We start from the raw sequence: 56,966 nt of genomic DNA, 5'->3' as shown, positions 1-56,966 counted from the left end.
TCGGCCTGCTCGCCGTCGTCACGCAGGTGCTCGTCGCGTACGCCGCGTTTCTCGCGCGCCCGAGCGAGCAAGGGCAAATCGTCGGCGTGGTGACGAGCGGCATCATCATCGGCATCCTGCTCGCGCGAACGGTGTCGGGCACGCTGTCCGACCTGTTCGGCTGGCGGTCCGTCTATTTCGTGTCGGCCGCCGCGACGCTCGCGATCGCCGCGTTGCTGTACCGCGCGCTGCCGGACCGGCACGAGGCCCGCTCGCACGTGCCCTACCCGCGCCTGATCGGCTCGGTGTTCACGCTGTTCGTCGAAGAGCCCGTGCTGCGCGTGCGCGCGACGATCGCGCTGCTCGTGTTCTCGGCGATCACGGTGCTCTGGACGCCGATGGTGCTGCCGCTCAGCGCGCCGCCGTTTTCGCTGTCGCATACGCAAGTCGGCCTGTTCGGACTGGCGGGCGCCGTCGGCGCACTGGGCGCCGCCCGCGCGGGTCGACTGGCGGATCGAGGTTTCGCGCAGCGCACGACGGGCTACGCGCTGCTGCTGATGCTCGTTTCGTGGCTTCCCGTTGCGCTGCTCGACCGTTCGCTGTGGGCACTCGTCGTCGGCGTGGTGACGATCGACTTCGCGCTGCAATCCGTACACGTCGCGAATCAGAGCCTGATCTACCGGGTTCGGCCGGACGCGCGCAGCCGCCTGACCGCCGGCTACATGATCTGCTATTCGATCGGCTGCGCGAGCGGCTCCATCGGCTCGACGCTCGTCTACGCGCGATACGGATGGCTGGGCGTGTGCACCGCGGGCGCGCTCATCAGCGCGGCGGCACTCGTCTTCTGGGCGGCGACCCGGCATCTGACGCCGGAAACGCGGCCGGAAGCCGGATGATTCGCGACGGCCGGCGCGGCCGTCCAATCCGGCGCTTAGAACTCGCGCCGTTCACCGCACTGCCGTTCAACGACGATACCGAGGTCTGCTGGAAGCCCGCGTCGACCGACGCGGGCCCTTGCGCATAAGTCAGTGCCACGCCATACGTGCTGTCGAGCCCCATTGCGCCGGCGTGATTGCCGAAGCCGTAGATCGCGTCGATGCCGAGGCCGTTATACGAGAACGTGTACTTCACCGAGTTCCGCACGGTCAGGAAGTTGCCGATGCCGTTGTACATCCAGCTATCCTGCCAGTAGTCGCCGACGGTCATCGGATCGAAGATGTCGCCCAGGGTGTCGTACAGCGGCGCGTATTGGTTGCCGAAGGTCAGCGAGCCATACCGGTTGCTCGACAGGCCGACATACGCTTGCCGGCTGAACAGCGTGTTCTGCACGTGCAGTTTCCCGTCGCCGAGTTCGAAGCCGTTCTCGAGGCGGAAGATCGCCGACAGGCCGCCGCCCAGATCTTCGCTGCCGCGCAGGCCCCATCGGCTGTGCGTTTGCGGACCGACCGTCATCCCGATCAGAAGCGCCTTGCTCAACCGACTCCCGCCTCACCGCTTCGCACAGGCTCGCCCCGGTCCGCGCCCGTTCGCGCCAGCACCGGCTCGAGCGCGCGCCCCGTATGGCTCGCGCTCACCTGCGCGAGCCCTTCCGGATGCGCGGCCGCCACGATCGCGCCGCCGCCCGCGCCGCCCTCCGGGCCGAGGTCGATGATCCAGTCCGCTTCAGCGATCACGTCGAGGTCGTGCTCGATCACGACGACACTGTGCCCCGCGTCCACGAGCCGGTGCAGCACACGGATCAGCTTCGCGACGTCCGCCATGTGCAGGCCCACGGTCGGTTCGTCGAGCACGTATAGCGTGTGCGGCGCTTTCTGGCCGCGCCGCGTGATGTCGTCGCGCACCTTGCTGAGCTCGGTGACGAGCTTGATGCGCTGCGCCTCGCCGCCGGACAAGGTCGGCGACGGCTGGCCGAGCGTCAGATAGCCGAGGCCGACGTCCTTCATCAGTTGCAGCGGGTGCGCGATGTTCGAGATCGGCGCGAAGAACTCCACCGCTTCGTCGATCTCCATCGTCAGCACGTCGCCGATGTTCCGGCCGCGCCACGTCACCGCGAGCGTCTCCGGGTTGAAGCGTTGCCCGTGGCACACGTCGCACGGCACCTTCACGTCGGGCAGGAAGCTCATGCCGATCGTGCGCACGCCTTGCCCTTCGCACGCAGGGCAACGCCCTTCGCCGGTGTTGAACGAGAAACGCGACGCCGTGTAGCCGCGCGCACGGGCCTCCAGCGTGTCCGCGAACAGCTTGCGGATCGTGTCCCACACGCCGATGTAGGTCGCCGGGCATGAGCGCGGCGTCTTGCCGATCGGCGTCTGATCGACTTCGAGCACGCGGTCGATATGCTCCCAGCCGCTGATCGATTCGCAGCCCTGCCACGCATGCGTGACGTTCAGCGACGGCCGTGGCGCGCTGCGCGCCAGCACGCTCGCGCGGCGATTCCCCGCCTGCGGCGCTTCCTGCTGCGCGGCCTTGCGCGCGCGCCGCGTCGCGGGCGACGACAGCACCGAGCGGCCCACCGCGTCGAGCAGGTTGGTCATCAGCACATCGCGCGCGAGCGTCGATTTGCCCGAGCCGCTCACGCCCGTCACCGCGACGAGCCGCGCGAGCGGAATGCCGACCGTGACGTCGCGCAGGTTATGCAGCCTTGCGCCGTGCACCGTCAGCCAGGTCTGCGGCACCGCCGGCCCGTTCTTCTTGCCAGGCGGATTCACGCCGCGGCGCGTCTGCAGCGGATGCGTCATCGGTTGGGCGAGCAGGCGCCCCGTCACCGACTCGGACTGCGCGGACAGATCCGCCACCCCGCCCTGCGCGACCAGCGTGCCGCCGCGCTTGCCGGCGCCCGGGCCGATGTCGATGATGTGATCGGCGCGGCGAATCGTGTCTTCGTCGTGCTCGACGACGACGAGCGTATTGCCCTTGTCGCCGAGCTTGCGCAGCGCGTTCAGCAGGATCTGGTTATCGCGCGGATGCAGGCCGATCGTCGGCTCGTCGAGCACGTAGCAGACACCCTGCAGGTTGCTGCCCAGTTGCGCCGCGAGCCGGATGCGTTGCGCTTCGCCGCCCGACAGGCTCGGCGCCGCGCGATCGAGGCTCAGGTAGCCGAGCCCGACTTCCTCGAGAAACGCGAGGCGGCTGCCGATTTCGCCGACGATGTCGCGCGCGATCTGCGCGTCCCGCCCCGCGAGCCGCAGGCCGTCGATCCAGCGGCGCGTATCCGATACGGTCCATTGCGCGACGTCGACGATCGAATGGCCGTCGAAGGTCACCGCGCGCGCGGACGGATTCAGACGCGTGCCGCCGCAATCCGGGCACGGCGCGTCGCCGACGCCCTCCGGTTCCTGCTCGTCGGAGGGCAGCGTCTGCTCGCGGCCGCGGCCGTCTTCGGCAAGCACCGTGTCGTCGTACGCCGCGCGCTGCTCGCGCGTGAGCGCGAGGCCGGTGCCCACGCAGGCCGTGCACCAGCCATGCTTGCTGTTGTACGAGAACATCCGCGGGTCCAGCTCCGGGTAGCTCGTGCCGCACACCGGGCACGCGCGCTTCACCGACAGCACCTTGACCGCGCCGACGCGAGCGGTGGAAAGACGGTTGGCCATCGCGTGATGCAGGCCGTCGAGCGGCGCGAGCAGATGCATCACGCCCTTGCCGAGCTCGAGCGCCTCGTTCAGACGCTGTCTCAGCTCGGCCTCGTTGTCCGGCGACACGACGAGGTCGGCCACCGGCAGCTCGATCGTATGCTCGCGGAAGCGGTCGAGCTTCGGCCACGGGTCCACCGTCACGAATTCGCCGTCGACGCGCAGATGCGTGTTGCCGCGCGCCTTCGCCCACTTCGCGAGATCCGTGTACACGCCCTTGCGGTTGACGACGAGCGGCGCGAGCAGCCCGACGTGCTCGCCGCGGTGATCGCGCAGCAATTGCGCGGCGATCGATTCGACGGTTTGCGACGTCACCGGCGTGCCGTCATGGATGCAATGCTGAAGGCCGAGCTTCACGTACAGCAGCCGCAGGAAGTGCCACACTTCGGACGTCGTCGCGACCGTGCTCTTGCGGCCGCCGCGCGACAGCCGCTGCTCGATCGCCACCGTCGGCGGAATGCCGTACACCGCATCGACTTCCGGTCGCCCCGCCGGCTGCACGATCGAGCGCGCGTACGCGTTCAGCGATTCGAGGTAGCGGCGCTGGCCTTCGTGAAAGAGGATGTCGAATGCGAGCGTCGACTTGCCGGAGCCGGACACGCCAGTCACCACGTTGAACTTGCCGTGCGGAATGTCGACGTCGAGCGCCTTCAGGTTGTGTTCGCGCGCGTTGACGATCCGCACGACGTCCTCGCCTTCGATCGCCCGCCGCGCCCGCGCCGCGTTCAACACGGCCTGCAACGGCACGCCCTGCCCGGCGGGCTCGGCCTGCGCCCCCAGCGCGCGGTCGTAGTGCAACAGCGCCGCGCCGGTATGCGAGCCGGCGCAGGCTTTCACTTCGTCGGGCGTGCCCGCGCACAGCACGAGGCCGCCGCCGTCGCCGCCTTCAGGGCCGAGGTCGATCAGCCAGTCGGCCGCGCGGATCACGTCGAGATTGTGCTCGATCACGATCAGCGAATGGCCTGCCGCAAGCAGCTTGCCGAACGCCTGCATCAGCTTCGCGATGTCGTCGAAGTGCAGCCCCGTGGTCGGCTCGTCGAACATGAAAAGACGCGCGGTGCGCGCCTGTCTCGCGTCGGTCCGGCGCACGCCGCTGGTTTTCGCGGATTCGGCGAGAAAGCCCGCCAGTTTCAGGCGCTGCGCTTCGCCGCCCGACAGCGTCGGCACCGGCTGGCCGAGCTTCACGTATTCGAGCCCGACGTCGACGATCGGCTGCAGCACGCGCAACACCTCGGCGTCGGCGGCGAAGCACGCCGCGGCCTCGCTGACGGTCAGATCGAGCACGTCGGCAACGCTGAGCGCGCGGCCGCCGCGCTCGATCCGCACTTCGAGAATCTCGGCCCGGTAGCGCCGGCCGTCGCAGTCCGGGCAGCGCAGGTAGACGTCGCTCAGGAACTGCATCTCGATGTGCTCGAAGCCGGAGCCGCCGCACGTCGGGCAGCGGCCGTCGCCCGAGTTGAAGCTGAACGTGCCCGCGCCGTAGCCGCGTTGCAGCGCGAGCGGCGCCTTCGCGAACAGCTTGCGGATCTCGTCGAACGCGCCGACATAGCTCGCCGGATTCGAGCGCGTGGTCTTGCCGATCGGCGATTGGTCGACGAACACGACATCGCTCACCTGCTCCGCGCCCGCGAGGCGACGGTACGCGCCCGGCGACTCGGTGGCCTTGCCGAAGTGCCGCGCCATCGCCGGATAGAGCACGTCCTGCAACAGCGTCGATTTGCCGGAACCCGACACGCCGGTCACGCAAACGAGCCGCCGCAACGGAATCTCGACCGTCACGTCGCGCAGATTATGCTCGCTCGCGCCCTCGAGCACGATGCGCGGCGTGTGCGCGTCCACGGGCCGGCGCGACCAGTGCGACGCGTGCGCGACGTGCTTGCGGCCGCCGAGATACTCGCCCGTCAGCGTCTGGGCCGAGCGGATGTCGCCGGGCGTGCCGTCGTAGACGATCGTGCCGCCGCGCTCACCCGGGCCGGGGCCCATGTCGATCAGCCGGTCGGCCGCGAGCATCACCGACGGATCGTGCTCGACGACGACGAGCGTATTGCCCGCGTCGCGCAGGCGCTGCATCGCCTCGACGATCCGGTTCAGGTCGCGCGGATGCAGTCCGATGCTCGGCTCGTCGAGCACGAAGAGCGTCTTCGTGAGCGACGTGCCGAGCGCCGTCGTCAGGTTGATCCGCTGCACCTCGCCGCCCGACAGCGTGCGGCTCTGCCGGTCGAGCGTCAGATAGCCGAGCCCCACGTCGCACAGATACTTCAGCCGCGTGCGCACCTCGGCGAGCAGCAGCTTCAGCGCATCGTCGAGCAGCGCGCTCGGCAGGCTGATGTCGTCGAAGAAGCGGCGAATGCGCTCGATCGGCAGCAGCATCAGGTCGTGCACCGTCAGGCCCGGCAGCGCTTCGAGCTGCGCGCGGGTCCAGTCGACGCCGCGCGGCATGAAGCGATCGGCGCTCGCGAGCACCGCGTCGGCGTTCGCCTTCGTGCCGAGCCGCCACAGCAGCGCTTCCGTCTTCAGGCGCGCGCCGCCGCACACCTCGCACGGCGTGTAGCTGCGGTATTTCGACAGCAGCACGCGGATATGCATCTTGTACGCTTTCGATTCGAGGTAGCCGAAGAAGCGCTTCACGCCGTACCACTGGCTCTGCCACTTGCCGTTCCAGTCCGGCGAGCCGTTGACGACCCAGTCCCGCTCTTCGTCCGACAGCTCGGCCCACGGCGTATCGCGCCGAATGCCCGCCTTCGCCGCATGGCGCATCAGGTCGTCCTGGCATTCCTTCCAGGCGGGCGTCTGCATCGGCTTGATCGCGCCGCCGCGCAGCGTCTTGCGCGCGTCGGGAATCACGAGGCCGAGATCGACGCCGATCACGCGGCCAAAGCCGCGGCAGGTTTCGCACGCGCCGTACGCCGAGTTGAAGGAGAACAGCGCCGCCTGCGGATCCGCGTAGCGCAGATCGCTGTCGGGGTCATGGAGCCCGGTGGAGTATCGCCATACCTGAGACTGTGCGGCCGTGTCGCTCGCGTTCTCCGGCACCTGCGCGAGCACGTAGACGCTCACCCGCCCGCCGCCGCGCTTCAACGACGCTTCGATCGCCTCGATCGCGCGCGCCTTGTCGACCTGACGCAGACGAAAGCGGTCGGCCACCACGTCGAGCACCTTGCGCGGCCCGGTGGGCGACGCGATTTCGCGCCGCGCCTGCACCCGCGTATAGCCGCTCGCCGACAGCCACTGCTCGACTTCCTCGTCGCTCGCGGTTTCCGGCAACTCGACGGCGAACGTGACCGCGAGCCGCGGATCGTGATCCGCCGTGCGCGCGAAGAGGTCCGCATAGATCGTCTCAGGCGTGTCGTGCCGCACCGGCCGCGCGGTCTTGCGGTCGAACAGTTCCGCCGCGCGCGCGTACAGGAGCTTCAGGTGATCGTTGAGCTCGGTCATCGTGCCGACGGTCGAGCGCGAACTGCGGACCGGATTGGTCTGGTCGATCGCGATCGCGGGCGGCACGCCTTCGACGCGGTCCACCTGCGGCCGGTCCATCCGGTCGAGAAACTGCCGCGCATACGCGCTGAACGTCTCGACGTAGCGCCGCTGGCCCTCCGCGTACAGGGTGTCGAACACGAGACTCGACTTGCCGGAGCCCGACGGGCCGGTGACGACCGTCATTTCGCCGGTGCGCAGATCGAGATCGATATGCTTGAGATTGTGCTGACGTGCTCCGCGAATGCGGATCAGATTGCTGGATGACAATTTGTCTGCCCGTCTGAATGAGTTAGCCAGAGTTCGCGGCGCCGAAAGGCTGCGGGAGGCTCGCAGGCCCGGCGCACGCATTGCTGCGCGGGCACCGGTGCGGCTCGATTTCGACGAGTACTATACTGGATATTTATACAGCTTTCCATGACTATCTCGGACCGATGCCGTGCGGAACGGGCGGCCGCCTTGGGGCGGCGCCTGGCGGCAACGGGCGCACGACGCACATATGAATGCAGGCAGGGACCATCCCGGGCAGCACGGCGAGATCGACTGGCACGCCGGCTTGCCGCAATCGCTGCGCATACGCTTGGCGCTTCGTCGCGCACCGGATCGTATTCGCACGCCGGCAACGTGACTGGCGGCAACCCCTCGCGCGAAGCCGCCCGTAGCGGCGACACGCAAGGCGAGCCGCCCTCGGCCTGATCGGCCAGGTACATATCGAAGCAATACCGCATGACCTCCTGCGCGAGGTAGTAGCCTTGCTCATAAGTCCGATAGGACTCCGTGTTCATCGACGCATCCAGCGGCGGGTACAGCAACAACTGATGCGCGATCGGCGGACCGCCCTGCTCCCGGGCGACCGGCAGGCCGCCGCCGCGAGGTTCCCTCCCGCGCTGTCGCCGCCGACGTCGATGCGCGCAGGGTCGAGCCCCAGCAGCGTGGCAATGTTGGCGTCGATCGGCGCATGTTCAGCGGCGCCGTTCCAGGAAGGGCAACAGATGCCCGATAAAGGCGTCGGGCGCCTCTTCCATGATGAAGTGACCACAATCGGGTACGACCGCGCCCTGCAAATCCGTGGCGTTATCGCGCATGGTGGCCAGCGGCGCGTCGCAGGTGGCATGTTCGGCGCCGATGGCGAGCACCGGCATCGTCAGCTTGCGCTTCGCACGCTCCCGATTCTGGCGGACCGTCTCCGGAATGGCGCGGTAATAGGAAAAACCGCCGCGCAAACCACCCGGAGCCGCATAGGCGTCGACATAAACATCGACAGCCACACAATCGCGCCGGAACGACCAGCGGTTGAACATGAACTCCAGATAGGCGCGTTCACGCCCGGCAATCAGCGTCTCGGGCAAGTCGGCGAGCTGATTGAACATGAAATGCCAGAGGAAGATGTTTTCTTCCGGCGGGACGAAGATCGGCGGCGCGGGAGCCAGCCCGGGAATCACCGCCTCGGTGAGCGCGAGCGCCGTCACCGCCTCGGGTCGATCGCTGGCCAACGCGTAGGCCACCCACATGCCGACGTCGTGACCCGCCACCTGGTAGACGTCGAAGCCGAGCAGCGTCATCACGCGATGCAAGGTGGCGGCCGTGTGACCGGTGTCATAGCCGACATGCGGCCGGTCGGAATAGCCGGTGCCTGGCGGATCGACAGCAACAGCCATGAAGCCATGCGCTGCGAGCGCCTGCATGACATGGCGCCACGCGTACCAGGTCTGCGGCCACCCTGGAATCAGCAGGACAGGGGTACCGGCGCCGGCGATCACACAATGCACGCGCTGACCATCGATGCGCACATATTGGTGGGTGAAGCCTTGGGAGTTGGCCGATGGCGGCGGAAGTTGAGCGGACATATCGATTTTCCGTAGCAATGCGGGAAGCGGCTCACGCCATGCCGAGCATGGCGTGGATTTGTCGTGGATTGACCGCGGCGCCGGCGAAGTCGTCGAAGATGCGCTCCGTCACGCGGATGATGTGGTCATTGATGAACGCGACGCCTTCGCGCGCGCCGTCCTCCTGGTCCTTGAGACAGCATTCCCACTCCAGGGTGGCCCAGCCCGTGTAGTCGTATTGCGCGAACTTGGAGAAGATCGCCTTGAAGTCGACCTGACCGTCGCCGAGCGAGCGGAAACGGCCGGCACGCTCCAGCCATGAACTGTAGCCGCCGTAGATGCCTTGCCGGCCCGAGGGAAGAAATTCGGCATCCTTCACATGGAACATGCGGATGTGCTCGCGGTAGATGTCGATGTAGGCCAGATAATCCAACTGCTGCAACACGAAATGACTGGGATCGAACAGGATCTTGCAGCGCTCGTGCTGGCCGACCAGCGCATGGAAGCGTTCGAAGGTGATGCCGTCATGCAGGTCCTCGCTCGGGTGGATCTCGTAACAGAGGTTGACGCCGTTTTCATCGCAGACATCGAGAATCGGCCGCCAGCGCCGCGCCAGCTCGTCGAAGGCCGTCTCGATCAGGCCCGCGGGCCGCTGGGGAAAGGGAAACAGGTAGGGCCACGCAAACGAGCCCGAGAAGGTGCCCATGTCGGTCAGCCCCAGGCGGCGTGAGGCCCGTGCCGCCAGCTTGAGTCGGTCCAGGGCCCATGCCGTGCGCGCGATCGGATTGCCGCGCACGGCCTCGGGGGCGAAGTTGTCGCACATCGCGTCGTACGCCGGATGCACCGCGACCAGTTGCCCGAAGATGTGCGTGGTCAACTCGCTGATCTCCAGGCCATGCTCGGCCAGGGAGCCCTTCACTTCGTCGCAATAATCCTGACTGTCCGCAGCGGTCTCCACGTCGAACAGACGCCCGTCCCAGGCGGGAATCTGCAACGCCTTGAAGCCAACGCCGGCGGCCCATTGCGCGATGTTCGGCAAGCTGTCGAACGGGGTGGCATCGTCGGCGAACTGCGCGAGATGAAGGCTGGGGCCCTTGAGGGTACGCATGCGAAGCTCCAATTGTTTGTTGATTGACAAAGAATAGAATGAGGGAACATCGCATGTCAACACGACGCGCGATAAAATCGACGCAACGATGTATCGACGGATGAGAGAGGCGATGGCGGGACGACCGAGAGAATTTGATCGCGACATGGCCCTGAAACGGGCCATGCTCGCGTTCTGGCGACGCGGCTATGAAGGCACGTCGATGTCTGACCTGGTCGAAGTCATGGGCATCGCGTCAGCACGCATCTATGCCGCCTTTGGCAGCAAGGAGGCGCTGTTCCACGAAGCCGTGACGCTCTACGAGCAAGGCGACGGCGGTTTCGCCGACCGCGCCCTCAGCGAGGAAACCGATGTCCGCGCGGCCATCGAACGGATGCTGCGCGACGCCATAGCCACCTATACCAAGCGCGGCCATCCCCACGGCTGCATGGTGGTATCCGCCGCCACCAACTGCGCGGCCGACAACGAAGGTGTCGTGGAATGGCTGGCGGCACATCGGCGTGCACGCACGCAATCGATCGCCGAGCGCCTGCGGCTCGCAACCGAACAAGGGCAGCTCGCGCCGGGAACCGACATCAAGGCGTTGGCCGATTTCTATGCGACCCAGTTGCATGGCATCTCCGTTCAGTCCCGCGATGGGGTATCGAAGGAGCGCCTGCTGGCGTCCATCGGTCCGGCCATGATGCCGCTCGCGATGGCTTTGCGTGACATGGCGTGACCTATCATGCCGAACGGCCGCAATGAAACGCCGGGCAGGACATTCAATGAACGGTTCCCACATGGGTCGCATCGGCATCGCGTGTCGGCAAACGATATCGGAAATGCAAGCGCTCCAGCTCAATTCGGCCATCCATCCGGTTGACGTCACAAGTCTTCTGCCCATGCGGCAAACGGACGAATCAGCAAGGATTGCCAAGCTTTCCCCCTATCCCAGGCATTCACTCGCCAAGCCGTCACAAGCGATCCGGCGCCGCCGACGGGCGCGTGCGTAACCGTCGCCGCTGCGACCTAAATTGATAGTTATGCTCGGTAAGTTCGTGCCGATCAGCACCATTTCGATCTGAAGATCGTTGAAAGCAGCCAAAGCTGCCGAGCTTTGCTGCAAGCCGATTCCTGGATCGACCACACTGCAACCGCAGTTGGCACCCAAAGTACCCATACCCGATACCGCGCGCAAGAGAGCCTACTCCCTGCCTTCCGATTCCCGCGTCGCACGGTGAGCGATCGGGGGCGGTCGGAATAAACACGATGGCCTGTCCGTTTACTAACGGCTCTTCCGCGTTCGGAGCGCAATCATGAAACAGGTTCATGCGGCGCTCGGCGCTGCATTGGCGGCTATCGTGCTGGCGAGCGTCGTGGCGTGCGGCGGTTCCACACACGCCAGGCAATACCAGGTCAGCGCCCTGGTCTCCGACGGTGCGCTTCCGGCTGCTCACGTGGATGTCAACCTGAAGAATCCTTGGGGCATTGCCTTCAATCCCAAGGGCTTTGTATGGGTTGCGGATAACGGCTCGCAGCATGCGACCCTCTATGATGGCAACGGCGTGCCGCAGTCTCTCGTTGTGACCATTCCCCCCGGCGCCAGCGGCGACCCCGATCCGACCGGCATTGTGTTCAATGGCACGACCGACTTCATGGTGACCCAGGGCGCCAAGTCGGGACCCGCAGCCTTCATTTTCGTGGGAGAGGGCGGGACCATAGCCGCATGGTCGCCCGCAGTCAATCCGACATCGGCGGTCACGGTGTTCGACAGCCGTGGCGCCGCCGTCTACAAGGGGCTGGCGATGGCCAGCAATAATGGGGCGAATTTCCTGTACGCGACGGATTTCCACAATAACCGGATCGACGTATTCGATCGGACCTTCACGAAGGTCACGCCGGCCGGCGCGTTTCAAGACCCCTCGTTGCCAGCAGGATTCGCGCCGTTCGGAATCCAGGCGATCGGCTCGAAACTTTTCGTCGCTTACGCGAAGCAGGACGCGGCAGCGCATGATGACGTTGCTGGCGCAGGCTTCGGCTTGATCGACGTGTTCAGCCCGTCGGGCCAATTCATTCAGCGCTTCACCACCGGCGGGCCGCTGAACGCGCCGTGGGGCATGGCGCGGGCGCCTGCGAATTTTGGTCGCTTCGGCAATGCCATTCTGGTCGGCAACTTCGGCGACGGCATGATCCACGCGTTCGAGGCGGCTTCTGGAATGTTACTTGGGACCCTGCAGCACGCCGATGGCAGTGCGATCGTCGAGCCGGGGCTGTGGGGCATCGCATTCGGCAACGGGCTCAACAGCCAACCCACCGATACACTGTTCTTCGCCGCCGGACCCAATGACGAAGCCGACGGCCTTTATGGCCGCATCGACGTGGAACCGTGATCGCAATCGCCGGGACGGCATGGTGTGACGTAATACCGACGCTCGACAAGAACCCGCCAAACCGTCCGCCGCCGCCCTATCCCGTACCGGCAACCATCCCACAAACTGTATCGGTACTGTACCGATTCGGTCCACTACACTCGCTTCGTCATCCTTGCATTGATTCCGCAGACGAAGAGAGCATCACCATGGACTATTTCACCGTCAGCGCGCTGCCCGCCGGCATGCTGTTCGCGCTCGTCACCTCGATCACGCCCGGCCCGAACAACACGATGCTGCTCGCGTCCGGCGTCAACTTCGGCTTCCGTCGCACGCTGCCGCACATGTTCGGCATCAGTTCGGGCGTCGCGATCCTGATGCTGTCGGTCGGCTTCGGCCTCGGCGAAGCGTTCAAGCGGATCCCGATTCTTTACACGCTGCTCGAAACCGCAAGCGTCGTTTATCTGCTGTATCTCGCGTGGCGCATCGGCACGTCGGGCGAAGTGCGCGCTCACAACGGCAAATCGCGTCCGATGACGTTCGTCGAAGCGATCGCATTCCAATGGGTCAATCCGAAAGCGTGGATGATGGTGCTGACCGCCGCAACGACGATCCAGCTCTCCGCCGACTACGGCCGCAACGCCGTCTGGATGGCGCTCGTGTTCGTCTTCGTCGGCCTGCCGTGCATCAGTGTCTGGGCGGCGTTCGGTCAGGGGCTGCGCGGTTTTCTGTCCAATCCGCGATGGCTGCGCGCGTTCAATATCACGATGGCCGCGTTGCTCGTTTTGTCGCTTTATCCGCTGTTCGCGAAGGTCGCCGGCCACTGAAACGCTTCGCCCCGTTGTGATCCGATCCGGTAAAGCGTACGCTTTCCTTCCGGACATCGGTTCGCCGCATCGCGGACCCGTCCCGGCCGGGAGAACGCAGATGAAGCCACTGCTGAAAGCAGGCGATCGGATCGAAGGCCTGCATTGGGTTGCCGAGTACCGCCATCGCGCACATCTGATTCGCGTGCTGCGCGAGCGTGTCGAAGTGGGCACTTACGGCGCACCGTCCGCGCTGTTCGGCGACGAGGAGGAGATGGGCGCGTCGACGCCTGCCGATCACCGCGGCCGAGAAGCCGCATTGCGCGCGTATCTGCGCCACTTCGCGAAGGTCCACGACGCCGAGGAATGACGGGGCGCGAACGCGTCGCCCCGTCGATCGTCGCAATGGGTCGCCCCCATCATGCCAATCACGCCGCTCGCGTTGGCGCGCTCGGCTCCCCGTCGTGCAGCACAGCCGCGCGCTTGACCATCAGCGCACCCGCCGCAATCAGCGCCGGCACCGCGAGCATCGAAAAAATCGTGTCGAATCCGAGTTGCGCCTGCAGCAGCAAGCCTCCCGAAAACGCTCCCAGAATTCCGCCAAAGCGCCCGACGCCGAGCATCCACGCGACGCCCGTCGCGCGCCCGCTCGTCGGATAGAACGCCGCCGCGAGCGCCGGCAGCGACGATTGCGCACCATTCATGCAAACGCCCGCGACGAACACGACAGCCGCGAGCAGCGCGAGGTGCCCGGCCTGCAATCCGATCATCCACACGAACAACGCCGTCAGCGCATACGTGACCGCAATCACTCGATGCGGCTCGAAGCGGTCCATCAGCCAGCCGCACGCGATCGCGCCGATGCCACCGCCGAGCGGGAACAGCGCGGTGACGAGCGCCGCATCGCGCACCGTGAAGCCCGTGTCGCGAATCAGCGTCGGCAGCCAGCTCGTCATCAGGTAGTAGACGAGCAGCCCCATGAAGTAAGTGAGCCACAGCATCGCGGTGCCGGCGCGATAGCGCGGCGACAACACGACGGCCGCACCCGAGCGCCGCTGCTCGCCGTGGTCGTCGGACAGCACGAAGCGCACGCCGTCGAACGGCGCATCGGGCGCGATCCTCCGCAGCACCGCCGCGATCCGCTCGTGCGGCGCGCCGCGCAGCACCATGAAACGGATCGACTCGGGTAGCGCGACCAGCAATGCGCCGAGCACGAGCGGCGCGACGCCGCCGACGATAAAGACGCTGCGCCATCCGTGATCGGGAATCAGCGCAGCGGCGACGAGGCCGCCCGCCGACGAGCCGAGCGTGAAGCCGCAGAACATCGTGTTGACGAGGAACGAGCGTTTCGCGTGCGGCGCGTACTCGGCCATCAGCGTCGTCGCGTTCGGCATCGCGGCGCCAAGGCCGAGCCCCGTCAACAACCGCAGCACCGCGAGTTCCGTCACCGACTGCGTGAAAGCGCAGCCGATGCTGAAGAGTCCGAACAGCACGACCGAGCCCACCAGCACGCGCTTGCGGCCGATCCTGTCGGCGAGCGGGCCTGCCGTCAGCGCGCCGAGCGCGAGGCCGACGAGCGCCGCGCTCATCACCGGCCCGAGCGCGGCTTTCGTCGCGTGCCATTCCTGGCCGAGCGCAGGCGCAACGAAGCCGATCGCAGCGGTATCGAAGCCGTCCGCCGCGACGATCAGAAAACACAGGATCAAAATCAGCCACTGATAAGGCGAAAAGCGCCGTTCGTCGATGAACTGCTGCACATCGAGCTGGCGCGCGAGGTCGGTCATTGCTGTCTCCGTTGGGGTTATCGTCGACGCGTTCGCGTCCTGCGCCGATACGATGCCGGCGCGTGTCGTCACGCACGGGCGGCGGCCGTTGTTCGGCGCGCCGTCCGTGCGGTGTGTCGCTTCGTGTTGCGTGCTTCTCGTGCTTCTCGTGCTTCTCGGGTCGTTCGTATCGAGTGAGGTCAGGCTGCGCTGTCTTCTTCGCCGAAGATGCGCTGCGCGAGGTGGAATGCAGAATTCGCCGCGGGCACGCCGCAGTAGATCGCGGTCTGCAGCAGCACTTCCTTGATCTCGTCGCGCGTCACGCCGTTGTTCTTCGCTGCCCGCAGATGCAGCGCAAGTTCCTCGCCGCGGTTGAGCGCGACCATCATCGCGATCGTCAGCAGGCTGCGCGTGTGGCGCGGCAGGCCGTCGCGCGTCCAGATCTCACCCCACGCATAGCGCGTGATCAGATTCTGGAATTCGTCGGTCAGCTCGGTGCGGTTCGCGAGCGAGCGGTCGACGTGCGCATCGCCGAGCACCGCGCGGCGCACGTTCATGCCCGCTTCGTAACGTTGATCGTCGTTCATCTCGATGCGCTCGCGTCAGGCCGTCAGGAAATCGATCAGCGTGCGATTGAAGCCGCCCGCACATTCGATGTTCGAGATGTGCGCGCAGTCGAATTCGACATGCTTCGCGCCCGCGACCGACGCGGCGAGCGCGCGCCCCTGGTCCGGCGGCGTCGAAAGGTCGTGCGCGCCCGTCACGACGAGCGTCGGCACCGCGATGCCCTTTACTTCATCGCGCAGATCGGCGGCATTCAGCGCGTCGCAGTTCGCCGCGTAGCCGTCCTTGTCCGTGTGATTGAACGTATCGCGGATCACGTCGATGAGGCGCGGCTCATGCTCGAAGAATGCGGCCGTGAACCAGCGCGGCAGCACCGCGTCGGCGAGCGCCGCCATCCCTTCGGTGCGCGCCTTCTGCGCGCGCGGCCCCCATATTTCCGGCGAGCCGATTCTGGCCGACGTGTTCGACAGCACCACGCGATCGATGCGCCCCGCATGGCGCGCGGCGAGCGCCGCGCCCGTCAGGCCGCCCATCGAGATACCGCAGAAATGCGCGCGTGCGATTCCGACGTGATCGAGGAGGCCGATCACGTCGCCCGCCAGTTGCGCGATCGTGTACGAGCCCGCCGGCGCGTCCGAATGGCCGTGACCGCGCGTGTCGTAGCGCAGCAGATTGAAGTGCGCGGTCAGCGGGCCGATCTGCGGTGCCCACATCGACAGGTCTGCGCCGAGCGAGTTCGAGAACACGAGCCACGGCGCGTCGGCGCGCGCCGCGCGATCGATCCGGTAATGCAGTCGCACTCCATCGACTGAAGCGAAAGGCATGGGAATCCCTCCTTAATGGCGGCTCGCGTGGAGCGCGAGCACGGCGTCGACATAGGCGTGCGCCTCGCCGACGTAATGAGCGGGGTCGAGCAACTGCCGCAGCGCATCCGGCGCGAGGTGTGCGGCGACGTCAGGGTCCGCGGCCAGCACGTCGTGCAGTGAGCGGCCGCTGCGCACGGCTTCCTTCGATGCGCGCTCGACGAGATGATGCGCGTCGAGCCGGCCGATCTTCTCGCCGAGCGCGAGCATCACCGCCTCGCCGAGCACGAGGCCGTGCGTCGCGTCGAGATTTTCGGCCAAACGCGCGACGTCGACAGTGAGGCCATCGACGATCTGCGCGATCTGCGCGAGCGCGCCGCCCGCGAGCCGCGCGAGTTCGGGCAGCGCATCCCACTCGGCTTGCCAGCCGCCGAGCGCGCGCTCGTGCTCCTGAACCATGCCGGCGAGCACGGTCGACACGAGCCCCGGCGCGCGCACGGCCGCGGTCAGCACGGCCGCGCAGCCGACCGGATTGCGCTTGTGCGGCATCGTCGACGAGCCGCCCTTGCCCGCCGCGGCAGGCTCCGCGAGTTCGCCGATCTCCGTCTGCATCGACAGCGAAATGTCTCGCGCGATCTTGCCGAGCGTGCCGATCAGCATCCCGAAGCAAGCGGCGGTCTCGGCGATCCGGTCGCGCTGCGTGTGCCACGGCACGGCCGGCAGCGCGAGCTGCAGATCGTCCGCGAGCGCGCGCGCCACCGCGGACGCCGCGTCGCGCAGGCTCGCGAGCGTGCCCGCCGCGCCGCCGAACTGCAACGCGAGCGCGCGCTCGCGCAATGCTGCGACACGCTCGCGATGACGGAGCAGCGCGTCGAGCCATTGCGCGAACTTCAATCCGAGCGTGATCGGCAGCGCCTGCTGCAACCACGTGCGGCCGATCATCGGCGTCGCGCGGTGCGCGGCCGCGAGCGCCGCAAGCGTCGCGCACGTGTCGCGCAGCAGCGGATCGAGCCAGTCGAACGTGTCGCGAAGTTGCAGCACGGTCGCCGTATCGATGATGTCCTGGCTCGTCGCGCCCCAGTGCACGTACTTCGCCGCTTCGACGTCGCGCGCCTTCACGTGCGCGGTCAGTTGCCTGACGAGCGGAATCGCGAGGTTGCCGCCGAACGCCGCTTCGCGCATCAGCGCTTGCGCGTCGAGTGCGCCGGCCGTGCATGCGGCCTCGATCGGCTGCACCGCGCTCGCCGGAATCACGCCGTTCGCGGCGAGCGCGCGCGCGAGCGCCGCTTCAACGTCGAGCATCCGTTGCAACGTCGCATGCGGCGACCAGATCCGGTTGAGCGGTTCGCTTCCGCAAACGAGAGCGGTCAGGCGGGCACTGTCTTCGAGCATGGAGTCGATCGAAAAAAACGAATTGCGCTTATTGTCCACCGAAGCGCCGGACGTTGCGCGATCGGCCGTTCAGCCAATCGCGGCCAATCCGCGCCAATCGCGCCGGGCCGCCGAGCGAAGCGAGCGGCGCCGCGCCACATCACGCCGCAGCCTTCTGCGTCGCGTCGACGAGCGGCACGCCCGTGAGCTTCTGCAGCGCGTCGAACGAGAGGTCGGCGAAAATCTCGCGCACGGCGAGGCCGTCGCGCGTCACGTCGAGCACCGCGAGATCGGTGTAGATGCGGTCGACGCAGCGCACGCCCGTCACCGGGTACGAGCATTCGGCGACGATCTTGCTCTCGCCCTGCTTCGTCAGGTGCTCCATCATCACGAACACCTGCTTCGCGCCGATCGCGAGATCCATCGCGCCGCCCACCGCGGGAATCGCGTCGGGCGCGCCCGTGTGCCAGTTCGCGAGGTCGCCTTGCGCGGACACCTGGAATGCGCCGAGCACGCAATAGTCGAGATGGCCGCCGCGCATCATCGCGAACGAATCCGCGTGATGGAAGTACGCGCCGCCCGTGAGCAGCGTCACGTGCTGCTTGCCGGCGTTGATCAGCTCATTGTCCTCTTCACCCGGCGCGGGGGCGGGGCCCATGCCGAGCAGGCCGTTCTCGCTGTGCAGGAAGATTTCCTTGCTCGGATCGAGATGGTTCGCGACGAGCGTCGGCACGCCGATGCCGAGGTTCACGTATGCGCCTTCGGGAATGTCTTGCGCGACGCGCTTCGCCATGTCGTCGCGGGTCAGTCGTTTCATCGTGTTCTCCTCGGGGATTCAGGCGGCGCGCTCGGCGGCCAGCTCGGCCGCATGCGCGGCCTGCGGCACTTCGACGATGCGCTGCACGAAGATGCCGGGCGTCACGATGTGCTCGGGATTCAGCGCGCCGAGCGGCACGACTTCCGACACCTGCACGATCGACGTCTTCGCGGCCATCGCCATCACCGGCCCGAAGTTGCGCGCGGTCTTTCGATAGACGAGGTTGCCCCAGCGGTCGCCCTGGTGCGCCTTCACGAGCGCGAAATCCGCGTGGATCGGCGTCTCGAACACGTAGTGCTTGCCGTCGATCACGCGCGTTTCCTTGCCTTCGGCGAGCTTCGTGCCGTAGCCCGTCGGCGAGAAGAAGCCGCCGATGCCGGCGCCCGCCGCGCGAATCCGCTCGGCGAGATTGCCTTGCGGCACCAGCTCGAGCTCGATCTCGCCCGCGCGATACAGCGCGTCGAACACCTGCGAATCGGCCTGACGCGGGAACGAACAGATGATCCTGCGCACGCGCTTCGCCTTCAGCAGCGCGGCGAGGCCCGTCTCGCCGTTGCCGGCGTTGTTGTTGACGATCGTCAGGTCGCGCGCGCCCTGCGCGATCAGCGCGTCGATCAGTTCGGCGGGCATCCCGGCCGTGCCGAAGCCGCCGATCATGATCGTCGCGCCGTCGTGGACATCGGCCACCGCCGACTGGAGGGAATCGAAAATCTTGTTGACCATGTCTCTTCCTATGCGAATCCGCGCGCACGCGCCCGTCGCGGCACGCGTTCGCGCGAGAAACTGCGCGCTTCGCCAGACGATCCGATTTGTTCTAATTACGAACTCAGATTCGATTAGCGAACGGTTTGCCGATCATAGAGGCGCGTGCGCACGATTGTCAAGGCAACGCCAGCCGGCCCCGTGTCCGCGGTTGCGGCGCGACGCGCTCACGCTGCGGCGACCTCGTCGAACGATGACGCGATGCCCGCCGCATCGTCGAACGGCAAGCCGACGTAGTTCTCCGCGAGAGACTGCGCGGCCGCGCGCGAACGCGTCACGTACTTGAGCTCGGCGCGCTTCAGCCGATTGACGAACGGCGAATCGTCGACCGACGGATGCAGCATATTCGTCATCCAATACGAAAAATGCTCGGCGCGCCATATCCGTTCCAGACAGGTTGACGAGTAGGCATCGAGCAGATCGTCTTGCCCGTCGCGGTAGCGCGCGCCCAGCGCGCGCGAGAGCGCCCGAACGTCGGCGACCGCGAGATTCATCCCCTTCGCGCCCGTCGGCGGCACGATGTGCGCGGCATCGCCCGCGAGAAACAGCCGGCCGTACTGCATCGTCTCCGACACGAAGCTGCGCATCGGCGTCACGCTCTTCTGCGTGATGCGGCCTTCGTTCGGCGTCCAGCCGCCTTCGTTTTCGAAACGCGTGCGCAGCTCTTCCCAGATCCGCGCATCCGGCCATTCGGCCAGGTTCTCGTCGGGCCGGCATTGCAGGTACAGTCGGGTGACGGTCGGCGAGCGCATCGAGAACAGCGCGAAGCCGCGCGCGTGGTGCGCATAGACGAGCTCGTCGAGCGACGGCGCCGCATCGGCAAGGATGCCGAGCCACGCGTACGGATACACGCGCTCGAACGTGCGCAGCCGTTCGGCCGGGATCGTCTGGCGCGCGACGCCGTGAAAGCCGTCGCAGCCGGCGATGTAGCCGCAATCGATCCGGTCGGTGCGGCCGTCCGCGTGCGTGAACGTCACCGAAGGCCGATCGGTTGCGACGCCGTGCAGCGCGACGTCGCGCACGTCGAAATGGATCGGCTGGCCGTTTTCGAGCGCGGCCGCGATCAGGTCGCGCACGACTTCGTGCTGGCTGTACACGGTGATCGCTCTGCCGGGCGTCAACACACCGAAGTCGATCCGGTGGCGGCGGCCGTCGAACAGCAGTTCGATGCCGCGATGAACGAGCCCCTCGCGCCGCATCCGCGCGCCCAGGCCCGCTTCGTTCAGCGTGTCGACGGTGCCCTGCTCGAGCACGCCGGCGCGAATCCGGTTCTCGCAGTATTCGCGCGAGCGCGCTTCGAGCACGACGGCGTCGATGCCTTGCAGACGGAGCAGATGGGAAAGCAGCAGGCCGGACGGGCCGGCGCCGATGATCGCGACTTGCGTGCGCATTGTTCGTCTCCTGTGTCGATCGGCGTCGGCGCTTTGGCGCTTATGTCGGCCGGAGTCGGTGCTTCTGTCCGCACTGACTCCGGCCCCGCGCTTCGCACTCCGGTCGCATGTAATGTGAACATTGATTCGAATAGCGAACAGATTGTCAGCGCTATCCCGACTATGCAGTAATGTAATTTAGGAGATAAGTTCTATATGGATATCCAATAGTAGTGATGCGATGCCTGATCTCGATCTGAACCTGATTCCTTATCTGGTCGTGCTCAACGAGACGCGCAATGTGAGCCGCGCGGGCGAGTTGCTAGGCGTGAGCCAGCCGCGCGTGAGCGCCGCGCTCGGGCGGCTGCGCGAGCACTTCGGCGATCCGCTGTTCGTGCGGACCTCGCGCGGCATGGAGCCGACGCCTCGCGCGCTCGCACTGATTCCGGCCGCGCGCGACGCGCTCGCGAGCATCGAGCGCGGCCTCGGCGCGCCGCACGACTTCGATCCGGCGAAGAGCGCGCGCACGTTCTCGATCGCGTTGTCCGACGTCGGCGAGATCGTGTTCCTGCCGAGGCTGCTGCAGGCGTTCGCGGAACGCGCACCGCACGCGAACCTGCGCTCGGCATCGCTGTCGCACGCGCAAGTCGCGCACGCGCTCGAGGACGGCGGCATCGATCTCGCGGTCGGCTACTTTCCGGATCTCGGCGGCACGAACTTCTTTCAGCAGCGGCTCTTCACGCACCGCTTCATCTGCCTGCTGCGGCGCGGCCACCCGCTCGCCGAGCGGCCGCTCACACTCGAGCGGTTCCTCGCGTGCGGCCACGCGGTCGTGCGCGCGGAAGGCCGCAGCCAGGAAGTGCTCGAGCAGTATCTGGCGAAGCGGCGGCTCGCGCGCCGGGCGGTGCTCGAGACGCCGCATTTCATGAGCCTGCCGTTCATCCTGAGCCGCACCGATCTGATCGCGACCGTCCCGCACGCGATCGGCTATGCGTATGCAACCGAGCACGCATCGATCACGCTCGTCGAGCCGCCGCTGCCGTTGCCGCGCTTCGACCTGAAGCAGCATTGGCATCGCAAGTTCCACAACGATCCGAGCATCGCGTGGCTGCGCGGCGTCGTCGCCGGGCTGTTCAACGATGCGCTCGACGAATGGCCGAAGTGACGGCGAGCGGCAACCGCAAGCGGCGCGTGCGGCCACGCTCGCCCGTCGTTTGCAAACGCGAGCCGCAGCGCACGCTCGCGGCGAAAGCATGAAACAATGATCGACCGGCCGCAGCATCAGCGGTCTTCATGGAGTTCAGAGCATATGGCTAAAGGAAAGACCGCGAGCAAGGCGGCAGGCAAGCGGGCCGCCCGTGAGGCGGCCCGCACGAGCGCGCCGGCGAACCGGCCGAGCCGCGACGAAGCCGAAGCGGCCGTTCGCGTGCTGCTGCGCTGGGCGGGCGACGATCCGGAACGCGAAGGTCTCGTCGACACGCCGGCGCGCGTCGTCCGCGCATACGAAGAATTCTTCGTCGGCTACGCGCTCGAGCCGCGCGACATTCTTGCGCGCACGTTCAGCGAAGTCGACGGCTACGACGAGATGATCGTGCTGAAGGATATCCGCTTCGAAAGCTATTGCGAGCATCATATGGTGCCGATCATCGGCCGCGCGCACGTCGCGTATCTGCCGAATCATCGCGTCGTCGGCATCTCGAAGCTCGCGCGTCTCGTCGATGCGTTCGCGAAGCGCCTGCAGATCCAGGAAAAGATGACGGTGCAGATCGCCGACACGCTGTTCGACGTGCTGCAGCCGAAAGGCGTCGGCGTGATTCTCGAGGCCGCGCACCAGTGCATCTCGACGCGCGGCATCCACAAGCCCGGCGTCGAGATGGTGACGTCGCGGATGCTCGGCACGTTCCGCTCCGATCCGACGACGCGCCGCGAATTCCTGTCGATCGTCGCGAACCCTTCCTCGGTCAACCTGACGAATACGTAAATGCAGCCGAGCATGAAATCAGCCACCCCGCCCGTCGTGCTCGTGACGGGCGCCGCGCGGCGCGCGGGCCGGGCGTTCGCGTTGCGCTTCGCCGCGCGAGGCTATCGCGTAGCGGTGCACTACGACCGCTCGGCCGACGCCGCGCAGGCGGTCGTGCGCGAGATCGAATCGTCGGGCGGCGAAGCCGTCGCGCTGCAGGCGGACCTCGCGCACGCGGAGGCGATCACGCAGCTCGTCGATGCGGTCTACGCGCGCTTCGGCCGTCTCGACGTGCTCGTGAACAACGCGTCCGTGTTCTGGCAGGACCATCTGCCGAGCTTCGATCTCGCCGCATTCGACAACGCGTGGGCGATCAACTGCCGCGCACCGGTCCTGCTGACGCGCGCGTACTACGAGCGTGCGAAGGCGGCGCTCGCGCAGGGCGTCGTGATCAACGTCGTCGATCAGAAGATCAAGGAAAACTTCCATCGCGACCACTTCAGCTACACGGTCGCGAAAGCGGCGCTCGGCAATCTCACGCAGATGCTCGCGCTGTCGGCGAGCCCGGTGCTGCGCGTGAACGCGGTGTTTCCTGGATTGATGCTGCCGAGCGACGATCAGACGCCCGCCGATTTCGAGCACGCGAGCCGCGCATCGACGCCGCTTGCGCGGATCGCCGGACCGAACGACGTCGCGGACGCGATCCTGCTGTTGACGGGGCCTGCGTACAACGGCGCCGATTTCGTCGTCGACGCGGGACAGAATCTGATCCGCGTCGATCAGGACGTGCTGTACAAGCACCGGTCGCCGGCCGGCAAGCATTGATTCGGTGCGACAGCGGCAAGCGGCAACCGCGCCGCCCGCTCAGTCCTTCTCGGCCTGATCCTTGTCGCTCTCGCGAATCTTCCCCTGCGCGACGCTGCTGCCGGGCGGCACGCTGTGCGTGAGCCACACGTTGCCGCCGATCACCGAGCCCTTGCCGATCGTCACGCGGCCGAGGATCGTCGCGCCCGCATAGATGACCACATCGTCCTCGACGACCGGATGCCGCGCGTTGCCCTTGACGAGCATCCCGTCGCCGTCGGCGGGAAAGCTCTTCGCGCCGAGCGTGACCGCCTGATAGACGCGCACGCGCTCGCCGATGATCGCGGTCTCGCCAATCACGACGCCCGTGCCGTGGTCGATGAAGAAGCTCGAGCCGATTTGCGCGCCCGGATGGATGTCGATGCCCGTCGCCGAGTGCGCGATCTCGTTGATGAAGCGTGCGAGCAGCGGCACGCCGAGCCGATACAGCGCATGGGCAAGCCGGTGGTGCATCATCGCGAGCACGCCCGGATAGCAGAGCAGGATTTCGGTGATGTGCTGCGCGGCCGGATCGCCGGTGTATGCGGCCTGGATGTCGCTGACGAGGAGCGCGCGGATGCGGGGCAACTGCGTGCCGAACTCGCGCGCGATCTCGAACGCGCGTTCGTCGAGCACCGCAAGCGGCGTCTCCGCGTGCTCGGGCAGGAACCGCAGCGCGCGGCGAATCTGCTCGGCGAGCAGGCGCAGCGTGCTTTCGAGCGTATGGCCGACGTAGTAGTCGACGGTCTCGTCGGTCAGATCGGGCGCGCCGTAATGCGTCGGGAACATCGACGCGCGCAAGCCCGACACGATCGTGCAGATCGCATCGCGCGACGGCAACTCGCGAATGCCTCGCGGATGGCGCGTGCGGTGCAGCTTCTCGCGCGATTCACGCAGGTCGGCGACGATCTGTTCGAGGCCCCAGTTTCGGGCGGATTTCGACATAGGCAAAAACGCACGGCCGCGCTTGCGCATACGGCCGCCTGATAAAAGTGACGGGTTCCGCAAGATTACCGCGTTTTTGCCGTGTCAGCGGAGTGCGCGTCGCCGCGCCGTCCTAAATGGTGAGACTGCTCGCGTCGATCCATCGGACGGCCCAATCGCGCGCATGCGCGATCGCCGCGTCTTCGTCGTTGAAATGCAGATCGGAGGGAAAGAAGCGATTCGCAACCAGTTCGCCGTCGCTCGATCGCGAGATGACGACGTAGGGCTGGAAGGAGCCGTCGCTCGCGCGCGCCGGCGCGCAGTTCAACAGATACCCGCGATGCGTGAATGCAGTAGTCGTAGAGTGCATAAGTCCGCCCACCTTAAGTCCCCTTTACCTTCTTCTTCGCTACCCGTCCGTTAAGGATGCCGCGGCGCCCGATGCGGGTGGAAGCGGGTGCGCCGAATGTCGCGCACCGCTTGTCGGAAAAGAATCATACTCTGTAGGAAACGCGTCTTCTAGCTGAAATAATTATTTGGAAAGCGCGACGCGCGGTGCGGCAGCGGCGCTCGCACGCGCATCCTTTTCCGTGTTGCCCGGAACGGCTCTTCGAAGGTCCGGGCGTCGCGCCGCCGGGATGACAGCGATGAATCCGTTCGAACGCAAGACGCCCGCCGATGGCGGCCGCGCGCATCCGCGCAGCGCCGAGCTGTACAACGACGCGACGCACGACAGCACCGTCGACACCGATGGCAAGAACCGCGAAGCCGCCCGCATCGCGAGCGGCGGGCCGATTTCTCCTGACCAGATCACGACGAGCAACGCGTCGCTCGACAATGCGATGCCCGAGACGCCCGACGGCTTCGCCGGCTTCGACAGCCGGCCCGGCGGCAATCGTCCGCAGTTCGCGCTGCGGGCGGGCTACACGGTCGTCGACAAAGGGTTCGACGCCGCCGCGTCACGCGATGCGCGCGCGGACGACGAGTTCCCGTCGTCTTATCATCCGCCGCGCCGGCCGGGGCGCATCGTCGAGCTCGCGCCGGTTTCGCGTTGAAGCCGATGTCGATGCCGATGTGATGGCGGCTTGACGTCGTCGGCACGCGCGTACCGACGCGGCGGCGGTTCGTGCCGCGAGCGATCGTTATCGCCGCACAGTCTCCGCACGGCAGCTCGGCCGCGTTTGCAGTCGCCCATCAAGACGTTCGTGCGCCTACGTGTCTGACCCGGCCAAGCGTTTGATTCGGGCGTTTGAATACGCAAGCCGCGCGATCGTCGCGCGTCTCGCCACGGCCTCGATGCAACGCCATCGGTCCTCACGCCGCATGCGAAATCGGTATCGGTACCAACGTCGATATCCGTCGACGTCGATACGCACTCGCGCTCACCCGCCCGACACCCCTTGCACGTTCACGTACAGCGAATACAAGCCATGACTCGCCGCCATGAACAGCCGGTTCCTGTGCCGCCCGCCGAAGCAGACGTTCGCGCAACGCTCGGGCAGCGCGATGTGCCCGATCGCAACGCCTTCGGGCGTGAATACGCGCACGCCGTCGAGCTCGTCGGTGCCCATTCCCCAGCCGCACCACAAGTTGCCGTTCACGTCGATTCGAAAGCCGTCCGGCGTGCCCTGCCCCGCGTCGATCAGCACGCGTTCGTTGCGTAGCGTCTTGCCGTCGGCCGCGACGTCGTACGCCCGGATCGTGCGCGGCCGCCCCTTCGATTCGACGACATAGAGCACCGATTCGTCCGGCGAAAACGCGAGACCGTTCGGCCCGAGCACGCCGTCGACGGCGACTTCGGCCGCGCCCGTGTGCGGGTCGATCCGATAGACGCGCTCCGGCACTTCGGACTCCTGCTTCTCGCCTTCGTAAAAGCTCTGGATGCCGAAATCCGGATCGCTGAACCAGATCGAGCCGTCGGACTTCACGATCACGTCGTTCGGCGAATTGAAGCGCTTGCCCGCGCAACGCTCGGCGAGCACGGTGATCGATCCGTCGTATTCGGTGCGCGTGACGCGGCGCGTCAGGTGCTCGCATGTGACGAGCCGCCCTGTGCGATCGCGCGTGTTGCCGTTCGCGTTGTTCGACGGCTGGCGAAACACGCCGACCGTGCCGCTCTGCTCGTCCCAACGCAGCATCCGATTGTTCGGAATGTCGCTCCACAGCAAATAGCGGCCGTCGCCGAACCACACCGGCCCTTCGGACCAGCGCGCACCTTGAAACAGACATTCGACGGATGCCGACGCCAGCCGCAGCGCGCCGAAGCGCGGATCGAGCACGCGCACCGCAGGGTCGGGATAACGTCGCGAGCCGATCTCGTTCATCGCGCTCACGCCTGGCCGAGCCGGCCGTCGCGCAGGCGCCAGAGGCCGAGCGGATTCGCGTCGGCGAGCGCGTCGGGCAGCAGCGCCGCGGGCAGGTCCTGATAGCAGACGGGCCGCAGGAAGCGCTCGATCGCCAGCGCGCCGACCGACGTGCTGCGCGAATCCGACGTCGCCGGAAACGGCCCGCCGTGCACCATCGCGTGCGCGACCTCGACGCCCGTCGGATAGCCGTTCGCGACGATGCGGCCCGCGCGGCGCTCGAGCGTCGGCAGCAGTTTGCGCGCCAGATCGACATCGTCGTCTTCGAGATGCAGCGTCGCGCTCAGTTGCCCTTCGACGTGCTCGGCAAGCGCGATCATCTCGCCGATGTCGCGGCACGCGACGACGAGCGACGTCGGCCCGAAGATCTCGGCTTCGAGCTGCGGGTCCTGGACGAATTGCGTCTGCGTCGTCGTGAAAAGCGTGGGCAACGCGGCGTTCCGCGCGTCGCTGCGCGCGCCTTGCGCGACCTCGCTGACGCCGGCCGCCGCACGACGCGCCGCGACCGCACTCTCGTACGACGACGCGATGCCCGACGTCAGCATCGTCTGCGCGCCCTTTTGCGCAAGTGCCTGCGCGGCCGCATCGACGAACGCCTTCAGGTCGGGCCCTTCGAGCGCGACGACGAGCCCAGGGTTCGTGCAGAACTGCCCGACGCCGAGCGTCAACGATTCGACGAAGCCTTGCGCGATCTTCGCGCCGCGCGCGCGCAACGCGCCGGGCAACACGAAGAACGGATTGATGCTGCTCATTTCCGCGAAGACCGGAATCGGCTCGCGCCGCCGCGCGGCGATGCCCATCAGCGCGATGCCGCCCGCGCGCGAGCCGGTGAAGCCGACCGCCTGGATCGCAGGATGCGCGACAAGCGCCTCGCCGATCGCGTTGCCTGCGCCGACGACGAGCGAGAACACGCCTTCGTGCAGTCCGCAATCGGCAACCGCCTGCCGGATCGCGCGTCCGACAAGTTCCGACGTGCCGAGATGCGCGGGATGCGCCTTCGCGACGACCGGGCAGCCGGCCGCGAACGCCGACGCGGTATCGCCGCCCGCCACCGAGAACGCGAGTGGAAAGTTGCTCGCGCCGAACACCGCGACGGGGCCGACCGGAATTTTCTGCAAGCGCAGATCGGCGCGCGGGACCGGCTTGCGCTCGGGCAGTGCGGAATCGAGCGTCGCATTCAGCCAGCGGCCGTCGCGCACGACCGACGCGAACAGCCTGAGCTGGCCGACCGTGCGCGCACGCTCGCCTTCGAGGCGGGTGACGGGCAACGCCGATTCCGCGTGCGCGCGCTCGATCAATCGATCGCCAAGCCCTACGATGCGCTCGGCCACCGCCTCGAGAAAACGCGCGCGCGTCTCGAGCGGCGTCTGGCGAAACGAATCGAACGCGGCGTTCGCGAGGCGGCACGCGCGGTCGACATCGCCCGCGCCGCCCGCGCCGAACGCCGGCTCGAGCTCGATACCTCGCGCCGGATCGCAAGCGCGCATCGTGCCTTCGGTGCCGCGCACCGCGGCCGAGCCAATCAACATCTCCCCAGTGATCTGCATGCTTCCTCCGGATTGGAAAGTTTGCCGCGGGCGGCGCGCGCGGGCCGCTGCGGGAGCCGCCGGCCGACGATTCAGGACGTTCAGGACGATCGGGCGGCTCGATGGGCCGCGCCGATCCGGCACACGTGAATCGCATTATCGTGCCAGACGAGGCGGCGCGCTGCTCGGCCGACTGGCGAACGACCGGCGAACGGACGTGCACGCGAACGCCCGTGGCAAGCAACAGTGCGATGTGTCGGCTCGCTTCTTTGTCGCGATGAGAAGAGGATGCGGCAGGCCCTTGAAGATCGACGTCTCGATGCGTTCGAACCGCCGCGCGACACGAGCGCCGGCAGAGGATCGCGGCCCCGCGCGCGTTTGGCGATCATCGCTTTCGAAAAAGCGGTCACGCTCACCAACACGGGTTGTTCCGTCCCACCCTGCGCCCCGTACTCGGCATCGCAAACTTGTAAGGCAGCTCCTGCCGATCGAGATAGGCCTGGATCGTCGGCCATTGCACGTCTGCGAACAGCATTTCGCAGACGTGCGGCACATCGGGCGAAGCGCCGCCAACGCCGATCAGGTCCGGCAGCGAGTACCGGTTGGCGTCCTCGGTCAGCACCTCGAGCGCAACATACGGCATATGTCTCCTCCTTCTCCGGTCGAGCGAAACGGACCCGCGGAGCGCAGCGGGCCCCCGCCCGATGTGCTTCGAACCAGCGTCGACCCGCGCCGGCCGGTAGGCAAGCTGGTCAAGTCTATTACGGCATCGCGGCGCGCGGCGTCGATCGAGCCAGCCGGCATGCCGGTCGCGCGCGAAAAATCGACGGCGCCGGATCGAATCCGGAAAAATGCGGCGCCGCGTTTACTCCGCCGCGTCAGTTCGCCGCACCTCGGTCAGTAATCGTTTACTTTGTAAAAAGACGTCGTCAAACTCGACCGGCCGAACGGCCGATCTTTTCTCAACTGCACCACGGAGACATCATGTATCAGCGCATTCTTGTCGCAGTCGACGGCAGCGAAACGGCACGCCACGCATTCGACGCGGCGCTCGACATCGCCAGGACGAGCGGCGCGGAACTGCAGCCCTTCTACGTCGTGGAAAACGCCGCGATCTATTACAACGTGCCCGGCTACGATCCGTCGATCCTGCGCACGCAGCTCCTCCAGCAGGGCAACGAGCTCGCGAAGGAATTCGCGGAGAAAATGCAGGCGGCCGGCGTGCGAGGCGCGCTGAAGGTCGGCGAAGCGACGTCGCTCGCCGACGTGCCGTCGCTCATCGTCGAAGGCGCGAAAGCGTTCGGCGCGGATCTGCTCGTGCTCGGCACGCACGGCCGGCGCGGTTTCAAACGGCTCGTGCTCGGCAGCGTCGCCGAACAGTGCGTGCGCCATTCGGCGCTGCCCGTGCTGTTGATCCCGGCCGCCGCGCACCCGGAAGATCGGGAAAGCTGACCAAACGCAATGGCTGCGATGTTTCGCCGCAACCGCGCGTTGCGGCCGAACAAGGAAATCGCACGGGGAGTCGCGGCGTTTTGTCGCTAAACAGGCTTAGTCCACGATGGGACAATGGCTTTACCGATTCAACCTCAGAGCCATCCATCATGCTTACGCCCGTCGCCCGACCTGCCGCCGCCGCGGCTCCCGTCCATGCCTCCAGCACGTGGGCGCCGCGTCAGGCCGCGCACTGCTCGACGTGCGCGATGCGTCATCTCTGCATGCCTCAGGGGCTCGCGCCGGAGGCGCTCGCACGCCTCGAATCCGTGATCTGCACCGCCCGCCCGGTCCGCCGCGGCGAAACGCTGTTCCGCGAGGGCGACACGTTCGACAGCCTGTACGCGGTGCGCTCAGGATCGCTGAAGACCATCGCGACGCGCCACGACGGCCGCGAGCAGGTCACCGGCCTGCATCTCGCGGGCGAGGCGCTCGGCCTCGACGGCATCTGCGACGACGCGCATCCGCGCACCGCGGTCGCGCTCGAAGACAGCTCGGTCTGCGTGATTCCGTACAGCGCGCTGAAAACGCTGTGCTCGGAAGCGGGCACGATGCAGTTGCGGATGCACAAGCTGATGAGCGAGCAGATCGTCCGCGAGACGTCGCAGACGATGGTGCTCGGCTCGCTGAACGCCGAGGAGCGCGTCGCGGCGTTCCTGCTCGACGTGTCGTCGCGTTACATGAAGCGCGGCTATTCGCCGAACGAATTCAACCTGCGGATGACGCGCGAGGACATCGGCAGCTATCTCGGCATGACGCTCGAGACGGTCAGCCGCACGCTGTCGAAATTCCACAAGCGCGGCCTGATCGAGATGCACGGCCGGATGGTCCGCATCGTCGATTTCGACGGCCTGCACCGGCTGTAACCGGGCACGAAGCGTCCGCCCTTTCCCTTCGCCGAATCCACTGATCAATCGAGATACTGCGCGGCGCTCGCCTTGAGCGCCGCGCTGAACTCGTCCAGCCAGCCGATCGACAATCGCCAGCTCTGCCAATAGAGCTCGACGTCGATGCTCCTTCCGTCCGACAAATCGACGAGCTCGCCCGCGGCGATCTGGCGCTCGACCATCCGCTCCGGACACATGCCCCAGCCGAGCCCCGCCTCGCACGCGCGCAGATAGCCCGCGACGTGCGGAATCCAGTGCTGCGGCGGATCGAGATCGACGCGCGTCACGCGCCGGATGAAGCGCGCCTGCAGGCTGTCCTTCGGATTGAACATCACGCATGGCGCGCGCCGCAGCGCGTCGCGGTTGACGCCGTTGCCGAAATAGCGCGCGTGGAACGCGGGCGAGCATACCGCGTGATAGCGCATCCGGCCGAGACGCGTCGAGCGGCAGCCCTGGATCGGCTCCGCGAGCGCCGTCACCGCGCCCTGCACGCTGCCGTCGCGAATCCGCTCCGCGGTGTAGTCCTGATCGTCGATCACGAGATCGAGCAACGTGCCGCTTTCCGCGCAGAACGGGCCGACCGCGTCGACGAACCAGGTCGCGACGCTGTCGTCGTTGACGGCGACGCGCAGCGTCGGCCACGCCCCCGCTTCCGCGCCCGCAAACGCGGGCATATGCCCGGACAGCTCGGCCTCCAGCATGCGCACCCGCTCGGTGTGGCGGCACAGCAGCGCGCCCGACGTCGTCGCGACGCACGGCTGCCCGCGCTTCACGAGCACGCTGCCCACCCGCTCCTCCAGCAGCTTCACGCGCTGCGACACCGCCGAAGGCGACACGTTGAGCGCTTTTGCCGCCCGTTCGAACGAGCCGTGACGGATCACTTCGGCAAGCGCATCGAGCAACGCGTAGTCGAGCATCAGTTTTCCTTAATCAGCATTAGATGATTTAGCTTTTCTGATTCAAGCGATCATCGCAGACTAGCGCCTCCCGCTCCGTTAGTCCACCGCCCGAAGCCGCAACGAACATGAACTGGATCGCTTTCTCTCACGGCGCGATGCTGTGCGCATCGCTCATCGTCACCATCGGCGCGCAGAACGCGTTCATCCTCCGGCAGGGGATCATGCGCTCGCACGTCGGCAAGATCGTGCTGCTCTGCACGCTGTCGGACATGCTGCTGATCGGCGCGGGCGTCGGCGGCGCGTCGGTGCTCGTCGAGCGCTATCCGACTTTCGTTCACGCGGTGCTGTATGTCGGCCTCGCGTATCTCGCGTGGTTCGGCCTGAGCGCGCTGCGCCGCGCATTCAAGCCCGGACACGAGACGCTCGACGCGACGGGCGCGGCTGTCGCGCCGCCCGCGCAGCGCGCCTGGACGATCGTGCTGATGACGCTCGCATTCACGTGGCTCAACCCGCACGTTTATCTGGACACGTTCCTGCTGATCGGCACGGCCGGCGCGCGCGAGCCGGAAGGCGCACGCAGCGCGTTCGCGATCGGCGCGATGGCCGTCAGCGCGGTGTGGTTCGTCGCGCTTGGATACGGCGCGCGATTGCTCGCGCCGTGGTTCAAGCGCGCGCTCGCGTGGCGCGTGCTCGACGGCGCGATCGGCGGCATGGTGCTGTTCCTCGCGGCGGTGCAGTTGCGGTGACGTGAAAGATCCGGTTTGCCGCGCTCGCGCGCTGAGAAAGCACGGGGCGCAGCGCGCGTGCGAGCGAGCGACGAGACGCGCGATCGCGAGCGCATCGCGAATCCCGAAGCACGCCGTTGACAACACGCTCTGCGCCCGGCCCGGCGTTCACGGCCGCGACGCGACGACGGGCCGACCGCGCAAGTGCTTCGCGCCGCATCCGGCGCGGGCGCATTCGGCGGGCGGCAACGGCCCCGCTCCTACAGCCCCACCAGGTGAACGAAGCGTGTCGTAGCCGTCCGGTCTTCGATCACGTGCAGAGGCCGGCAGCCGGCAGCTCGATAAACGGCCAACCACGCGTCGGAATCGGGCGGCGGCACGCCCTGCCCCGATATGAGCTGCACATAGTCGTGCAGCAGCGTCTCGCGGTGCATCGTTCGAAAGCCGTGGCCGAGGCGACCGTAGTAGTCCGATATCATGAGCATGCGCCCGGGCAACAGGCGCCGCATGCGCCTAAGCCACGTTTCCACCCGCGATGTGCCGCCGCGAAACATCTCGTTGACGAACTGGCTCGCGACGACGTTCTGCACGCGCGCCACCACGCGCGGCGGGATCGACGCCCCCGGATTCCTGCCGTCGCCATGGAACACCTTCACGCGCGTGGCGAGCCCCGCTTGCCGCGCTCGAACCCGAGCCGCCCTGCACATCGAGGGATTGCGATCCAATCCCCAGCCGACGAATTCGCAATCGCCCGCTGCCAACTCGCGCAGCAGCGCGCCGGCGCCACATCCCAGATCCAGCACGTGATTGAGACGCAATTGCCTGACGATCGCGGCCAGCGCCCCTCCACCGGCCTCGCTCGCGTCGAAGGCGCGCGCGTGCGCGACGAGGTCGATCATGGAGCCGGCCAGCGCCGGCCTCCGGAGCAGCGTCGCCAGCCGTGAAGCGTTATCGGCGTAAGCGCCGGCATACAGGTTCAGCAGGAAACGCGCCTGCGCCGTGTAGTGCTCGGAAATCGTGAATCCGCGGTCCGTCTTGCAGACCAGATTCGTTCTCGATGCCGCGTATTCGAGGACGCCTCGCAACAACTCGGGATCGAGATCGTGGCCGTCGCTCAGCGTTTGCGCCGTCACCGGTTCCTTCATCGCGTCCAGAACGCCGAGCACTTGCAGCGCGGCCACGGCATGCGCCAGTTGAAGGCCCTCTGCGAGATCCAGCGCGGACCAGCGTTCGAGTTTCCGGCGCACCATGGACGAAATGGAGTCAACGGGCCGAGACCAGGATGCCCCTGCGCAGCAGCGGCTCGAAGATCGAAGCGTCTATGCCGTCATTGCTGGTGACATCCGCCAGCCATTGCGCAACGGCGCGGCACGAACGGGGCGATCTGAACAGATCGAGAATCGTCGCGATGCCGGACTCCACCCAATAGCCGGTGGCGGCTTCGCCGTGACCTTGAACGATATAGGTTCCGAGCCCGCCGACATCCGCGTCGCCGAGCATCGGCGAAGCTTCGTTCGATCGCCGGATCCGGTCGACCAATACTTCGCAATTGTGAATGTCCTCCAGCAGGCCGACGTTTTCGGCCAGTATGCAAGGCTGGTCCGCCTCATAAGGCCCTTCGGCGACGACGTCCGCCGGAGCGCGCGCCGCATACAGCCGCAACGCATAACGGAAAAGCGAATGCAGGTGATGGCCGCCGCCGAATCGCGCGGCGATGAAGGCTTCCAGCCCCGCCGCATCCGGAGCCGCGCCGGGCGACGTTTCGTTGGCGAAGTGCCGCCACTCTGATATCAGCCGGCTCAGCCGCCCACCGAATTCCCGCAATGCGTATTCGAAGATGACCGGCCCGACCCGGCGCAGCAAATCCGCCGCCTCGACCACAAAGATGCATTCCGCACGCGGCAGCGCGGCGGGGTAGTAATAGTAGGTTTGGAATATCTCGGGATGGTCGAGCACCTCGCGCTCGTCCGACGAACTCAGCAGGCGCGTGTTGTAAGGCCCGCCATAGCCATCGTAGGCGATTTCCGCCCCGCGCTCGTCGAACAGCGGCGTGCCGGGCTCCGGCGCGAGCATGTGCAATTGCGTGAGGCAGGACGGCCGTCGAGCGCAGCGCCCGATCATGTCCAGCGTGTCGTCCCGGTCTTGCCCGGTTTCCTGGGGATATCCGGTAATGAACGAAGCAGTCGTCTCGATTCCTAACGAATCCGCCGCCGCCAGAATGGGCTCGACCCGTTGCAAGTCCAGTCGCTTCTGGCAGATTTTCTGCATGCGCGCGGAGCCAGTCTCCACGCCGAAATAAAGATTCACGCAGCCCGCGTCGGCCATCTTCTTCAACAATGCTTCGTCGACGCAGTCGATCCGCGCCGACGCGCGCCACCGATAGCCGCGCCCGGCGACCGCCTCGCAAAACTCCATCACCTTGTGGCGGTTCACGGTGAACATGTCGTGGTCGAGCTTGAAGTCCGACACGCGATAACGCCGGTGAAGGATGTCCAGTTCGCGAACCAGGCGCTCGGCCGATTTGATGCGGAAGCTGCGTTGAAAGAAGCCGGCTGTCGAACAAAATGTGCACGCGAACGGACACCCGCGGCCGGCCTCGATACGCAGCATCGAGAGGCCCAATTCGGCGATCGGATAATGGTCGTACGACGCGATCGGCAGCAAGTCCAGGTTCTCGACCTTGGGCTTGCCGTCGGTGAATCGCAACAGCGAACCGCGGCCCGTGGCGCGCCAGCTCAAACCGGGGATCACGTCGAATGTCCGTCGCTCGAGGCAATCGAGCACGGCGGGGAGGATTTCATCCGCTTCGTAGCGGACGACGACGTCGAACTGCGGGAATCGCTCGAGGATCTGCCGGTGCAGCATCGTCGCGTGCGGCCCGCCGAGCAAAACGGGCAAGTCGGGCTCGCGCCGCTTCAGCAGCGCCGCGACATTGAGGGCAAACAGGAAACTGCAGCCGAGCGCCGTGAAGCCGACCACGTCCGGACGCTCGGCGAGCACGGCGTCGCTCGCCCGCTCGTAAAGCGTTGCATCGTAAGCCAGCGTGCCGTCCCTGATCAGTCGCTTCGGATCGTAGATCTGCACGCGATGGCCATCGGCCTCGGCGACCGCGGCCAGCGCGAGCAGCCCGAGATGCGGATGCACGTCGAGATAGGCGAGCGAGCCCTCTTCCGGCATGACGAGATTGTCGACGAGCAGCAATTTCATGCCGCGACGCTTCCGGGCGGCCTCTCGAATCGCACGAGCCCGATTCCGGCCAGTTGGTCGAGCGACCTCAAGAACTGCGGCAGCAGACGACGATCGCCGAGCAGCCGATCGCAGATGTCGGCGGCAGATCGTCTGCCGTCGATCGCTTCGATTGCGAAGTAGCCCAGCGCATCGACCCGCAGAAACCGGATTTCGCCCGTTTCGGCGGAGCGCCAATAGCAGCAGTACGTGTCGGCGGCGGGCACCGTGTCGAGCGCCGGCACCTTCCGGCGCAACACCGCCGCCAGGCGCTCCGGATCGCAATGCATCACGTGCTGGGCGACGGCGCCGTTGAGCATCGGGATGCTGCCGCCCGTCGCGCGTGCCCGATAACGAATGACGAGGCCAGCGGCGGGAAGCGGTGCGGCGCTTTCTTGCCGCAGGCACGAAAGCGCATATTCGTGGCGAAGGATGTCCCACAGCAGAGCGTGATTTCGTTGCGCGGGATCCAGCCATCTGTCAAGAAACGCAATCAGATCGCGCGCGCGCTCCCGCGGCGTGGCGGCGAATGCATGGCCGCTTTGCGCGCAGTTCGACGCATACGCGGCGAATACCTCGATCTCGAGGCCGGTTACGCTCAGCAGTCTGAAACTCAGCGGAAAATCCCCACGCAGGCCGTTGTGACGCACCTTCAGGCTCAACCCGACGAAATTTTCCAATACGCGCAAATCAAGCTGGTCCGGCTCGATTCCCGCGGTGCGCAACAGATCCGGACGCTGCCGCCAACGCGCGATGAGCTGCGGGTTGCTGGCGCTGGCGGCGATCAGGGCGTGTATTTGCCTTGCGTTCATGCGAGCCCCATCAACTCGCGTGCGCGCTCGATATGGGCCGTCAGGACGGACAGCGGGAAGTATGGCGACCAGTTGTATTCGAAGGTCAGCGCTCGCGGCCGCGTCACGGCGAGCAGGCGCTCGAGAAGTTCGAACAGGATCGGCGACGCCGGCAGCGAGTGGTCGTCCCAGGCCGTGCCGGACTGCACGCTCATGCCGGACAGGTGGACTTCGACCACGCGCTCCAGCGGAAGCCGGGCGAATTCCCGATGCACATCGGCGCCCGTGTTGTGAGCCGTGATCAGAAAGTGGCTCAGGTCGAGGAGCAAACCGGCGTCGCACCGTTGCGCGATCGCACGAATGAAGTCCGCCATTCCCATCGTGCTGCCCGGTATGGGAAAGTATTGAGGCGAATTTTCCACGATCAGCGGAACCGGAAAATGCGGACGAAGCGCAGCGAGATTGTCGACGACGCGCCGCACCGTCTCGTCGCTCAACTGAGGGCACAACGTATACGACAACGACGTGGGCTCGCCGGCCCCACCCAGCTCTTCGCCAATGGGATCGGCCGAGATGTACGCGAGATGTTCGCCTATCCAAGGCGTGCCGGTTTGCACGGCCGTGCGTTCGATTGCGTCGACAGTCGAAGCGTCCGGCGGCACGAATCCCGCAATGGACAAGCTGGCGCAGTGCAGAACGAACGGAATGGTTTGCTGAAGCTCGGCAACCGCCGGCGAGAATCGCAATTGCTCGAACGGCACTTCGATGTAATCGACGAGATGCGCATTCCGTGCGGCGAATTCCGCCATTCCGGGCCCATACGCCAGACCGATCCAAGGCATCGAAGCGTCGCGATCGAAAGCTTTCATAGGCTTCCCGCGCCTTTGAGGTCGAACTGCCGAAGCTCGGAGTTTGTCGCCCGCTATTGCGTGACCGCGCGCCAGACGCATGACGTTCGGCAACGCGGCTTCCCTCCGAAATCAGTCGTACAGGTAGCCCTCGCCCATGCGGCCGCCGGCGAGATCCACCTTGCTCACCGTGATGGTCAGCTTGCCGTTTTCAAGGCATTTCTGGATGGCCTTGATCTTTCTCGCATCCACCGGCATTTCCAGGGTCATCTTGGGCAGCTTCCCTTCGAGGGAAACAGAAACGCCCTTTGTTTTTTTGGGTTTCGTAGCCATGATTGTTCCTGTGTTGTAGGCGGAACGCGCCGCTTAGCGTGTGAGCGCGGAATAACCCTTGGAAAGCGCGATGCGGATCAATGACTGGAAAAATCCCGATGGGCATGCATGCCGATTTGCTTCTGATTAAAGGACGCGCCCTAGTAAATGTCAAGAAAGCCCCGGCGCGAAATGGAACAGGTCGGTTGCCGGCCCGCGCCATTTCGGCGATGGCGTGTCACGGCGTTCATCGGCGGGATGCGCGATGAGCGTCGGGTCACCGGTCGGCATCAGCATGATATGAATGCGCCAGTCGATGGACTGTTCGCCATCCAAAACGAAATCGAAGCGCAACAGCAGTGTCGAGAGCACTTCGCGAATCAGCAATAGCGCGAGATTTCGCCCCGCGCAGAAGTGACCGCCGGCGCCGAACGGAAAATACTCGTACGGAGACGGCCTGGCCGTCTCCCACCGGGACGGCGAGAATGCGAGCGGGTCCGGAAACGGCCCGGCTTCGCGATGCGCGAGGAACGGACACACGACGATCTCGCAACGCGCCGGAAGCGCGACGCCCTGCAGCGATACCGCGCGCGTCGTCGCGCGGACCATCAACGCGTTGGGTGTCAGGAGCCGGAGCGTCTCGTTGACGACGTTCTCGAGCAATGGCGCGCCGCCCGGCGATGTCGGCGACGATGCGCGGCCGGCGATCTCCGCGCGCAGGGCGCGTCTCAGGCCGGGCAACTGCGACAGAACGAGCAGCAGCCATGTCAGCGATATCGCGACGGGCTCGGTGCTCGACACGAACATGACGTTGGCATGGCCGACTATCTCGTCCTCGGAAAGCGCGGGCGAACCCGGCAGGCCAGCCGTTGCCAGACGTCGCAGCAGCCCCGCCCGATCGTCGGCGGGACCATTCCGATACCGTCTGATACGCTCCCGCAACGTGCGATCGAGTTGCTGCCCGACGCCGATCAGCTCGGCCCGGTATACATGAGGATCGCGCGCGTTCAGCGAAGACGCCTCGCGCCTCAAAGTAAAATAAGCGCTTAATAGAAAAGCCAGTTCGGCATCCTCTTCATGGCACCGCGGCCCAAGAAAGACATGCGACGCCATCTCCGAGGTCAGCTCGCGCATCCGGCTGACCACGGCAATCCGGCCGTCTTCCTTCAGCCTTTCGCCCAGCCGATCCAACGCCGCTCGTATCCCGTTTCGATGCGCGTCGAACAGCTCGCGGTTGATCGTTCCCGTCAGGAGGCGCTTGTGCCGGCCATGCTCCGGCTCGCGCATGCTGTGCAAGCCGCGATTGAGGTTGACGAGATTTTTCGGCAACGCCAACTTCGCCGCCGCGGACATCGGCAGCGCGAAATCGTCTATCTCGGTCAATATCTGTCGAAGCCGATGCTCGCCGAATACCGCTATCACGCCGCTGCAATCGCTCGCGCGGGAGAAAATCGGGCCGCGCTCTCGCATGACGACGACATCGCCGTGCTGCGAGCGAGCTCGTGCGAGAAACGAGAGCGGCTCCGCAAAGAGCGACTCGGTGCTGCCGACTCGTGGAAGCGACGAAGGTAGACCATTCATTTGCGAGCAGTATCCGTGAGCGACTCGTGCCGATCCTGGCTACGCCGGCTGATCGCTACAGCGCATGGCGTCATCACAGTATCACGCCTGATGGCGTCTACGTTGCCGCGCACGCATTCGCCGCGCCCGGGCTCACGGCGAATACGCGCGGCACGCCGCATCGCGCAGCGGCGGCTCCCGCGTCGAGCTGAAAATTCCGTGGCGCCGCTGTTGATGCACGCGGAGTACGCTTCGGCCCCGCCGACTGTCGACGCATGCCGCTCGCCCGTCCTTCCATCAGAGAACACCCCTTGAAACGCGAGTACGAATGGCAGATCGGGCTGCGCGATACATGCGCCGGCAAGCGCGCGACAGGCAACGGCTTCGTTTCGTTCATCGCCGCGGTGTCGATGGCGGGCATCGCGCCCGGCGTGGCCGCGCTGATCATCCTGCTGTCCGTCATGAACGGGTTCAGGAGCGAAGTGCGCGACCGCATGCTGTCGGTGCTCGCGCACATCGAGATCTTCTCACCGACGGGAACGATGCCGGACTGGATGCGAACCGCCGATGAATCGCTGCGCAATCCGTCGGTCAAGCGCGCGGCGCCGTACGCCGAGGCCCAGGGCTGCTCATGCACGGCGGCAAGGTGACGGGCGTGGTACTCGGCTGCGCGCTCGACATTCGGTTCGTGACGCCTTCCGCTTATTGGCGCAGCGCGAGGGTTCGCGCCGGCGGAGGCGCTGCGGTATAAGTGATGGCGAGGGGTGCGGGTTGAATGCATTCCATTACACACAAGTCGGCGTGAGCGGCTTGTAAACTTGCGCGGCTTGCCGTTTACTCTTGCTTTTTGCGCGATGCACGAATGGCAGAAGCAACGGGGAGCTGGGCGGCAATGGAATTCAAGGGTATCGATCTGGGCGACAAGCGGCTGAACCGGCAGGCGATCCTGCTGGCCGAAAGCTGTCGGGGAATCCGATGGCGAGCCTTCCGCAGGCGTGTGGCGGCTGGGCCGAGACGGCTGCGGCTTATCGGTTTTTCGCGCAGGACAAGCTGGACTGGATCGGCGTGATGGAACCACATTGGCAGTGCTCGGCTGAGCGGATGCGGGCATGCGACGTGGTGCTGTGCCTGGATGATACGACGGAGTTGAACTTCGACGGGCAGGACATCGCCGGACTGGGGCCATTGTCGTATGAAGCCCAGCGCGGCATGTACGTTCACGCGACCTACGCGGTCACGCCGCAGCGTGAACCGTTGGGCGTGTTGAATGCCTGGATGTGGGCGCGTGAGCGCAAGGGCGCCGGTGGTGTGCGTGGCGGCGAGAGGGAAAGCACACGCTGGATTGAAGGATACGAACGCGTGGCGGAGCAGGCGGCGGATCTGCCCGGCACGCGGTTGGTGTACGTTGCGGACCGGGAGTCGGACATCATCGCGCTGATGCGCCGAGCGCACGATCTCGGCTGTCCGGCGGACTGGCTGATTCGCCCAGCACAATTGCGTGTTGCCCGAGGATCAAAAACTCTGGGATCACGCCACGCAAGCTTAGCCGCTCGGTGAAATTCGTTTCACGTTGCCTGGTCGCCAGCGACAGAAGGCGCGGGAAGTTCATCAGCAAATATGGAGTCGACGGGTCGATCTGCCCGATGCCCAGGGCGGTGTGGTGTCGATCAGTTGCCTGGTCGCGCGCGAGATAGACACGCCGAGCGGCGTGACGCCGATCGAATGGCGCTTGCTGAGCAATTGCGACGTGCCCGGATCTGGCCGAGGCTGCGCGGCTGATCGATTGGTATCGCGCCCGCTGGGAGGTGAAAACCTTCTTTCATGAGTTGAAGAAGGGTTGCCGAGTCGAGGCGCTGCAACTGAGCGCGATCGAGCGCATCGAGCGGGCACTGGCGGTGTTCATGGTGGTGGCGTGGCGCATTGCTCGTCTCATGCGCTTAGGCCGCACTTGCCCGGACCTTGATGCCGGACTGCTGTTTGAGCCCGATGAATGGAAGGCCGCCTTCATCCTCAACAAGAAGACCCCGCCCGATAAACCACCGCAACTGAATGAAGTGGTACGGCTCGGCGGCTTCCTCGCGCACAAAGGCGATGGCGAGCCTGGCGTCAAAACCATCTGGCTAGGCATGCAGCGAATCGTGGACTTCGTTGCCGGCATCAGATATATGTGCGAGGTTGAGCACCGGACTTGTGTGTAATGGAATGGAGTTGCCCTCCGCGAGTCGTTCTGCGGCAGAGTCAGAATCTTCAGCGCATCAACGCCAAAATAACGGGAAATTACTGGCGGGCTAGAACGGCGATCGCTCGCATCTTTCATTGGCCTGCCTCCGACGCAATATATGAAGATTTTTGGCGAGCCATTTTGACATAAGCCGCAATTACCAAAAACACCACAGATATAATCGCGCCATCATATATAAATACCTGATGTATTTTTAGATGATTCAGAAGATATGCACCAGCAAATGGCACCACCAGGTTGATGAACGACTGTACGGCTTGCCGGATCGAGCTCGCCTGCCCGATTGCAAATCCAAAGTGATGGCTGAGATAGATATTGGATGCAATCGCAAAATTGGACCCGCAGAAGCCGGTCGTGAAGAATGCGAAAGACAGAATATAGGTACTCAACGGTGCTGGGTGCTGTATCGCGACACCGATAATCATGAAGGTCATTGCCGACGCGATGCCGGGGACAACGACGCGCTGAACGCTCGCGCCCGAGCCCAAGGCAGCTTTCTTGCTGGCCAGCAACATTCCACCCACGATCCCCCCCGCTCCTGCTGATGAAACCAACAGACCCAGCATGTCCTTGCCGTATCCCAACGATTTCAGAATGAGGGGCATCTGATTGTTGACGATCTGGCCTAGCGCAGAATATAACGCGACGCAGATTAGCAAAGGCAACATCGCATTAATCGGTAATTCGATGGGCGACGCGGACGTCAACTTTTCCAATGATTTTCCTGAGTCAATCGATTGGTTTGTGATGGAAGGATTGACTGCCAATGCAAAGAAAGCCGCCCCAATTAAACTTAGTGCAATGGAACCGAATAGAACAGATCTTTCCCCTAAAATCTGACTGGCTACCGTGCCGACAATGGGCGCAAAAATTTTTGCAAAATTGTTCGTCACGTTCAACAGTGAAAATCGCCTCTTTAGAATATCCTCTGTCGATACGCGTTTTACGAGAGAATTGACGGCAGGCACAACAAATGAGCTTGCGAAGGACCGCAACAGAACAATCACCAGGAAGGCCCAATAGTTTCGCGTGAAAATAATAATGAATGTAGCCACGATCCTCGCAATAAGGCTGACGATGAGAACCGTCCTTGGACTGTAAGCATCGCACATCCTGCCGATTCTCTTTGCAAGCACTATTCCGGGAACCAACATCGCCGCACTGAGTGCAGCCATATCGTACGTCGACCCCTGAAACTGATAAGCCGTCAGCGTGAGAATCGCTAGAAAATCAACCCATGATCCGAAATTAGCAAATACGTCACCCAGTAAAACTGGAAGAAAAGATTTATTCTGCACTTAGCACTCCGTGTTTCAAGAGCTCTTTGACGAGAATAATTTTCGACTTCGTGTCGAGGGCGCCAGGAACCTGCGCGATGTCACAGGCGGCGTCGAGCGATATGAGTTCTTCCAGATCCTGCTTAACGAATCCAGGAAGTTCCAAGTAAGATGGTTGCTTCTGCAAATTAAGGGCGGCACTCGTCGAATCAGATAAATACAGTCTTATTCCATTCTCACCCTCGACGATTTCAACCAGCTTGCACGGATTACGTCGAACGAGCGATGTCGCGGAAATGTCCTGCGCGAAACTGTAATTGGTAAACGCCTGATCATTGACACGTGGGCGAACTGAATTTTCCGAGCGAATGTAATGAGCCCAAGCTTTGCCGGCCGATACTTTTTTCAGTTCCGTCGCGGCACGTTCGATGGCCTCGTTGAGCAGGATCTCGCAGTAGGGTTCGGACTGGAACAGCGGCGCAGTCAGGGCCGGTTCCTTGAGCGACAAACTGTCGACGATGTATTTGATCACATCCGTTGCGGTCCACGGCGTCAATCCAATACTTACGTGTAGCGACATGGCGCCGTCACATTGCGTTCGATGAGGCGTCCCGGCTGGCAAATACAGCACATCACCGGGCTCCAGAACGAACTGCTCGGCAGGCTGTGAAATCTCCTCCGCAGTGAGCTTCCGTGCCATTGAGGCACGCGGGTTGGTCGTGATTCTTGGATAGATCGACCATATCTTAGTGCCGGAAAGCTGAACAGCAAAGACAGACTCCGAATCAAAATGCGGCGAGAATCCACTGGTGTTTGGCGGGGTAAGGAATATTTTCGCGACAGTTTCACCACCGAATGTTTCCTCCATACTTCTGCGCAGGGAACCAAACAGCGGAATTCTCCATTCAAGCTCGCTGAGCTTGAACGTTGCGCCCTTGTGGAATTTATTTGCGATTAACTGCTTTTGCCCCCTCCACCATTATGTTCATTGAACACAGGAATATCTATCAGTGATCCGTCTTTCGCACCCTGCACGAATTCATGCAAATTTCCCTCGTGAGAATTCAAGTAATCATCAAAATTCCTCACTCTCCATTACAGATAAGATTTGCTCACCTCCCGGAGCTTGACGTATTGTTTATTCAAATTGATGTCTTCAGCATTGAGAGTCATTTCCGCTCCTTTGATAAATCAAGAAACCAATGAGCCATCATCGAATGATGGCAGCCCATTCAAATTAGCACGATCAGCATTATTTTCAAAATTTCGGAGTTAGAAATTTTGCTCTATGAGATTTCGTATGGGCACAGCAAGGAAAATGAATTATTTAGCCTTTGTTCTTCGTCACTCCAATCACAAAATGCTACCCCAACCTCAATAAATCTGTTATTGCATATTTACCTGAAGAGATTTACAGCTTGAGAACTATTATTGATCGCGATTGAATCTGTTCCGCTTCATGAACGGGCTCAGTTCAATTAATAATTTCAAGTTACGCAAAATTGTCATTATCAGCGGGCGAACAGGGCAAGCTCAATTTTCAGATATGACTTCCACTGTCAACCAAGCGCTGACAACGGGATCAGGAAGACGGGCAAGTCAATCGTCGACAACGGATTGTGGAAACTAATCGAGCCGCTTCTACCGCCGACCAAGCCCCGTCGCTTCAGGTATCGAGATCGCAAGCCGCGCTCACGAGCATCCTGCTCGTGCCGAAGACGGGTATTCGCCGGCGCGATCTTCCTGCGGAAATGGATCTGGCTCGGGTGTGAGCAGCTTGCGGCGGCTGGCGTGCGGGACGCCTTGCACGCATTGCAACTGATGACTGATCAAACTACACGCAGCAAGGCAGATCGACTTCTCGCGCGTGGTCTCCGGCTCCTCGTCGATTCGTGCGGTTGGAGCGGGCGAAGAACCGGCCCGAACCCCACCGACGCCAACGGTGCACCAGTCGCGGCAATCCTCCTGACGGACCCTAGCCACACAATCACGTCACGCAACTGATTCCCTTGATCGAAGCGATCATGCCGATCAAGCGTCCGTGGCCGACCGCTGAGCCGGCCCAAATGCGTCTATGCGGATCGCGGCTACGATCATGACAAGTATCGGCGAGTCCTCGGATACGTCGACAATCAACTGCGCCCCTCTCATCCGCCCCTTTTAAATCCCATTGACTTTATATCTTTCGATATATATCTTTCGATACATCCAAAGTCACCCAGGAGGCGACAATGCACCACGCTCATCGGTTTTCCCGCCGCGAATGCGGCATGCACGACTCGGTTCACCCCAGCCCACTCGAGATGTTCCGCCATATATTCGGCGGCCATCGCCGCGGCGGCGGCCGGCACGGTTTCGGCCCATTCGGCGGCTTCGGCGGCGGCCCCGGGGGTTTCGGCGGTTTCGGCGGCTTCGGCGGAGACGACGCGATGCCGCGTGGCCGCCAATTCAGCGCTGACGACCTGCAGTTGCTGCTGCTCGCGCTGCTCGCCGAGCAGCCGAGCCACGGCTACGAGCTGATCAAGGCGCTCGACACGCGCTCGAGCGGCTTCTACGCGCCGAGCCCCGGCATGGTGTACCCGGCGCTCACCTATCTGGAGGAGCTCGGCTACGTAACGGTGCAGGCCGAAGGCAACCGCAAGCGCTACGCGCTCGCCGACGCGGGCCGCGCGCATCTCGACGCGCAGCGCGAGCGCGTCGAGATGCTGTTCGCGAAGCTTGCGCATCTCGGTCGCAAGATGGATTTCATGCGTCGCGCGTTCGCCGGCGAAGCGCCTGCCGCGCCCGACGACGACACGCGCGGCTGGCTGCCGGAATTCGTCGAAGCGCGGATGGCTCTCAAGCAGGCGCTTTTTCGCAAGAGCGGCGCCAGCGCCGACGAGCAACGCCGCATCGCGGCCATTCTGCGGCGCGCCGTCGCCGACATCGAAGGCCGCACGGAGGGCTGAATCCCGCCGCGTCCGGTTTATCAAGGAGAACCGATCGATATGATGACCCAACCGACTACCGAGCGCGCGGTCGTACGCGTGCGCCATACGCTGAAATTCCGCCTGCTGCAGGTCAAGCGCGTCGTCGACGTGACACCCCACCTGAAGCGCGTGACGCTGACGGGAAACGAGCTCGACGATTTCGAATCGGCGTCGTTCGACGATCACGTGAAAGTCTTCTTCCCGCCGCCCGGCGAAGACGCGCCCGCACGCCCCGAATTCGGCCCGGACGGCATCGTGTTTCCCGAAGACAAGCCGCGGCCAATCGCCCGCGATTTCACGCCGCGCCGCTACGATCGCGCCGCGCGCGAGCTCGATCTCGATTTCGTGCTGCGCCATCCGGGGCCGGCGTCGCAGTGGGCCGCGCGGGCGCGCGTCGGACAGACGCTCGGCATCGGCGGGCCGCGCGGTTCGTTCGTGATCCCGAAGGATTTCGACTGGCATCTGTTGATCGGCGACGACACCGCGCTGCCCGCCGTCGCGCGACGGCTCGAGGAATTGCCGGCCGGCACGCGCGTCGCGGCCGTGCTCGAGGTGGCCGATCCGTCGGCGCAGATCGAGTTCGAAACCGACGCGAATCTGTATGTCGTCTGGCGTCATCGCGGCGATGCGGCGAACGGCGAGCGCGGCGCGAGCCAGCTCGTCGACGCGCTGCGCGAACTGCCGCTGCCGGCGGGCGACGGCTACGTGTGGGCCGCAGGCGAAGCAGCCGCGATGCGCGGCGTGCGCGAGCATCTGTGCCGCGAGCGCGGCGTCGCGAAATCGCGGATTCGCGCGTCCGCTTACTGGAAGCACGGCGCGGTCGCGGTGCACGAATCGCTCGAAGACTGATGCGGCAAGCGAGCCGAGCGCGCGGCGCGCGTTCGGCTCGCATCGGCGGGCGGCAGGGCGCATGAGCGTTGCGCCGGCGAACGGCGGGTGGCGAACGGCAAATCACGTTGCGCGTCTTCGATGCCACGCTGCGCATCGACGAAGCCGTTTCATTCGTTTTTCCGCCGTTTTCCCGTAGATAAACGCCGCAGCAGCATCCGTCGACGCGCACGCGTTCACATTCCGTCGATCCGCCTGCATCGCACGAGCCGCCTCGCGCGCGTCTCCACACGAACGGAGTTGCATCCGCAACGCCCGTGTCCTATACCTGTGTCGACGGCACGCGGCCGGTTCGGCGAAGCCGTCGCGGCACGCATCGGCGTCATTCACGGGACAACGGGGCCCGCGCCGCCGTGACCGGATATCGAAAACGCAGCGACGCGCGTCGTACTTTTTCCGCGTCGAACGAGAACGAGACCGCGCGACTTCGCGCGTCGCCACCCGGAACGCGACCATGACTCGCCGCCACACTCACGCAGGCATCCCGAGAACGCTCAGAATCGTCGGCTATTGCGGGCTCGGCGCAATCGCGCTCGCGCTGTTCGTCGCGATGTGCGCGATCCTGAAGGACAGCGCGCTCGATCGCGAAGCCGCGCGCCAGTTGCAGAACGGGAACGTCGAATTGCACGGCGGCGCGGACGCCGAGCCGGGCTCGACGAACGACGCCGCGCAGACGAGAACGCCCGGTTAATTCGGATTCCCGCCGATTCCCGTCGATCGCCGTCAGTCGATGCGGATCGGCCGCTCGTGCAATCGCGTGAACGCGATCGCATGCACCGATTCGCCGATCCGGTCGAGCAGCGCCGTCACCGGGCGGCCGTACAGATGCGCGGCGAGCGCGCCGGCGGTGCCGACGAGCGCGCCGCCCACGATGTCGAGCGGCCAGTGCACGCCCACGTACACGCGCCCCCACCCGATCGCCGCCGCGATGACGGCGAGCGCGACGCCCGCCGGGCGCGTCGCGCGCGCGATCAGCAGGCCCACCGCGACGCTGCAGACGAACGTCGTGTGATCGCTCGGAAACGAGCCGTCCGGCGCGTGCGGAATCAGTTGCGCGCCGACGCCGAGCACGAACGGCCGCGGCGAATACCAGAAATGGCCGATCACCTGCGCGAGCGCGAGCGCGATGCACGCGCCGACGCCCGCTTCGATCGCCTGGCGGCGCGTCGGGCGCGCGCCCATCACCCAGGTCAGCAACAGCAGCGCGGGCACCGCGTAGACAAGCCAATCGGCGGCGAACACGCCAAAGCGTGCGGCGGCGAGATGCGGGGAGGGACCCGCATTGAGCGCGGAAAAGACGGCGAGATTGAAGTTTTGCATGGGACTGAAACGGTAGCGAATCGAACGATGCCGGGTCACCGGTCCGCACGATGCTAGGACGCGCACGCTTAAGACAGGCTTAACCCGAAGCGCCGCGAGATCGAGAGGGAAATCGACAATTTCAACAACGCGACGCTTCGAGAACAGTCACGCCCCAAAAGTTCAATTGCGCGCGCCGCATGTCACCGCATCCGGTTTTCGGCCTGCGTTCACCCTCGTTTCACGGGTCCCGCAAATACTCACCGAAGCTCCCGAAAAGCCTCACCTTTGCGACTCGGCGCGGCAGCGATTTGTCTCCCATTACCCGCCGATGCGCGTTCGTTACCGCCTCGGCAACATTGTCAATATTTGTCATTTCGTTGCCGCGAATTCCGCAATAATCTTTTCCAGTTGCGGCATCGCACAATCGATTCCTGGAAGCATACGATATCGGCACCCTGACCACGAAGCGATCAACAAGGAGTCCGCATGAAGCCAAGCCAAGTCCGATCGAAAGCATTCGCGATGCCGCTCACGAGCCCGGCATTCCCGATGGGCCCTTATCGTTTCGTCAATCGGGAATTCCTGATCATCACGTATCGCACCGACATGGACCGCCTGCGCGAAATCGTGCCGGAACCGCTCGAGGTCAAGGAGCCGCTCGTCCATTACGAATTCATCCGCATGCCCGATTCGACGGGCTTCGGCGATTACACCGAGAGCGGGCAGGTGATCCCCGTCGAATACAAGGGCCAGCCGGGCGGCTATACGCTCGCGATGTATCTGAACGATCACCCGCCGATCGCGGGCGGCCGCGAATTGTGGGGATTCCCGAAGAAACTCGCGCAGCCGACGCTGGAAACGCACATCGACACGTTGCTCGGCACGCTCGACTACGGCCCCGTGCGCGTCGCGACGGGCACGATGGGCTACAAGCACCGGGAGCTCGATCTCGAAGAGCAGGCGAAGCGCCTCGGCGGCGCGAACTTCCTGCTGAAGATCATTCCGCACGTCGACGGCTCGGCGCGCGTGTGCGAGCTCGTGCGTTACTACCTGCAGGACATCAGCATGAAAGGCGCGTGGACGGGCCCCGCGTCGCTGCAACTCGCGCCGCATGCGCTCGCGCCCGTCGCCGATCTGCCGGTGCTCGAGATCGTCGAAGCGCGGCACCTGCTCGCCGATTTGACACTCGGCCTCGGCGAAGTCGTCTACGATTACCTCGCGCAGTAACGCGAGCCTCTTCGTTCCCTATCACTTTCTCGACAGGAATTCGATCATGAGCAATCTGAATGGCAAGACCGCCGTCGTGACGGGCGCAGCAAGCGGCATCGGCAAGGAAATCGCGCTGGAGCTCGCGCGCGCGGGCGCGGCGGTGGCGATCGCCGACCTGAATCAGGACGGCGCGAACGCGGTGGCCGGGCAGATCAGGCAGGCGGGCGGCCAGGCGATCGGCGTCGCGATGGACGTGACCAACGAGGACGCGGTCAACGCCGGCATCGACAAGGTGGCCGAGACGTTCGGCTCGGTCGACATCCTCGTGTCGAACGCGGGCATCCAGATCGTCAATCCGATCGAGAACTACGCGTTCGCCGACTGGAAGAAGATGCAGGCGATCCACGTCGACGGCGCGTTCCTGACGACGAAGGCCGCGCTCAAGCACATGTACAAGGACGATCGCGGCGGCGTGGTGATCTACATGGGCTCGGTGCACTCGCACGAGGCGTCGCCGCTGAAGTCGGCGTACGTGACGGCCAAGCACGGGCTGCTGGGCCTCGCGCGCGTGCTGGCGAAGGAAGGCGCGAAGCACAACGTGCGCTCGCATGTCGTGTGTCCGGGCTTCGTGCGCACGCCGCTCGTCGACAAGCAGATTCCGGAGCAGGCGAAGGAGCTGGGGATCAGCGAAGAGGACGTGGTGAAGAAGGTGATGCTCGGCCAGACGGTGGACGGCGTGTTCACGACGGTCGAGGACGTCGCGAAGACGGTGCTGTTCCTGTCGGCGTTCCCGAGCGCGGCGCTGACCGGCCAGTCGTTCGTCGTCAGCCACGGCTGGTTCATGCAATGAAGCCGCGCGCCCGCACCGAGAAGCAGGCGGTCGATCCGGCGGACCTGCACAACGAAGCAGGCGCGCCGCACGCGCTCGAGCATGCGCCCACGCCGTTCCACGATCTGCCGTACGAAACGATCGCGCTCGTGCTGCAAGGCGGCGGCGCGCTCGGCGCATATCAGGCGGGCGTGTTCGAGGGGCTGCACGAAGCGGGCATTCCGCTCGACTGGATCGCCGGCATCTCGATCGGCGCGCTGAACACCGCGCTGATCGCCGGCAATCCGCCCGAGCGGCGCGTCGAGCGGCTGCGCGAGTTCTGGAACACGATCTGCCAGCCCGCGTTCTTTCCCGCGCTGCCGGCGATGTTCGAGGCCGCGCTCTTCAACAGCCACGAATACGTGCGCACGTTCTTCACCGCGAGCCAGGCGGCGAGCGCGGTCGTGCAGGGACAGCGCGGCTTCTTCGTGCCGCGCTTCCCGCCGCCGCTGCCGGGCTCGGCGCATCCGCCGGAGAAGGTCAGCTATTACGACACGTCCGCGCTGCGCGCGACGCTGCTCAAGCTGTGCGACTTCGAGCGGATCAATTCGGGCGAGACGCGCGTGTCGGTCGGCGCGGTGAACGTCGGCACGGGCAACTTCATCTACTTCGACAACACGAAGACGACGCTGCGTCCCGAGCACTTCATGGCGTCGGGCGCGCTGCCGCCGGCGTTTCCGCCCGTCGAGATCGACGGCGAGTTCTACTGGGACGGCGGCATCGTGTCGAACACGCCGCTGATGGAGGTGCTGCGCGCGTCGCCGCGCCGCGACACGCTCGCGTTCCAGGTCGACCTGTGGAGCGCGCGCGGGCCGTTGCCCGAATCGATGAACGAAGTGACGGAGCGCACGAAGGACGTTCAGTATTCGAGCCGCACGCGCTTCGTTACCGATACGCTGCAGCGCGAGCAGCGCTTTCGCAACGTGCTGCGCCGCGTGCTCGATCAGGTGCCCGAAGCGATCCGCGAGAGCGATCCGTGGTGCCAGCAGGCCGAGACGCTGTCGTGCAGCAAGCGCTACAACGTCCAGCATCTGATCTATCAGCAGAAGGCTTACGAGCAGCACTACAAGGACTATCAGTTCGGCGCGTCGACGATGCGCGATCACTGGACCGCGGGCCTCGCGGACATCCGCAAGACGCTCGCGGTGAAGAACGGCCTCGCGCTGCCGGACAACGACGCAGGCTTCGTCACGCACGACATTCACCGGATTCGGTAAAGCTCGCCGCTCGCGGCCGGCGCGCGCCGGCCGTGCGTTTCGTTTCGACATTTCCCGTTTTGCCATTTCCCGCTTCGCCATGCCGATATTCGTCGTTCTGTTCGCGTTCGTCGCATTGATCTGGGGCGCAGTCCATACGTTTCACGCGATCGCCGCGCGCTTCGGCGACGCCGTTGCGATCGGCGCCGCCGCCGTCGCGGCCGGCGCGACCGCGGCGGTGATCGCGCGCTGGGTCCGGCGGCGGCGCGACATCGCGCCGAACGCGCGCGAAGACGGCTGGACGCACGTGCTGCAACGCGCATGGGGCGACCTGCGCGTCTCGGCGACGAAGGGGCTGCTGTGGCTGTCGCAGGACGGCGCCGACGGCCGCTACACGCTCACGGATCTGAGCGGCTGCCGCGCGCAGGCGCTCGATGGCCGCTGGTATCTCGTCGTCGCCGTGCGCGACGAGCGCCGCGCCGAGTGGACGCTGCCGATGGACGGCAAGCGCGACGCGCTGCGCTGGGAGCGCGTGCTGACGCTCGCGAAGCGACAGCGCCTGTGAGTGCGGCGAATGCCGCCTGTATCGCCGCAGGCTCGATCCGGCCGCGCGCCCGGTTTCATGGACGATCGGCGAGCCGCCGGCGGGGTCCGGACGGGTTTCGGACACCTTCGCGGCAGCTCCCGAAAAATCTCACCTTTGGGTGGAAAACGTGTCGACGCGGGCGGCCGGCGCGTTCGCGGAGCGAGCGTCGACGGTTGTTTCTTCAAGCCGCCGGACCGGACGGCGGCAGCATGCGCGGCCGCGCCGCCGTCGTTCGTCAGATCGTCACGCGCCCTTCGAGGTAGAGCAAGCGCCGTCGGCGGGCTTGGCGGCATCACCAGACGCGCGGCACGAGCCGCCAGCGCACGCGCTCGCAGTACGCGCGATAGCCGTCGAGATGCGCGCTCAGATAGCGTTCCTCGTCGACGAGCCGCACGACGACGCCTGCAGCGAGCACCGCGGCGAACGGCCAGGCCCATGTCGATTGAGCGGCGATCGGGCTCCCGAAAAATATCACCATTGCGCCGGAATACATCGGGTGGCGGACGAGACGATACGGGCCGGACGAGATCACTGTCTGATCGCGCGTCACCTCGACGGTGCTCGACGCGAAGCGATTCGCGCGCAGCACCGCAAAGCAGATCGCGAAGCCCGCGATCACGAGTGCATTGCCGAGTGCGACCGAGCGCCAGTCGACCGGCGTGTGCGCGACGCGCCATTCGGCGCCCATCGCGACGACGAGCCCGACGCTCGCCACGCTCACGACGCCGACGATGATCTTCTGGCTGAGCTCGCGCTCCGCTCGCACGCCGACGCGCATCCGGCTCTCGACGAGCGCCGGATCGTGCTTGAGGAAATGGAGCGCGAGCCAGGTCGTCGCGCCGGAGAACACGAGCCAGTAGATCCAGCCCTGCCAGTAACGCAGCGAGCCCGCCGACGCGAAGATCAGCACGGCGAGCGCCGCGACGAAACGCGCCTGCGCGCCGAGCACGCGCTTCGACAACGAGTCCATTGCGGGTTCCTCCGGGATGGGCAGTTAGTTGCAGATACACTCACCAAACGATTATCCGCCGTTCGCGCGCTCGTTCAGGTGCGCGAACGCGTCCGCGAGAAAATCGACGCACACGCGCACCTTCGCCGACGCCGCGAGCCGCGCCGGATACACGGCCCACATGTTCGCCGGCTGGAGCGCGTCCGGCAGCACGCGCTTGAGCTTGCCGCTCGCAAGCAGCGGCCCCGCCTCCCAGATCGAGCGCAGCACGATCCCGCGCCCGGCGAGCGCCCACTGCACGGCGACCTCGCCGTGATTCGTCGACAGCGCGCCGCCAACCTTCACTGTCGACGTCTCGCCGCGCACCGTGAGCCGCCATACGCCGAACGGATGATCGCGCTCCTTGATCGCGAGGCACTGATGCGCGGCGAGATCCGCGAGCTGGCGCGGCGTGCCGTGTCGCGCGAGATAGCCGGGCGACGCGCACAGCACCCGGTAGTTCGTCGCGAGCCGCTTCGCGATCAGGTGATCGGCAATTTCGTCGCCGATCCGGATGTCGAGGTCGAAGCCTTCGCCCGCCACATCGACGAGCCGGTCGAACAGATCGAGCCGCACGTTCAGTTGCGGATAGCGTTCGTTGAAGTCGAGCAGCGCGGGCGCGAGCACGTGCCGGCCGAAGCCGAAGCTGCTCGAAATCCGCAGCGTGCCGCGCGGCACGCTGCGAGTGGTCGACACGTCTTCGACGAGATGGTCGACGTCGTCGAGGATCTTCTCGGTCCATGCATAGACGCGCTCGCCCGCTTCCGTCACCGCGACGCGGCGCGTCGAGCGATGCAGGAGCCGCGTGCCGAGTTGCTTTTCGAGCAGCGCGACGCGCTTGCTGACGTACGCGGGCGACACCGCGAGCTGCTCGGCGGCCGCGCTGAAGCTCGCGAGCCGCACGACGACGCTGAACACGCGCAGGTCATCGAGGTTCGGGGAATTGTTCACGATGCGTGGAAAGTCGATTAACCGAATGGCCGATTTTAATCCTTCCAGAAATAAATAGAATGCATGGATCGACGATCGCGCAAGCCCCGCGCGATCGCCTCCTTGATGCCGCGCGCGCCCGGCTCGGCCGATGCGCGCGGCAGGACACGAGATGAGGAAGCCAGCATGAGCGACAAGGTGTACAAGATCGCCGTCATCCCCGGCGACGGGATCGGCGTGGAAGTGATGCCCGAAGGGCTGCGCGCGCTCGACGCGGTGAGCCGCCGCTTCGGCCTGCGCTTCGAATACGAACCGATCGAATGGGCAAGCTGCGACTACTACGCGAAGCACGGTCAGATGATGCCGGACGACTGGAAGACGCAACTTTCCGGCATGGACGCGCTGCTGTTCGGCGCGGTGGGCTGGCCCGAGACGGTGCCCGATCACGTTTCGCTGTGGGGATCGCTGATCAAATTCCGGCGCGAGTTCGATCAATACGTGAACCTGCGTCCCGCGCGCCTGTTCGACGGCGTGCCGTGCCCGCTCGCCGGCCGCCAGGCGGGCGACATCGATTTCATGATCGTGCGCGAGAACACCGAGGGCGAATACTCGGCCGTCGGCGGCGCGATGTTCGAGGGCACCGATCGCGAGTTCGTCGTCCAGCAGGCGGTGTTCACGCGGCACGGCACCGAACGCGTGATGAAGTTCGCGTTCGAGCTCGCGCAGCGCCGCGCGAAGCAGCTCACCGTCGCGACGAAGAGCAACGGCATCGCGATCAGCATGCCGTGGTGGGACGCGCGCGCCGCCGAGATGGCCGCGCGCTATCCGGACGTCGCGTGGGACAAGCAGCACATCGACATCCTGTGCGCGCGCTTCGTGATGCAGCCGGAGCGCTTCGACGTCGTCGTCGCGTCGAACCTGTTCGGCGACATCCTGTCCGATCTCGGCCCCGCATGCACCGGTACGATCGGCATCGCGCCGTCGGCGAACCTGAACCCGGAGCGCCGGTTTCCGTCGCTGTTCGAGCCGGTGCACGGCTCCGCGCCGGACATCGCGGGCAAGCACGTGGCGAACCCGATCGCGATGATCTGGTCGGCCGCGATGATGGTCGATTTCCTCGGCGAGGGCGCGGGCCCCGCCCGTGAGGCGCATGATGCGATCGTCGCCGCGATCGAGCACGTGCTGAAGCACGGCCCGCGCACGCGCGACATGGGCGGCCAGGCATCGACGAGCGAAGTGGGCGACGCGATCGTCGCGCACCTGCTCGGCTGATCGGCTGCTCGGCTGGTCGCTGATCGCCCGCGTTCGACGTGATCGCCGAAGCCGCCGACAACAGCGACGACGACGCGCTTCCGACGTAAAGGCGCGCGGCATTTTCCCCGACTCCCGAAAAAGCTCACCATGGCCGAATCGGCTCCCGTATTTCCTCACTATTCGATCGAGGTCGACTTTCCGGACCTCGATGCGCATCGCATCGGCAACGCCGGCGTCGATTACGTGCATCGCTTCGATTCGGGCGTGCCCGGCCCGCACGTGATGATCAACGCGCTCACGCACGGCAACGAAGCGTGCGGCGCGATCGTCGTCGATGCGTTGCTGTCGCGTGTGGACGCCCGCCGTGCTCGACGATCTGTCGAAGCACTCGGTCGAACTCGATCGTGCGCGCGCGATCCGGCCGTTCGTCGACGAGGTCGACTGGCTGCTCGATCTGCATTCGATGCACGAGCGCAGCGCGCCGCTGATCGTCGCGGGCCCGCTCGACAAGGGCACGGCGCTCGCGCTGCAGATCGGTGCGCCGGCAACCGTGATGCACGGCGAAACAGCGCTTCGCCGTTGCAGGCGGCGCGATGCTTTACGCAACCCTCCGCCGATCAGAGCCCGAGATCCGACAGGCCCGGATGGTCATCGGGCCGGCGGCCGAGCGGCCAGTGGAACAGGCGATCCGCTTCGCGGATCGGCATGTCGTTGATGCATGCATGGCGATGCGCCATCAGGCCGTTTTCGTCGAATGCCCAGTTTTCGTTGCCGTATGAGCGGAACCAGTTGCCCGCGTCGTCGTGCCACTCGTACGCGAAGCGCACCGCGATCCGGTTGCCGGTGAACGCCCACAATTCCTTGATCAGCCGATAATCGAGCTCGCGCGTCCACTTGCGGCGCAGCAGCGCGACGATCTCCGCGCGGCCCGTCGCGAATTCCGCGCGATTGCGCCATTCGCTCTGCGGCGTGTAGGCGAGCGAAACGCGCTCGGGGTCGCGCGTGTTCCAGCCATCTTCAGCAGCCCGAACTTTTTGAATCGCGGTTTCGCGCGTGAACGGCGGAACAGGCGGGCGGATTTCGGTTGAATCGGACATCGTGCTCTCCAGATTGAGGGCGTGAAAAGACCCGCCCGGCTCGCCGAGCGCGGCGGGCAGGCGGGGGTGCTGCGATTCGATCGAATGAAAAGGCGGAGCTTTAGCCGGACCGGCTCGGCAGCGTCGCGTCGAGCAGCAGTTCGGCCACCGCACGCGCGTCGCGCGCGGCCGACGCGTCGCCGCTCACCAGCGCGACGCCGATCGCACCGTCGATCAGCACGAGCCACTGGCGCGCGAGCCGTGCGATATGGCGGCGATCCGCGCCCGTTTCCGCCGCATGCGCATCGAGCTGCTCGCGCACGAACACGAGCAAGCGTTCCTTGTGTTCGCGCGCGACGACGCGAATCGGATCATCCGGATGCTCGATCTCGCCCGCCGCGTTCAGGAACGCGCAGCCGTGGAAATCCGGCTGCTCGAACCATTCGCGCAGCACGTCGAACATCCCGACGAGCCGCGCGCGCGGCGTCTTGCCGCGCTTTGCCGTCGCTTCGACGAACCACGCCATCCAGCGCGCATCGCGGCGCTCGAGCGCGGCGGCGACGAGCGCCTCCTTCGATTCGAAGTGCGTATAGAAGCTCTTGCGCGCGGCGCCCGACAGCTTGACGATCGCGTCGACGCCCGTCGCATGGATGCCGCCCGCGTAGATCAGCGTTTCGGCCGCGTCGAGCAAGCGTTCGCGCGCGCCGGCGGCAGGGATTGGTTCAGGTTTCGTATCCATGCGTTTACGGTAGAATGATCATTCTCCTTTGTCAACCTCGAAACGATGCGATATCGTTTTCGCACGCATTCGGCAAAAAGGGGCTCGGATGAAACCGGCGAGATGGGCGGGACAATTCGCGTGCGCGATCGCGCTCGCAGGCGTGACGGCAAGCTGCACGCCGCTTCGGGTCGTCACGCACAGCGTGTCGACGACGGAAGCCGCCGTTCCGGCCGGCCGCTACACGCTCGATCCGCACCACTGGAGCATCGTGTTCGACGTCGACCACTTCAAGTATTCGCGCTTCACGATGCGCTTCGATCGCGCGAGCGCGCAACTCGATTGGCGCGCCGGCGGGCTCGCCGGCAGCGGCGTGACGGCGTCGATCGACGCAGCGAGCGTCGACACCAATGTGCCGCTGCTGGACAAGCTCGTCGCGGGCGCCGATGCGCTCGACGCCGCCCGCAACCCTCAAATTCATTTCGACGG

General features: G+C 65.4%; 50 protein-coding genes and 6 pseudogenes (2 of these 56 only partly in view). 25 read left to right on the top strand and 31 right to left on the bottom strand.

Going from position 1 to position 56,966, the window contains the following annotated elements; all coding sequences use genetic code 11:
- Positions 1-875, top strand: the 3' portion of a protein-coding gene (locus WT16_RS24070; protein WP_006028419.1) for an MFS transporter. Its footprint begins 394 nt before the window's first position; 875 of the gene's 1,269 nt are visible here — the last part of the coding sequence; the start codon falls outside the window, past its left edge; it ends in the stop codon at positions 873-875.
- A gap of 43 nt (positions 876-918) precedes the next feature.
- Here the strand turns inward: WT16_RS24070 and WT16_RS24065 are convergent.
- The 5 genes and pseudogenes from WT16_RS24065 to WT16_RS24050 all read right to left on the bottom strand — a co-directional run.
- Positions 919-1,440, bottom strand: a pseudogene (locus WT16_RS24065) (porin); the annotation flags it as partial.
- Between the two features lie 11 nt (positions 1,441-1,451).
- Positions 1,452-7,352: an excinuclease ABC subunit UvrA gene (uvrA, locus tag WT16_RS24060; RefSeq protein WP_063534389.1), complete on the bottom strand. Its 5,901-nt coding sequence runs from the start codon at positions 7,350-7,352 to the stop codon at positions 1,452-1,454.
- A pseudogene (locus WT16_RS35160) lies at positions 7,334-8,121 on the bottom strand (alpha/beta hydrolase fold domain-containing protein). Before WT16_RS35160 ends, uvrA begins: the two are co-directional and overlap by 19 nt.
- A complete protein-coding gene (locus tag WT16_RS24055; RefSeq protein ID WP_063534388.1) occupies positions 8,045-8,929 on the bottom strand; it encodes an alpha/beta hydrolase in 885 nt (294 codons plus the stop codon). The pseudogene WT16_RS35160 and the gene WT16_RS24055 overlap by 77 nt, the downstream one beginning before the upstream one ends.
- Before the next feature lie 31 nt (positions 8,930-8,960).
- The gene (locus WT16_RS24050; protein ID WP_063534387.1) at positions 8,961-10,016 is read right to left on the bottom strand and encodes a sugar phosphate isomerase/epimerase family protein; all 1,056 of its coding nucleotides are present in this window, start codon (positions 10,014-10,016) and stop codon (positions 8,961-8,963) included.
- 112 nt (positions 10,017-10,128) lie between these two features.
- On the opposite strand from WT16_RS24050, the gene WT16_RS24045 reads away from it, so the two are divergent.
- The 4 genes from WT16_RS24045 to WT16_RS24030 all read left to right on the top strand — a co-directional run bounded on the left by WT16_RS24045 (position 10,129) and on the right by WT16_RS24030 (position 13,540).
- On the top strand, positions 10,129-10,734 hold the full coding sequence (locus WT16_RS24045) for a TetR/AcrR family transcriptional regulator (RefSeq protein WP_015603973.1): 606 nt from the start codon (positions 10,129-10,131) through the stop codon (positions 10,732-10,734).
- Between the two features lie 577 nt (positions 10,735-11,311).
- On the top strand, positions 11,312-12,385 hold the full coding sequence (locus WT16_RS24040; protein ID WP_063534386.1) for a TIGR03118 family protein: 1,074 nt from the start codon (positions 11,312-11,314) through the stop codon (positions 12,383-12,385).
- Positions 12,386-12,573: 188 nt separating this feature from the next.
- Complete coding sequence (locus tag WT16_RS24035) at positions 12,574-13,191, top strand: LysE family translocator (RefSeq protein WP_006028411.1); 618 nt, start codon at positions 12,574-12,576, stop codon at positions 13,189-13,191.
- A 100-nt stretch (positions 13,192-13,291) separates the two neighbouring features.
- A complete protein-coding gene (locus tag WT16_RS24030) occupies positions 13,292-13,540 on the top strand; it encodes a hypothetical protein (protein WP_063534385.1) in 249 nt (82 codons plus the stop codon).
- Between the two features lie 58 nt (positions 13,541-13,598).
- Here WT16_RS24030 and WT16_RS24025 read toward each other — a convergent pair whose 3' ends face one another.
- The 7 genes from WT16_RS24025 to pobA form a co-directional block, all read right to left on the bottom strand.
- On the bottom strand, positions 13,599-14,954 hold the full coding sequence (locus WT16_RS24025) for an aromatic acid/H+ symport family MFS transporter (protein WP_063534384.1): 1,356 nt from the start codon (positions 14,952-14,954) through the stop codon (positions 13,599-13,601).
- A gap of 179 nt (positions 14,955-15,133) precedes the next feature.
- A complete protein-coding gene (pcaC, locus tag WT16_RS24020) occupies positions 15,134-15,520 on the bottom strand; it encodes a 4-carboxymuconolactone decarboxylase (protein WP_006028408.1) in 387 nt (128 codons plus the stop codon).
- A gap of 15 nt (positions 15,521-15,535) precedes the next feature.
- Entirely contained in the window at positions 15,536-16,321 is a 786-nt protein-coding gene (gene pcaD / locus WT16_RS24015; RefSeq protein ID WP_009914085.1) for a 3-oxoadipate enol-lactonase, read from the bottom strand.
- Positions 16,322-16,333: 12 nt separating this feature from the next.
- Complete coding sequence (locus WT16_RS24010; RefSeq protein WP_059933675.1) at positions 16,334-17,692, bottom strand: 3-carboxy-cis,cis-muconate cycloisomerase; 1,359 nt, start codon at positions 17,690-17,692, stop codon at positions 16,334-16,336.
- Between the two features lie 139 nt (positions 17,693-17,831).
- Entirely contained in the window at positions 17,832-18,488 is a 657-nt protein-coding gene (locus WT16_RS24005) for a CoA transferase subunit B (protein ID WP_063534383.1), read from the bottom strand.
- Positions 18,489-18,506: 18 nt separating this feature from the next.
- Complete coding sequence (locus WT16_RS24000) at positions 18,507-19,211, bottom strand: 3-oxoacid CoA-transferase subunit A (RefSeq protein WP_059933612.1); 705 nt, start codon at positions 19,209-19,211, stop codon at positions 18,507-18,509.
- A gap of 206 nt (positions 19,212-19,417) precedes the next feature.
- A complete protein-coding gene (pobA, locus tag WT16_RS23995) occupies positions 19,418-20,641 on the bottom strand; it encodes a 4-hydroxybenzoate 3-monooxygenase (protein WP_063534382.1) in 1,224 nt (407 codons plus the stop codon).
- Positions 20,642-20,861: 220 nt separating this feature from the next.
- Here pobA and WT16_RS23990 point away from each other — a divergent pair, with 220 nt between their 5' ends.
- From WT16_RS23990 to WT16_RS23980, 3 genes are all read left to right on the top strand, one after another.
- Entirely contained in the window at positions 20,862-21,785 is a 924-nt protein-coding gene (locus tag WT16_RS23990; protein WP_063534381.1) for a LysR family transcriptional regulator, read from the top strand.
- Positions 21,786-21,929: 144 nt separating this feature from the next.
- Positions 21,930-22,601 (top strand): GTP cyclohydrolase I FolE, encoded by a 672-nt coding sequence (gene folE, locus WT16_RS23985; protein ID WP_006028401.1) that lies wholly within the window; start codon positions 21,930-21,932, stop codon positions 22,599-22,601.
- Positions 22,602-23,405, top strand: coding sequence for an SDR family oxidoreductase (locus WT16_RS23980; protein WP_006028400.1), 804 nt, complete (start codon positions 22,602-22,604; stop codon positions 23,403-23,405).
- 39 nt (positions 23,406-23,444) lie between these two features.
- Here the strand turns inward: WT16_RS23980 and epsC are convergent, their stop codons facing one another.
- Both epsC and WT16_RS23970 read right to left on the bottom strand, forming a co-directional pair.
- Positions 23,445-24,368 (bottom strand): serine O-acetyltransferase EpsC, encoded by a 924-nt coding sequence (gene epsC / locus WT16_RS23975; protein ID WP_006028399.1) that lies wholly within the window; start codon positions 24,366-24,368, stop codon positions 23,445-23,447.
- A gap of 112 nt (positions 24,369-24,480) precedes the next feature.
- Complete coding sequence (locus WT16_RS23970) at positions 24,481-24,717, bottom strand: HlyU family transcriptional regulator (protein ID WP_009914080.1); 237 nt, start codon at positions 24,715-24,717, stop codon at positions 24,481-24,483.
- A gap of 268 nt (positions 24,718-24,985) precedes the next feature.
- On the opposite strand from WT16_RS23970, the gene WT16_RS23965 reads away from it, so the two are divergent.
- Positions 24,986-25,402 (top strand): DUF3005 domain-containing protein, encoded by a 417-nt coding sequence (locus WT16_RS23965; RefSeq protein WP_006028397.1) that lies wholly within the window; start codon positions 24,986-24,988, stop codon positions 25,400-25,402.
- A 327-nt stretch (positions 25,403-25,729) separates the two neighbouring features.
- Here WT16_RS23965 and WT16_RS23960 read toward each other — a convergent pair whose 3' ends face one another.
- The 3 genes from WT16_RS23960 to WT16_RS23950 all read right to left on the bottom strand — a co-directional run bounded on the left by WT16_RS23960 (position 25,730) and on the right by WT16_RS23950 (position 28,879).
- A complete protein-coding gene (locus WT16_RS23960) occupies positions 25,730-26,671 on the bottom strand; it encodes an SMP-30/gluconolactonase/LRE family protein (RefSeq protein WP_009914079.1) in 942 nt (313 codons plus the stop codon).
- Positions 26,672-26,676: 5 nt separating this feature from the next.
- Positions 26,677-28,257: an aldehyde dehydrogenase (NADP(+)) gene (locus WT16_RS23955; RefSeq protein WP_015603127.1), complete on the bottom strand. Its 1,581-nt coding sequence runs from the start codon at positions 28,255-28,257 to the stop codon at positions 26,677-26,679.
- Between the two features lie 391 nt (positions 28,258-28,648).
- On the bottom strand, positions 28,649-28,879 hold the full coding sequence (locus WT16_RS23950) for a hypothetical protein (protein WP_009914076.1): 231 nt from the start codon (positions 28,877-28,879) through the stop codon (positions 28,649-28,651).
- Positions 28,880-29,220: 341 nt separating this feature from the next.
- Between WT16_RS23950 and WT16_RS23945 the strand changes: the two genes are divergently transcribed.
- The gene (locus WT16_RS23945) at positions 29,221-29,688 is read left to right on the top strand and encodes a universal stress protein (RefSeq protein ID WP_006028393.1); all 468 of its coding nucleotides are present in this window, start codon (positions 29,221-29,223) and stop codon (positions 29,686-29,688) included.
- Between the two features lie 149 nt (positions 29,689-29,837).
- Positions 29,838-30,593, top strand: a complete 756-nt coding sequence (gene fnr / locus WT16_RS23940) for a fumarate/nitrate reduction transcriptional regulator Fnr (protein WP_009914074.1) — start codon at positions 29,838-29,840, stop codon at positions 30,591-30,593.
- A gap of 44 nt (positions 30,594-30,637) precedes the next feature.
- Here the strand turns inward: fnr and WT16_RS23935 are convergent, their stop codons facing one another.
- Positions 30,638-31,531 (bottom strand): LysR family transcriptional regulator ArgP, encoded by an 894-nt coding sequence (locus WT16_RS23935; RefSeq protein ID WP_006028391.1) that lies wholly within the window; start codon positions 31,529-31,531, stop codon positions 30,638-30,640.
- Positions 31,532-31,638: 107 nt separating this feature from the next.
- Between WT16_RS23935 and WT16_RS23930 the strand changes: the two genes are divergently transcribed.
- The gene (locus WT16_RS23930) at positions 31,639-32,259 is read left to right on the top strand and encodes a LysE/ArgO family amino acid transporter (RefSeq protein ID WP_063534380.1); all 621 of its coding nucleotides are present in this window, start codon (positions 31,639-31,641) and stop codon (positions 32,257-32,259) included.
- 239 nt (positions 32,260-32,498) lie between these two features.
- On the opposite strand, the gene WT16_RS23925 is transcribed toward WT16_RS23930, so the two are convergent.
- From WT16_RS23925 to WT16_RS23900, 6 genes are all read right to left on the bottom strand, one after another.
- Entirely contained in the window at positions 32,499-33,488 is a 990-nt protein-coding gene (locus tag WT16_RS23925) for a class I SAM-dependent methyltransferase (RefSeq protein ID WP_063534379.1), read from the bottom strand.
- A gap of 13 nt (positions 33,489-33,501) precedes the next feature.
- On the bottom strand, positions 33,502-35,445 hold the full coding sequence (locus tag WT16_RS23920; protein WP_063534378.1) for a radical SAM protein: 1,944 nt from the start codon (positions 35,443-35,445) through the stop codon (positions 33,502-33,504).
- A complete protein-coding gene (locus tag WT16_RS23915; RefSeq protein WP_009914072.1) occupies positions 35,442-36,275 on the bottom strand; it encodes a hypothetical protein in 834 nt (277 codons plus the stop codon). The genes WT16_RS23920 and WT16_RS23915 overlap by 4 nt, the downstream gene beginning before the upstream one ends.
- Complete coding sequence (locus tag WT16_RS23910) at positions 36,272-37,123, bottom strand: DUF692 family multinuclear iron-containing protein (RefSeq protein WP_063534377.1); 852 nt, start codon at positions 37,121-37,123, stop codon at positions 36,272-36,274. Before WT16_RS23910 ends, WT16_RS23915 begins: the two co-directional genes overlap by 4 nt.
- Positions 37,124-37,234: 111 nt before the next feature.
- Positions 37,235-37,435, bottom strand: a complete 201-nt coding sequence (locus WT16_RS23905; RefSeq protein WP_063534376.1) for a hypothetical protein — start codon at positions 37,433-37,435, stop codon at positions 37,235-37,237.
- A gap of 150 nt (positions 37,436-37,585) precedes the next feature.
- Entirely contained in the window at positions 37,586-38,995 is a 1,410-nt protein-coding gene (locus tag WT16_RS23900) for a cytochrome P450 (protein ID WP_063534375.1), read from the bottom strand.
- 290 nt (positions 38,996-39,285) lie between these two features.
- Between WT16_RS23900 and WT16_RS23895 the strand changes: the two are divergent.
- A pseudogene (locus tag WT16_RS23895) lies at positions 39,286-39,597 on the top strand (ABC transporter permease); the annotation flags it as partial.
- Between the two features lie 284 nt (positions 39,598-39,881).
- Positions 39,882-41,172: pseudogene (locus WT16_RS23890) on the top strand (IS4 family transposase).
- 115 nt (positions 41,173-41,287) lie between these two features.
- Here WT16_RS23890 and WT16_RS32600 read toward each other — a convergent pair.
- Together WT16_RS32600 and WT16_RS23880 are read right to left on the bottom strand one after the other, a co-directional pair.
- The gene (locus WT16_RS32600) at positions 41,288-42,514 is read right to left on the bottom strand and encodes an MFS transporter (RefSeq protein ID WP_082874982.1); all 1,227 of its coding nucleotides are present in this window, start codon (positions 42,512-42,514) and stop codon (positions 41,288-41,290) included.
- On the bottom strand, positions 42,504-43,361 hold the full coding sequence (locus tag WT16_RS23880; RefSeq protein WP_075645150.1) for a cupin domain-containing protein: 858 nt from the start codon (positions 43,359-43,361) through the stop codon (positions 42,504-42,506). The genes WT16_RS32600 and WT16_RS23880 overlap by 11 nt, the downstream gene beginning before the upstream one ends.
- Before the next feature lie 713 nt (positions 43,362-44,074).
- On the opposite strand from WT16_RS23880, the pseudogene WT16_RS35155 reads away from it, so the two are divergent.
- The 4 genes and pseudogenes from WT16_RS35155 to WT16_RS23865 all read left to right on the top strand — a co-directional run.
- Positions 44,075-44,611, top strand: a pseudogene (locus tag WT16_RS35155) (transposase); the annotation flags it as partial.
- Between the two features lie 113 nt (positions 44,612-44,724).
- Entirely contained in the window at positions 44,725-45,441 is a 717-nt protein-coding gene (locus WT16_RS23875; RefSeq protein WP_015604046.1) for a PadR family transcriptional regulator, read from the top strand.
- Between the two features lie 42 nt (positions 45,442-45,483).
- Positions 45,484-46,311: a siderophore-interacting protein gene (locus WT16_RS23870; RefSeq protein WP_015603441.1), complete on the top strand. Its 828-nt coding sequence runs from the start codon at positions 45,484-45,486 to the stop codon at positions 46,309-46,311.
- A 493-nt stretch (positions 46,312-46,804) separates the two neighbouring features.
- On the top strand, positions 46,805-47,041 hold the full coding sequence (locus WT16_RS23865; protein ID WP_006028379.1) for a hypothetical protein: 237 nt from the start codon (positions 46,805-46,807) through the stop codon (positions 47,039-47,041).
- A gap of 32 nt (positions 47,042-47,073) precedes the next feature.
- Here WT16_RS23865 and WT16_RS23860 read toward each other — a convergent pair whose 3' ends face one another.
- On the bottom strand, positions 47,074-47,670 hold the full coding sequence (locus WT16_RS23860) for a phosphatase PAP2 family protein (RefSeq protein WP_009914058.1): 597 nt from the start codon (positions 47,668-47,670) through the stop codon (positions 47,074-47,076).
- A 468-nt stretch (positions 47,671-48,138) separates the two neighbouring features.
- Between WT16_RS23860 and WT16_RS23855 the strand changes: the two genes are divergently transcribed.
- The 4 genes from WT16_RS23855 to WT16_RS23840 all read left to right on the top strand — a co-directional run bounded on the left by WT16_RS23855 (position 48,139) and on the right by WT16_RS23840 (position 51,490).
- A complete protein-coding gene (locus WT16_RS23855; protein ID WP_015603353.1) occupies positions 48,139-48,879 on the top strand; it encodes an acetoacetate decarboxylase in 741 nt (246 codons plus the stop codon).
- A gap of 46 nt (positions 48,880-48,925) precedes the next feature.
- Positions 48,926-49,711 (top strand): 3-hydroxybutyrate dehydrogenase, encoded by a 786-nt coding sequence (locus WT16_RS23850; RefSeq protein ID WP_006028375.1) that lies wholly within the window; start codon positions 48,926-48,928, stop codon positions 49,709-49,711.
- On the top strand, positions 49,708-50,946 hold the full coding sequence (locus WT16_RS23845; protein WP_015604053.1) for a patatin-like phospholipase family protein: 1,239 nt from the start codon (positions 49,708-49,710) through the stop codon (positions 50,944-50,946). Before WT16_RS23850 ends, WT16_RS23845 begins: the two co-directional genes overlap by 4 nt.
- A 79-nt stretch (positions 50,947-51,025) precedes the next feature.
- The gene (locus WT16_RS23840) at positions 51,026-51,490 is read left to right on the top strand and encodes a hypothetical protein (RefSeq protein WP_006028373.1); all 465 of its coding nucleotides are present in this window, start codon (positions 51,026-51,028) and stop codon (positions 51,488-51,490) included.
- 313 nt (positions 51,491-51,803) lie between these two features.
- Here the strand turns inward: WT16_RS23840 and WT16_RS23835 are convergent, their stop codons facing one another.
- Both WT16_RS23835 and WT16_RS23830 read right to left on the bottom strand, forming a co-directional pair.
- Positions 51,804-52,481 carry an isoprenylcysteine carboxylmethyltransferase family protein gene (locus tag WT16_RS23835; protein ID WP_063532625.1) on the bottom strand — a complete coding sequence of 226 codons (678 nt, stop codon included), beginning with the start codon at positions 52,479-52,481 and terminating at the stop codon, positions 51,804-51,806.
- Positions 52,482-52,532: 51 nt separating this feature from the next.
- Positions 52,533-53,450 carry a LysR substrate-binding domain-containing protein gene (locus WT16_RS23830; protein ID WP_063534372.1) on the bottom strand — a complete coding sequence of 306 codons (918 nt, stop codon included), beginning with the start codon at positions 53,448-53,450 and terminating at the stop codon, positions 52,533-52,535.
- Between the two features lie 63 nt (positions 53,451-53,513).
- Here WT16_RS23830 and WT16_RS23825 point away from each other — a divergent pair, with 63 nt between their 5' ends.
- The gene (locus tag WT16_RS23825; protein WP_269447549.1) at positions 53,514-54,701 is read left to right on the top strand and encodes a tartrate dehydrogenase; all 1,188 of its coding nucleotides are present in this window, start codon (positions 53,514-53,516) and stop codon (positions 54,699-54,701) included.
- Between the two features lie 129 nt (positions 54,702-54,830).
- Positions 54,831-55,239: pseudogene (locus WT16_RS23820) on the top strand (succinylglutamate desuccinylase); the annotation flags it as partial.
- A 61-nt stretch (positions 55,240-55,300) separates the two neighbouring features.
- Here WT16_RS23820 and WT16_RS23815 read toward each other — a convergent pair.
- Complete coding sequence (locus tag WT16_RS23815; protein WP_063534371.1) at positions 55,301-55,780, bottom strand: nuclear transport factor 2 family protein; 480 nt, start codon at positions 55,778-55,780, stop codon at positions 55,301-55,303.
- 100 nt (positions 55,781-55,880) lie between these two features.
- Positions 55,881-56,498, bottom strand: coding sequence for a TetR/AcrR family transcriptional regulator (locus WT16_RS23810; RefSeq protein ID WP_009914052.1), 618 nt, complete (start codon positions 56,496-56,498; stop codon positions 55,881-55,883).
- Between the two features lie 88 nt (positions 56,499-56,586).
- Between WT16_RS23810 and WT16_RS23805 the strand changes: the two genes are divergently transcribed.
- Positions 56,587-56,966 carry the 5' portion of a YceI family protein gene (locus tag WT16_RS23805; RefSeq protein ID WP_015603515.1) on the top strand. The gene runs 271 nt beyond the window's last position, so only the first 380 of its 651 coding nucleotides appear in the window; the start codon lies at positions 56,587-56,589; its stop codon lies beyond the right edge, outside the window.

Origin of the sequence: Burkholderia sp. MSMB1589WGS (assembly GCF_001636105.1) — a bacterium.
Classification (GTDB): Bacteria; Pseudomonadota; Gammaproteobacteria; order Burkholderiales; family Burkholderiaceae; genus Burkholderia; species Burkholderia humptydooensis.
The sequence above is the reverse complement of the archived record's forward strand: the minus strand, read 5'-3'. Positions and strand labels throughout refer to the sequence as shown.

Coding starts and splice junctions, on each gene's coding strand:
- WT16_RS24045 (WP_015603973.1), top strand. CDS start 10,129: ATGGCGGGACGACCGAGAGAATTTGATCGCGACATGGCCCTGAAACGG.
- WT16_RS24040 (WP_063534386.1), top strand. CDS start 11,312: ATGAAACAGGTTCATGCGGCGCTCGGCGCTGCATTGGCGGCTATCGTG.
- WT16_RS24025 (WP_063534384.1), bottom strand. CDS start 14,954: ATGACCGACCTCGCGCGCCAGCTCGATGTGCAGCAGTTCATCGACGAA.
- WT16_RS23935 (WP_006028391.1), bottom strand. CDS start 31,531: ATGCTCGACTACGCGTTGCTCGATGCGCTTGCCGAAGTGATCCGTCAC.
- WT16_RS23955 (WP_015603127.1), bottom strand. CDS start 28,257: ATGCAGATCACTGGGGAGATGTTGATTGGCTCGGCCGCGGTGCGCGGC.
- WT16_RS23865 (WP_006028379.1), top strand. CDS start 46,805: ATGACTCGCCGCCACACTCACGCAGGCATCCCGAGAACGCTCAGAATC.
- WT16_RS23835 (WP_063532625.1), bottom strand. CDS start 52,481: ATGGACTCGTTGTCGAAGCGCGTGCTCGGCGCGCAGGCGCGTTTCGTC.
- WT16_RS23815 (WP_063534371.1), bottom strand. CDS start 55,780: ATGTCCGATTCAACCGAAATCCGCCCGCCTGTTCCGCCGTTCACGCGC.
- WT16_RS23880 (WP_075645150.1), bottom strand. CDS start 43,361: ATGGAGGAAACATTCGGTGGTGAAACTGTCGCGAAAATATTCCTTACC.
- WT16_RS24010 (WP_059933675.1), bottom strand. CDS start 17,692: ATGCTCGAAGACAGTGCCCGCCTGACCGCTCTCGTTTGCGGAAGCGAA.
- WT16_RS23845 (WP_015604053.1), top strand. CDS start 49,708: ATGAAGCCGCGCGCCCGCACCGAGAAGCAGGCGGTCGATCCGGCGGAC.
- WT16_RS23945 (WP_006028393.1), top strand. CDS start 29,221: ATGTATCAGCGCATTCTTGTCGCAGTCGACGGCAGCGAAACGGCACGC.
- WT16_RS23930 (WP_063534380.1), top strand. CDS start 31,639: ATGAACTGGATCGCTTTCTCTCACGGCGCGATGCTGTGCGCATCGCTC.
- WT16_RS23900 (WP_063534375.1), bottom strand. CDS start 38,995: ATGAATGGTCTACCTTCGTCGCTTCCACGAGTCGGCAGCACCGAGTCG.
- WT16_RS24030 (WP_063534385.1), top strand. CDS start 13,292: ATGAAGCCACTGCTGAAAGCAGGCGATCGGATCGAAGGCCTGCATTGG.
- pcaD (WP_009914085.1), bottom strand. CDS start 16,321: ATGCCTTTCGCTTCAGTCGATGGAGTGCGACTGCATTACCGGATCGAT.
- WT16_RS23905 (WP_063534376.1), bottom strand. CDS start 37,435: ATGGCTACGAAACCCAAAAAAACAAAGGGCGTTTCTGTTTCCCTCGAA.
- WT16_RS23855 (WP_015603353.1), top strand. CDS start 48,139: ATGAAGCCAAGCCAAGTCCGATCGAAAGCATTCGCGATGCCGCTCACG.
- WT16_RS24005 (WP_063534383.1), bottom strand. CDS start 18,488: ATGAAACGACTGACCCGCGACGACATGGCGAAGCGCGTCGCGCAAGAC.
- WT16_RS23915 (WP_009914072.1), bottom strand. CDS start 36,275: ATGAACGCAAGGCAAATACACGCCCTGATCGCCGCCAGCGCCAGCAAC.
- WT16_RS23810 (WP_009914052.1), bottom strand. CDS start 56,498: ATGGATACGAAACCTGAACCAATCCCTGCCGCCGGCGCGCGCGAACGC.
- WT16_RS23920 (WP_063534378.1), bottom strand. CDS start 35,445: ATGAAATTGCTGCTCGTCGACAATCTCGTCATGCCGGAAGAGGGCTCG.
- WT16_RS23970 (WP_009914080.1), bottom strand. CDS start 24,717: ATGCACTCTACGACTACTGCATTCACGCATCGCGGGTATCTGTTGAAC.
- pobA (WP_063534382.1), bottom strand. CDS start 20,641: ATGCGCACGCAAGTCGCGATCATCGGCGCCGGCCCGTCCGGCCTGCTG.
- epsC (WP_006028399.1), bottom strand. CDS start 24,368: ATGTCGAAATCCGCCCGAAACTGGGGCCTCGAACAGATCGTCGCCGAC.
- WT16_RS24055 (WP_063534388.1), bottom strand. CDS start 8,929: ATGTCCGCTCAACTTCCGCCGCCATCGGCCAACTCCCAAGGCTTCACC.
- WT16_RS23840 (WP_006028373.1), top strand. CDS start 51,026: ATGCCGATATTCGTCGTTCTGTTCGCGTTCGTCGCATTGATCTGGGGC.
- WT16_RS23990 (WP_063534381.1), top strand. CDS start 20,862: ATGCCTGATCTCGATCTGAACCTGATTCCTTATCTGGTCGTGCTCAAC.
- WT16_RS23870 (WP_015603441.1), top strand. CDS start 45,484: ATGACCCAACCGACTACCGAGCGCGCGGTCGTACGCGTGCGCCATACG.
- WT16_RS23825 (WP_269447549.1), top strand. CDS start 53,514: ATGGATCGACGATCGCGCAAGCCCCGCGCGATCGCCTCCTTGATGCCG.
- fnr (WP_009914074.1), top strand. CDS start 29,838: ATGCTTACGCCCGTCGCCCGACCTGCCGCCGCCGCGGCTCCCGTCCAT.
- WT16_RS23910 (WP_063534377.1), bottom strand. CDS start 37,123: ATGAAAGCTTTCGATCGCGACGCTTCGATGCCTTGGATCGGTCTGGCG.
- WT16_RS24000 (WP_059933612.1), bottom strand. CDS start 19,211: ATGGTCAACAAGATTTTCGATTCCCTCCAGTCGGCGGTGGCCGATGTC.
- WT16_RS23875 (WP_015604046.1), top strand. CDS start 44,725: ATGCACCACGCTCATCGGTTTTCCCGCCGCGAATGCGGCATGCACGAC.
- pcaC (WP_006028408.1), bottom strand. CDS start 15,520: ATGAACGACGATCAACGTTACGAAGCGGGCATGAACGTGCGCCGCGCG.
- WT16_RS23960 (WP_009914079.1), bottom strand. CDS start 26,671: ATGAACGAGATCGGCTCGCGACGTTATCCCGACCCTGCGGTGCGCGTG.
- WT16_RS23925 (WP_063534379.1), bottom strand. CDS start 33,488: ATGGTGCGCCGGAAACTCGAACGCTGGTCCGCGCTGGATCTCGCAGAG.
- folE (WP_006028401.1), top strand. CDS start 21,930: ATGGCTAAAGGAAAGACCGCGAGCAAGGCGGCAGGCAAGCGGGCCGCC.
- WT16_RS23850 (WP_006028375.1), top strand. CDS start 48,926: ATGAGCAATCTGAATGGCAAGACCGCCGTCGTGACGGGCGCAGCAAGC.
- WT16_RS24050 (WP_063534387.1), bottom strand. CDS start 10,016: ATGCGTACCCTCAAGGGCCCCAGCCTTCATCTCGCGCAGTTCGCCGAC.
- WT16_RS23980 (WP_006028400.1), top strand. CDS start 22,602: ATGCAGCCGAGCATGAAATCAGCCACCCCGCCCGTCGTGCTCGTGACG.
- WT16_RS23860 (WP_009914058.1), bottom strand. CDS start 47,670: ATGCAAAACTTCAATCTCGCCGTCTTTTCCGCGCTCAATGCGGGTCCC.
- WT16_RS23965 (WP_006028397.1), top strand. CDS start 24,986: ATGACAGCGATGAATCCGTTCGAACGCAAGACGCCCGCCGATGGCGGC.
- WT16_RS24035 (WP_006028411.1), top strand. CDS start 12,574: ATGGACTATTTCACCGTCAGCGCGCTGCCCGCCGGCATGCTGTTCGCG.
- WT16_RS23950 (WP_009914076.1), bottom strand. CDS start 28,879: ATGCCGTATGTTGCGCTCGAGGTGCTGACCGAGGACGCCAACCGGTAC.